General features: G+C 38.6%; 48 protein-coding genes, 1 tRNA gene and 1 pseudogene. 34 read left to right on the forward strand and 16 right to left on the reverse strand.

What is annotated here, in order from left to right; all coding sequences use genetic code 11:
- Nucleotides 1-237 precede the first annotated feature (237 nt).
- Entirely contained in the window at nt 238-534 is a 297-nt protein-coding gene (locus tag GQR53_RS22265; RefSeq protein ID WP_165742701.1) for a ComEA family DNA-binding protein, read from the forward strand.
- A gap of 24 nt (nt 535-558) precedes the next feature.
- Here the strand turns inward: GQR53_RS22265 and GQR53_RS22270 are convergent, their stop codons facing one another.
- Complete coding sequence (locus GQR53_RS22270; protein WP_024606191.1) at nt 559-861, reverse strand: DUF6170 family protein; 303 nt, start codon at nt 859-861, stop codon at nt 559-561.
- A gap of 1 nt (nt 862) precedes the next feature.
- The gene (gene dsbB, locus GQR53_RS22275; RefSeq protein ID WP_007584117.1) at nt 863-1,381 is read right to left on the reverse strand and encodes a disulfide bond formation protein DsbB; all 519 of its coding nucleotides are present in this window, start codon (nt 1,379-1,381) and stop codon (nt 863-865) included.
- 544 nt (nt 1,382-1,925) lie between these two features.
- Here dsbB and fadR point away from each other — a divergent pair.
- Both fadR and GQR53_RS22285 read left to right on the forward strand, forming a co-directional pair.
- Entirely contained in the window at nt 1,926-2,639 is a 714-nt protein-coding gene (fadR, locus tag GQR53_RS22280; protein WP_024606190.1) for a fatty acid metabolism transcriptional regulator FadR, read from the forward strand.
- Nucleotides 2,640-3,001: 362 nt separating this feature from the next.
- A complete protein-coding gene (locus GQR53_RS22285) occupies nt 3,002-3,607 on the forward strand; it encodes a peroxiredoxin C (protein ID WP_007378637.1) in 606 nt (201 codons plus the stop codon).
- A gap of 87 nt (nt 3,608-3,694) precedes the next feature.
- Here the strand turns inward: GQR53_RS22285 and GQR53_RS22290 are convergent, their stop codons facing one another.
- Both GQR53_RS22290 and smpB read right to left on the reverse strand, forming a co-directional pair.
- The gene (locus tag GQR53_RS22290; RefSeq protein ID WP_050582232.1) at nt 3,695-6,250 is read right to left on the reverse strand and encodes a TonB-dependent receptor; all 2,556 of its coding nucleotides are present in this window, start codon (nt 6,248-6,250) and stop codon (nt 3,695-3,697) included.
- Between the two features lie 462 nt (nt 6,251-6,712).
- Nucleotides 6,713-7,192, reverse strand: a complete 480-nt coding sequence (smpB, locus tag GQR53_RS22295) for an SsrA-binding protein SmpB (protein WP_004335699.1) — start codon at nt 7,190-7,192, stop codon at nt 6,713-6,715.
- Nucleotides 7,193-7,338: 146 nt separating this feature from the next.
- Between smpB and GQR53_RS22300 the strand changes: the two genes are divergently transcribed.
- Nucleotides 7,339-7,779 (forward strand): type II toxin-antitoxin system RatA family toxin, encoded by a 441-nt coding sequence (locus tag GQR53_RS22300; protein WP_007584120.1) that lies wholly within the window; start codon nt 7,339-7,341, stop codon nt 7,777-7,779.
- Nucleotides 7,776-8,099: an RnfH family protein gene (locus GQR53_RS22305; RefSeq protein ID WP_007584122.1), complete on the forward strand. Its 324-nt coding sequence runs from the start codon at nt 7,776-7,778 to the stop codon at nt 8,097-8,099. The genes GQR53_RS22300 and GQR53_RS22305 overlap by 4 nt, the downstream gene beginning before the upstream one ends.
- Before the next feature lie 133 nt (nt 8,100-8,232).
- Here GQR53_RS22305 and bamE read toward each other — a convergent pair whose 3' ends face one another.
- Entirely contained in the window at nt 8,233-8,592 is a 360-nt protein-coding gene (bamE, locus tag GQR53_RS22310) for an outer membrane protein assembly factor BamE (protein ID WP_004335706.1), read from the reverse strand.
- Between the two features lie 107 nt (nt 8,593-8,699).
- On the opposite strand from bamE, the gene GQR53_RS22315 reads away from it, so the two are divergent.
- Complete coding sequence (locus GQR53_RS22315) at nt 8,700-9,029, forward strand: GIY-YIG nuclease family protein (protein ID WP_024606189.1); 330 nt, start codon at nt 8,700-8,702, stop codon at nt 9,027-9,029.
- A gap of 88 nt (nt 9,030-9,117) precedes the next feature.
- Here GQR53_RS22315 and GQR53_RS22320 read toward each other — a convergent pair whose 3' ends face one another.
- Together GQR53_RS22320 and ilvC are read right to left on the reverse strand one after the other, a co-directional pair.
- Nucleotides 9,118-11,037 carry a methyl-accepting chemotaxis protein gene (locus GQR53_RS22320; protein ID WP_024606188.1) on the reverse strand — a complete coding sequence of 640 codons (1,920 nt, stop codon included), beginning with the start codon at nt 11,035-11,037 and terminating at the stop codon, nt 9,118-9,120.
- 194 nt (nt 11,038-11,231) lie between these two features.
- Nucleotides 11,232-12,704, reverse strand: coding sequence for a ketol-acid reductoisomerase (gene ilvC / locus GQR53_RS22325; RefSeq protein WP_024589917.1), 1,473 nt, complete (start codon nt 12,702-12,704; stop codon nt 11,232-11,234).
- 138 nt (nt 12,705-12,842) lie between these two features.
- Between ilvC and ilvY the strand changes: the two genes are divergently transcribed.
- From ilvY to GQR53_RS22355, 6 genes and pseudogenes are all read left to right on the forward strand, one after another.
- Complete coding sequence (gene ilvY / locus GQR53_RS22330; protein WP_024606187.1) at nt 12,843-13,748, forward strand: HTH-type transcriptional activator IlvY; 906 nt, start codon at nt 12,843-12,845, stop codon at nt 13,746-13,748.
- 116 nt (nt 13,749-13,864) lie between these two features.
- Nucleotides 13,865-14,911: pseudogene (locus tag GQR53_RS22335) on the forward strand (GGDEF domain-containing protein).
- A gap of 447 nt (nt 14,912-15,358) precedes the next feature.
- Entirely contained in the window at nt 15,359-16,171 is an 813-nt protein-coding gene (locus GQR53_RS22340; protein ID WP_024606186.1) for a MipA/OmpV family protein, read from the forward strand.
- Between the two features lies 1 nt (nt 16,172).
- Nucleotides 16,173-16,553, forward strand: coding sequence for a DUF3019 domain-containing protein (locus GQR53_RS22345; RefSeq protein WP_188085381.1), 381 nt, complete (start codon nt 16,173-16,175; stop codon nt 16,551-16,553).
- Nucleotides 16,554-16,567: 14 nt separating this feature from the next.
- Nucleotides 16,568-17,260 (forward strand): response regulator, encoded by a 693-nt coding sequence (locus GQR53_RS22350; RefSeq protein WP_024606185.1) that lies wholly within the window; start codon nt 16,568-16,570, stop codon nt 17,258-17,260.
- Between the two features lie 25 nt (nt 17,261-17,285).
- The gene (locus tag GQR53_RS22355) at nt 17,286-18,533 is read left to right on the forward strand and encodes an ATP-binding protein (protein WP_024606184.1); all 1,248 of its coding nucleotides are present in this window, start codon (nt 17,286-17,288) and stop codon (nt 18,531-18,533) included.
- A gap of 91 nt (nt 18,534-18,624) precedes the next feature.
- On the opposite strand, the gene GQR53_RS22360 is transcribed toward GQR53_RS22355, so the two are convergent.
- Nucleotides 18,625-18,846: a DUF3820 family protein gene (locus GQR53_RS22360; protein ID WP_024606183.1), complete on the reverse strand. Its 222-nt coding sequence runs from the start codon at nt 18,844-18,846 to the stop codon at nt 18,625-18,627.
- A gap of 349 nt (nt 18,847-19,195) precedes the next feature.
- Nucleotides 19,196-20,770, reverse strand: a complete 1,575-nt coding sequence (locus GQR53_RS22365) for a cation:proton antiporter family protein (RefSeq protein WP_165742700.1) — start codon at nt 20,768-20,770, stop codon at nt 19,196-19,198.
- A gap of 266 nt (nt 20,771-21,036) precedes the next feature.
- Between GQR53_RS22365 and GQR53_RS22370 the strand changes: the two genes are divergently transcribed.
- Both GQR53_RS22370 and GQR53_RS22375 read left to right on the forward strand, forming a co-directional pair.
- Nucleotides 21,037-21,780, forward strand: a complete 744-nt coding sequence (locus tag GQR53_RS22370) for a sporulation protein (RefSeq protein WP_024606181.1) — start codon at nt 21,037-21,039, stop codon at nt 21,778-21,780.
- Nucleotides 21,781-21,849: 69 nt separating this feature from the next.
- Nucleotides 21,850-22,299, forward strand: coding sequence for a GNAT family N-acetyltransferase (locus GQR53_RS22375; protein ID WP_024606180.1), 450 nt, complete (start codon nt 21,850-21,852; stop codon nt 22,297-22,299).
- Between the two features lie 78 nt (nt 22,300-22,377).
- On the opposite strand, the gene GQR53_RS22380 is transcribed toward GQR53_RS22375, so the two are convergent.
- From GQR53_RS22380 to GQR53_RS22405, 6 genes are all read right to left on the reverse strand, one after another.
- A complete protein-coding gene (locus GQR53_RS22380; RefSeq protein ID WP_138488731.1) occupies nt 22,378-23,733 on the reverse strand; it encodes a sodium-dependent transporter in 1,356 nt (451 codons plus the stop codon).
- 204 nt (nt 23,734-23,937) lie between these two features.
- A complete protein-coding gene (locus GQR53_RS22385) occupies nt 23,938-25,230 on the reverse strand; it encodes an ATP-binding protein (RefSeq protein WP_024606179.1) in 1,293 nt (430 codons plus the stop codon).
- Nucleotides 25,231-25,245: 15 nt separating this feature from the next.
- A complete protein-coding gene (locus GQR53_RS22390) occupies nt 25,246-25,950 on the reverse strand; it encodes a response regulator transcription factor (protein WP_165742699.1) in 705 nt (234 codons plus the stop codon).
- Nucleotides 25,951-25,974: 24 nt separating this feature from the next.
- Entirely contained in the window at nt 25,975-26,358 is a 384-nt protein-coding gene (locus GQR53_RS22395; protein ID WP_149591801.1) for a DUF3019 domain-containing protein, read from the reverse strand.
- Complete coding sequence (locus GQR53_RS22400; protein ID WP_231619887.1) at nt 26,348-27,130, reverse strand: MipA/OmpV family protein; 783 nt, start codon at nt 27,128-27,130, stop codon at nt 26,348-26,350. The genes GQR53_RS22395 and GQR53_RS22400 overlap by 11 nt, the downstream gene beginning before the upstream one ends.
- A 164-nt stretch (nt 27,131-27,294) precedes the next feature.
- Nucleotides 27,295-28,098, reverse strand: a complete 804-nt coding sequence (locus tag GQR53_RS22405) for a hypothetical protein (protein ID WP_165742698.1) — start codon at nt 28,096-28,098, stop codon at nt 27,295-27,297.
- A gap of 112 nt (nt 28,099-28,210) precedes the next feature.
- Here GQR53_RS22405 and GQR53_RS22410 point away from each other — a divergent pair, with 112 nt between their 5' ends.
- Together GQR53_RS22410 and GQR53_RS22415 are read left to right on the forward strand one after the other, a co-directional pair.
- Nucleotides 28,211-29,365, forward strand: coding sequence for a serine hydrolase domain-containing protein (locus GQR53_RS22410; protein WP_165742697.1), 1,155 nt, complete (start codon nt 28,211-28,213; stop codon nt 29,363-29,365).
- Nucleotides 29,362-29,862: a histidine phosphatase family protein gene (locus GQR53_RS22415; protein ID WP_002963152.1), complete on the forward strand. Its 501-nt coding sequence runs from the start codon at nt 29,362-29,364 to the stop codon at nt 29,860-29,862. Before GQR53_RS22410 ends, GQR53_RS22415 begins: the two co-directional genes overlap by 4 nt.
- Nucleotides 29,863-29,944: 82 nt before the next feature.
- On the opposite strand, the gene yhbY is transcribed toward GQR53_RS22415, so the two are convergent.
- Nucleotides 29,945-30,241: a ribosome assembly RNA-binding protein YhbY gene (gene yhbY, locus GQR53_RS22420; protein ID WP_002963153.1), complete on the reverse strand. Its 297-nt coding sequence runs from the start codon at nt 30,239-30,241 to the stop codon at nt 29,945-29,947.
- Nucleotides 30,242-30,329: 88 nt separating this feature from the next.
- Between yhbY and rlmE the strand changes: the two genes are divergently transcribed.
- The 18 genes from rlmE to purF all read left to right on the forward strand — a co-directional run bounded on the left by rlmE (nt 30,330) and on the right by purF (nt 52,774).
- Entirely contained in the window at nt 30,330-30,959 is a 630-nt protein-coding gene (gene rlmE, locus GQR53_RS22425) for a 23S rRNA (uridine(2552)-2'-O)-methyltransferase RlmE (protein ID WP_007586629.1), read from the forward strand.
- Nucleotides 30,960-31,025: 66 nt separating this feature from the next.
- The gene (gene ftsH, locus GQR53_RS22430; RefSeq protein ID WP_165742696.1) at nt 31,026-32,960 is read left to right on the forward strand and encodes an ATP-dependent zinc metalloprotease FtsH; all 1,935 of its coding nucleotides are present in this window, start codon (nt 31,026-31,028) and stop codon (nt 32,958-32,960) included.
- A 78-nt stretch (nt 32,961-33,038) separates the two neighbouring features.
- Nucleotides 33,039-33,884 (forward strand): dihydropteroate synthase, encoded by an 846-nt coding sequence (gene folP / locus GQR53_RS22435; RefSeq protein WP_165742695.1) that lies wholly within the window; start codon nt 33,039-33,041, stop codon nt 33,882-33,884.
- Nucleotides 33,884-35,233: a phosphoglucosamine mutase gene (glmM, locus tag GQR53_RS22440; protein WP_165742694.1), complete on the forward strand. Its 1,350-nt coding sequence runs from the start codon at nt 33,884-33,886 to the stop codon at nt 35,231-35,233. Before folP ends, glmM begins: the two co-directional genes overlap by 1 nt.
- Before the next feature lie 71 nt (nt 35,234-35,304).
- Entirely contained in the window at nt 35,305-36,054 is a 750-nt protein-coding gene (tpiA, locus tag GQR53_RS22445) for a triose-phosphate isomerase (RefSeq protein WP_002962767.1), read from the forward strand.
- Between the two features lies 1 nt (nt 36,055).
- On the forward strand, nt 36,056-36,409 hold the full coding sequence (gene secG, locus GQR53_RS22450) for a preprotein translocase subunit SecG (RefSeq protein ID WP_002962769.1): 354 nt from the start codon (nt 36,056-36,058) through the stop codon (nt 36,407-36,409).
- 80 nt (nt 36,410-36,489) lie between these two features.
- Nucleotides 36,490-36,574, forward strand: a tRNA-Leu gene (locus tag GQR53_RS22455).
- A gap of 319 nt (nt 36,575-36,893) precedes the next feature.
- A complete protein-coding gene (locus GQR53_RS22460) occupies nt 36,894-37,661 on the forward strand; it encodes a hypothetical protein (RefSeq protein ID WP_165742689.1) in 768 nt (255 codons plus the stop codon).
- A 39-nt stretch (nt 37,662-37,700) separates the two neighbouring features.
- The gene (locus GQR53_RS22465; RefSeq protein ID WP_240917427.1) at nt 37,701-39,524 is read left to right on the forward strand and encodes a TonB-dependent receptor; all 1,824 of its coding nucleotides are present in this window, start codon (nt 37,701-37,703) and stop codon (nt 39,522-39,524) included.
- A 255-nt stretch (nt 39,525-39,779) separates the two neighbouring features.
- Complete coding sequence (locus tag GQR53_RS22470) at nt 39,780-40,901, forward strand: 4-phosphoerythronate dehydrogenase (RefSeq protein WP_024606169.1); 1,122 nt, start codon at nt 39,780-39,782, stop codon at nt 40,899-40,901.
- Between the two features lie 48 nt (nt 40,902-40,949).
- Nucleotides 40,950-41,966 (forward strand): aspartate-semialdehyde dehydrogenase, encoded by a 1,017-nt coding sequence (locus tag GQR53_RS22475; protein WP_165742693.1) that lies wholly within the window; start codon nt 40,950-40,952, stop codon nt 41,964-41,966.
- Between the two features lie 354 nt (nt 41,967-42,320).
- A complete protein-coding gene (locus GQR53_RS22480) occupies nt 42,321-46,496 on the forward strand; it encodes a FimV/HubP family polar landmark protein (RefSeq protein ID WP_165742692.1) in 4,176 nt (1,391 codons plus the stop codon).
- 278 nt (nt 46,497-46,774) lie between these two features.
- Nucleotides 46,775-47,569: a tRNA pseudouridine(38-40) synthase TruA gene (gene truA, locus GQR53_RS22485; protein WP_002958360.1), complete on the forward strand. Its 795-nt coding sequence runs from the start codon at nt 46,775-46,777 to the stop codon at nt 47,567-47,569.
- A gap of 155 nt (nt 47,570-47,724) precedes the next feature.
- A complete protein-coding gene (accD, locus tag GQR53_RS22490; protein WP_024606166.1) occupies nt 47,725-48,600 on the forward strand; it encodes an acetyl-CoA carboxylase, carboxyltransferase subunit beta in 876 nt (291 codons plus the stop codon).
- A 25-nt stretch (nt 48,601-48,625) separates the two neighbouring features.
- Nucleotides 48,626-49,891, forward strand: coding sequence for a bifunctional tetrahydrofolate synthase/dihydrofolate synthase (gene folC, locus GQR53_RS22495; protein ID WP_165742691.1), 1,266 nt, complete (start codon nt 48,626-48,628; stop codon nt 49,889-49,891).
- An 11-nt stretch (nt 49,892-49,902) separates the two neighbouring features.
- On the forward strand, nt 49,903-50,544 hold the full coding sequence (locus GQR53_RS22500) for an SPOR domain-containing protein (RefSeq protein ID WP_165742690.1): 642 nt from the start codon (nt 49,903-49,905) through the stop codon (nt 50,542-50,544).
- A gap of 190 nt (nt 50,545-50,734) precedes the next feature.
- Nucleotides 50,735-51,229, forward strand: a complete 495-nt coding sequence (locus GQR53_RS22505) for a CvpA family protein (RefSeq protein ID WP_002958356.1) — start codon at nt 50,735-50,737, stop codon at nt 51,227-51,229.
- A gap of 18 nt (nt 51,230-51,247) precedes the next feature.
- Nucleotides 51,248-52,774, forward strand: coding sequence for an amidophosphoribosyltransferase (purF, locus tag GQR53_RS22510; RefSeq protein WP_024596369.1), 1,527 nt, complete (start codon nt 51,248-51,250; stop codon nt 52,772-52,774).
- Nucleotides 52,775-52,868: the final 94 nt, after the last annotated feature.

Consider the following 52,868-nt stretch of genomic DNA (forward strand, 5'->3'; position numbering starts at 1 on the left):
TTGGGCGTAAATTTGCAAGCGCGAAGTATTAATTTTTAGGTGTCTTAAAAAAAAAAAAAAACGGTAACTTTACTTTAGTTAAGCAATCACTTGTTGTACCAGCTGCATTTTCAGGATTTCGGATCATAGTGATAATGCGTTTAGGTACACTTTAAATGATGAGCTTTTCAGTTCCTTACTTTTTGGTTTTCCTGAGCAATATTCAAAATTAAGAAAAGAAGAATAGGGACAAGTTTGATGAAAACGTTAAAAAATTTATTCATAATAAGCTTATTATGCTTACTACCCGCGACTACCGCGTATGCACAATTATCAGAAGTAACTAAGCAAATGCCTCAAGTTGAGACAATTAGTATAAATAATGCCGATGCAGAGAAGCTTGCTAAGTTACCTGGTATAGGTAAGAAAAAAGCGCAGGCAATAGTGGACTTCCGTGAAGAAAACGGCGAATTTAAAAGCGTCAGTGATTTATCGCAAGTTAAAGGAATTGGTAAAAAACTATTAGCCAAATTAGAGGGGAAAATTTCACTTTAATAGCAGTAGATAACAATCAGGGCGCTATGCGCCCTGATTAAATTGTTTTAATGCATCGCTTAAGTGTTTTTTAGCAAAGTTGATTTCAATAGGTGTTGTTAAAAGTGGGTAGCAAAGTCCGCCGAGTACCAAAAACGGGATTAATATCCAACCTTTAAATACTGTGAATATTAAAAATAGTGGACTTAGTAATATTAATTTAATAATACGTAGTAACACTTTATCAGTTGGCGATAACATACTTAAAGAAAGTGCTATTACATCCTGACGCTTGCGTACCTTTAGGTGCTTAAGCTCATCTAATTGGCTTGAAAAAAATGTGAACATATCAAATCGACTTTTTAATTAATAAACGGCCAATAACTATAATAAATAGTGTTAGTGAGAAAATCCCAAATATAATTTCCATCCAAGCAGGCATGCTCAAACCAACAAATTGCCAATCTATATTTCCACAATCCCCGGTCGCCTGAAAAAAGCTAGGTATCCATTCATGTAACGGCATAAACGATGGGAAGTTTGGTTCAAACTCACAGCTAAATGCAAAAGGGTCCGTGGTGGTTTGCATATCAATATGCTCGCGAGCAATTAAATATCCCCAAACACTCGATACACCCCAAATTACATACGCTAATATACGAACTGCTTTGCTCTGTGGTTTAGTCGAACCTACAATTCCTGCGCCTAATAGACCCAGTACGGCTGTACGTTGATATATGCACATTATGCAAGGCGCCAATCCCATTTGGTATTGAAAGAAAAGGGCGGTCACTTCAAGTAAAAAAACGATAGCTGTAAATAAAAGCCACGGGGTACGTTGGGTGGGTAATTGCGCAAGCCAGTTCATAAAAATTCCGCGTTTAAATAAGACGTTAGATTATGACCTAGGATAATGTATGCGACAACAAAAAGGAAAAAAAAGCTACCGAAGTCGCTTTTTATAAGATGAAATTTTTGACCACTCAATGCAGCCTCAGCAGAGGCTACATGACGCTCGACTTAGTTCCCATTGATACATAAGCTTAGTTATATCGCTTACTTATACAACATTGGTACATTGCCTAATCAATTCTTTAAAGTTGCGGTTAGAACGCTCTGTTGCATAGGTGTTCCTTTTTAATGTACTTATGTGTTTTAAGTTGATTCAGCTAGGTATGGTGTAAATAAAAAATACCAATAATTACAATGTACCTACAATGAATATTGCTCTGTATATTTATACATTGTAGCTATATTAGAAAAACCTAAATTTTATTATTTATTAATCTTTAATTTCTACTCATTTGCTTATTAATATACCTGACTTTACTTGTTAGTTATGCTTCCTCTGGTACAATCAGTCAGTTATTCGTGTAAAACGATGAGTGTTGATTAATTCGAGTGGGAACTGGATGAGAATTTTTAAAGCGAAAAGCCCAGCAGGATTTGCTGAAGAATATATAGTTGAATCTATTTGGAACGGCGATTTCCCTCCAGGTTCAATTCTACCTGCCGAGCGAGAACTTTCAGAGTTAATTGGTGTAACAAGAACGACCTTGAGAGAAGTATTACAGCGTTTAGCACGTGATGGTTGGTTAACAATTCAGCATGGTAAACCAACAAAAGTAAATAACTTTTGGGAAACGTCTGGCTTAAACATTCTTGAAACATTAGCGCGCTTAGATGAAGACAAGATGCCAGAGCTGACAGATCAGCTTTTATCTGCACGTACTAATATTAGTGCTATTTATACACGTGCTGCAATTAAGTTAAATCCTGAACGCGTGATTGAAATTTTATCACAAAGCCATGAGCTAGAAGACACCGCTCAAGCATTTGCTGACTATGATTATAAAGTGCATCACGAATTAGCCGTTGCGGGTAATAACCGTATTTATGTATTAATACTTAACGGCTTTAGAGGCTTTTATTCAAAGATTGGTTGTCATTACTTCTCTGATGCTGGAACTCGTGAACTTGCTCGTCAGTTTTATAAAGATTTAACCATTTTGGCAGAAAAGAAAGAGCATGATGGTGCTATTTCTATGATGCGTAAATATGGTCATCAAACGGGTGAGATTTGGCAAAAAATCCGTGGTGATATGCCCTCAGATATAATGGACTAAGTCTAAGCGAGAAACCTGCATTTGCAGGTTTTTTTATATCTGTAAAATTTAGCGCCACCGTATATGAAATTCTAAAAAGTTTAATGCATAAACCACTTCGATATTTTTAAAATTTCTACTTAGTTACAACGCAACTTACACTTTAAATTAGACCTATTATTTAAGCATATTAGCGCAAGTTGCAAGTGTTCGTTATTTTCGATTGCTCACATCGTTAAATGCGATTGTTCTTTTGTAGTGAATAACTTTAGAATACCAATTAATTATATGTATGCGCTATTGGTTTTTAATTTTTAGCGCCCATATAAGTACCAGCATTGCGAAAGCAATTGAAAACAAACTCAAAATATTTGGAGAATAAAATGGGTGTATTAGTAGGCCGCCAGGCACCAGACTTTACCGCTGCAGCTGTTCTTGGTAACGGTGAAATTGTAGATAGCTATAACCTTCATGAAACAATTAAAGGTAAAAAAGCAGTTATCTTCTTTTACCCACTAGATTTCACGTTTGTATGTCCTTCTGAACTTATTGCATTTGATAAGCGTTTTGAAGAGTTTCAAAAGCGTGGCGTAGAAGTAATTGGTGTTTCTATCGATTCACAATTCTCACATAACGCATGGCGTAACACTGCTGTTGCAGACGGCGGTATTGGTAAAGTTCAATACGCACTAGTTGCAGACGTTAAACACGAAATTTGTAAAGCATACGACGTTGAGCATCCAGAAGCGGGTGTTGCGTTCCGTGGTTCTTTCTTAATTGATGAAGAAGGTAACGTACGTCACCAAGTAGTGAACGATTTACCACTAGGTCGTAACATAGACGAAATGCTTCGCATGGTTGACGCGCTAGCGTTCCATACTGAGCACGGTGAAGTATGTCCTGCTGGTTGGACTGAAGGTAAAAAAGGTATGGACGCAAGCCCTGAAGGCGTTGCTAAGTTCTTATCTGAAAACGAAGGCGAGCTATAATTTAGCCCTTAGTTTTAAATAAAAAAACCGCCAATTGGCGGTTTTTTTATTTGTAGCGTTAGCTCACTTTAAAATAAGCTCGCAAAGTTAAAACGAGAAGCTAGCTTTAGTGTAGAAGTATCGGCCTCTAGGGTTGTGTACACCTGAAGCATAACCGTATAGATCAGCGTCGCCATCACCAATTGCAAATGGTGGCTCTTCATCAAATAAGTTATTTACACCTAACGATACTTTAGTTGAGTCAGTAACACGATAAGATGTTTGTAAATCTACCAATGTTTGCGAATCAACCATACGTGATGTATTGCTATCAAAGTCTAAATTACCGTCAAAATCAATATCTGGGGTATCTTCAAACTCACCTACATAACTGATGTTTACGTTTGTATTAAACTCGCCAATTTCCCAGTTTGTAGAGAAAATCCAGCGGTGCTCTGGATAGCCATACTCACCGGTGTAATCGCGGCCATCTTTTTCAAATTTATCTTGGTATGCCCATTCTAAATTAAATTTCAATAAACCTAAGTCATCAAGTGAGTGATTGTAGTTAGCTGAAACATCAACCCCAGATACTTCTTGCGAGGAAACGTTTTCAAATGTGCTGTAAATTTTTTGAATTGTTCCTAAGCTATCGCCACCTGTAGGTGTTAAGCGTACACATACAGTACTATCTTGGTTATTACACTCAGAGTTATAAATTGGACCAAACTCTTGCTCATCAATTTTGTTATCTTGAGTGATGCTCCACACATCGACACTTAAACCAAACTCTGCAGAAGGCGCCCAAATAAAGCCGACATTCCATGATTCTGATTCTTCAGCTTCAAGGTCAGGGTTACCAGCAAATTCAATGTTGTAATCAAGTGCATCACAATCAAGGCCCGTTGCTTCACATCGGTATGTATCTACAAAGAATTGGCTTTCTTGAGATGGACCTAAACCAACTTGTGCCAAATAAGGCGCTCTAAAGCCTTGTGCCCAAGAGCCACGCACTGTGATTTCATCAGTAGGCGCCCAGCGAAGAGCTACTTTAGGGTTTGTTGTTGTACCGAAGTCACTGTAGTCATCGTAACGGCCAGCAAGTTGTAGCTCTAAATTATCAGCAAGAGGGATAGAAAACTCGACATAGGCTGCGTATTGTTCACGATCTGCAGATGCAGATACAGACTCTGTGCCAAATATTAAACCACGTTGAAATTGATCATCAGGAATGTCATTAACGTCTTCTTCACGGTACTCAATACCTGCAGCCATCATTACTACATCATCGCCAAAACTAAATGCTTCACCTGTAATGTTTGCATCAAAGGAAGTCATGTGAGACTCACCACGACGCACTAAGCTTGTTGTAATACGATCAATTACAGCAGGGTCGTTGTATGTACCACCAAATGGATTGTAGTTTCCTGCATCAATTTCTTGTTGTAAGAAATCAGTACGCACCCAACCTTGTGTTCTATCACCTGTTTGCAGAGATTTACTTCGGCCTTTTTGTACAGCGGTTTCCCAACTCCAATCATTAAACTCACCTCTAAGCCCTGCAACAAAGCGAAGAGTATCTGATTCAATATCCCATTGGCGTGCGCCAGCATCAACTGTACGGTAACGACCAATTTGAATGTCTTCACCAAATGGATTGTTAGGGTGGCTAGCTGGGACAGTTAAGCCTGCATCTTCATCAAGTGGGGTAGGGGCTCCGGCCGCAACAGACGTATTGTGCTGTACTGCCATTTCTAAAAAGCCCGTAATGCCATTATCAAAGTTATATTCAAATTGAGAAATAGCACCCACGCGTTCAGACGCTGGTGCGATATAACCGTAAGGGCCGTAATCAAATAAACAACTGCCGCTTGAAGTTGCATTTTCAGCAGGACAAGCCGGATCAATTGTTTTAACACCGTCTACATAAAAATATCCAGGGAAGCCACGAGATGAGCGAAAATCTTCACCACCATAAGGTGATTGATTTGCTGTACCTAAGCTGCCCATTTCATCAGAAGAAAGAGATGTATTTTTAAAGTAATCGATAATAACTGACGCGCTACTTTTCTCGCTAGTAGTACCCCATACTAAACTTGCTGTCGTTTCTTCATAATTGGGATCATCAGTACCACCGTAGCCCAAATTAACTTCAACACCGTCAATGTCTTTTTTCAAGATAACGTTTACAACACCCGCCACTGCGTCTGAGCCGTAGATAGCTGAAGCACCATCTTTTAGTATATCGATTCGCTCAATGGCAGAAACTGGGATACTGTTAATATCTACAAATGAGTTTGTGATACCTTCGGCAAATGCACTAATAGAGACACGACGGCCATTGATTAGTACGAGCGTAGCATCAGCACCTAAGCCACGTAAACTAACAGCAGCAGACCCATTTGCAGTTGAGTCTTGGTTGTTACCACGTGTTGAGAAAGTACCGCTACCCGCGACAGGCATTCTTTCGAGGAGTTGTTGTAGGTTGTCATAACCCATGTTCTCAATATCAGCTCTTGCGATTGATTGAACCGGAGAAGGTCCTTCGATATCTGAACGTTTGATTCGTGAGCCAGTTACTTCAATGCGCTCTACTTTGTTAGCTTCTTCAGCAGCGTAAGTTGTTGTAAAACCTGCTGAAAGTGCGATTGTAGCACCTACAATTAAGCTGGGTGTAAATGCAGTTGATTACTTCATCCTTAAGTCCTTGTTGATATGTTATAAATTTAGTTGCTCTATACCAATCCTTTTTAAACTGTTAAATAAATCCCATATTTAAGCGGATTGATATAACAAGCGACGACATTAATATCATGTAACTTAAGTGTTAGCAATTAGACTGAAATGTGATTTTAGTATGGTTTTTTGTGTGTTTTTGGATGATTTTAAAACAGATGTTATGCGCTGAAGAAGGTTGAAATAGGCGCATATGCTTTATTTTGGAAATAACAAATACAGCCTAAATGCGAGTAATAATTAAATTAATTAATTCACAATAAAATTGTAATAAATTATTTACATGTATATTCTGAATGAATAGTAATCTTGTTGTATATTAATAAAACAAATAATAGTTGGTTTTTTTTAATAAAAAAAAACGCCTAACTTGTTAGTTAGGCGTTGTGCTTATACTTTGTGTTTCATTAAACGTTCTTTTTCGCGAGACCAATCTTTATTTTTCCCGTCGTCACGTTTATCGTGCAACTTTTTACCTTTTGCTAGATGAAATTCAAGTTTCACCCAACATTTTTTCCAGTACATAGCTGTAGCAATTAATGAATAGCCATCTCGCTCTGTTGCACCGAGTAGACGGTCAAGTTCGCGTCTGCTTAATAGTAACTTACGATAACGCAACGGATCGCAAATTACATGGGTTGAAGCACTATTAAGTGGCTGGATTTGCGCGCCAAGCAAAAATGCTTCGCCATTTTTAAGATGAATATAAGTTTCGGTGATGTTTACCTTACCAGCTCGGATGCTTTTAACTTCCCAGCCTTGTAGTTCAACACCTGCTTCAAACTTATCGTGTAAAAAATACTCATGTCGCGCTTTTTTGTTTAGCGCGATGGTATTACTTGTCGATTTTGATGAATTTTTCTTAGCCATAGTGCCCTATAATATACGTAATGTGAGATGTTTTACATCGATTTTTTAATAATGCTTTTAAAAATTAAGCTGTAACTTAAGCAGCATGAAAATTTGGGGAAACGCGCAAAGCTTGCTAAAATTCGCCCACACAGTTGGGAGTGAGTATGCCACAAATAGAAAAAAGTGCGCTGGTTATGTACAGCACTAAAGAGATGTTTGATCTAGTTAATGATGTAGAAGCTTATTCGCAGTTTTTACCAAATTGCTCAGACTCAAAAATTGTTTCACAGCATGATAATAACATGACCGCGAGTTTAGAAATATCTAAGGCGGGTATAAAAAAGTGGTTTACCACCGAAAACACCTTTGTTGATGAGCAAACCGTGTTACTGCGCCTTGTTGATGGTCCGTTTAAGACGTTAAAAGGGCGCTGGCATTTTCAAGAGCTTGACGCCAAAGCATGTAAGGTTCATTTGCACCTAGAGTTTGAATTTTCAAGTAAGTTAATAGAGCTTGCCTTTGGAAAGATTTTTAACGATGTAGCAAAAAATATGGTGAGTGCATTTACTCAACGTGCAAAACAGGTTTATGGAGCGCGAGTATGATTAATGTTGAAGTGGTCTTTGCATTACCGACCACGGCCACGTGTTTATCAATTGAAGTGCCACAAGGGACTACAGTCGAGCAAGCTGTTATTCAGTCAGGTATTATAGAAAAGTGCCCAGAAATAGATGCCACATCGCTAACGTTAGGTGTGTGGAATCGAACTGTAAAAGCTAACTATGAATTAAAAGACGGTGACCGTATAGAAATATACCGTCCACTAATTGCAGATCCTAAAGATGCCCGCAGAAAACGTGCAGAAAAAGCAAAAGAAGAGGGGCGTGCAAATAAAATAACGGGTGGTCGCCCACTCGAGAAGTAATACCAATCGGCATAAACTTCGAACAATTTAACAGATTAAATCACACGCTAACGTCGTTTAAAATGGTAAAAGCTTTTTAAGTAAACCAATAAAAAAGGTGAGCCATGCTCACCTTTTTTACTACCTGAGACGTTTATTGCTCTAGCGGTGTAGTAAAGTTTTCAGGTTGGTCATAATCACCTGAGATTGAAACTAACTTTTCATTTTCAAAGTTAATTACTAACTCTTTATTTTGTTCGTTTTTACGGCCTTTATTAAAGCTGTAAATATAGCGCCAAGTATTGTTATCAAAGGCGTCCTCGGCAATAGGTCTACCTAATACATAAACAACTTGCTCTCGGGTCATATTTACACGAAGTTTTTCAACATCCGATTGCTCTAAAAAGTTGCCTTGTGGGATGTTAATTCGGTATACCCAGCTAGAGCAACCTGCTGCTGAGCTAAGTGTTAAAGCGACGATAAGCCAAAGAGAAAAAGTTTTTAACGACTGCATTGTTAGTTGTGATCCTTATTTTTTATAATCTGCATGATACCGATTAGTCACTGAAGGTAAAACCCTTTTAAGCAATTGTTTTATGTTAAGGGCGTTAAGGTAATGTTTTGACCAATGATAATGAAAAAAGTTTACAGTATATTGAAACGAATATTTTAAAAACTGAGTCTACTTGGTTTTTATATATAGTTGAAACACGATTTGGTCATTGGTACACAGGGATCACGACTAATGTTGAAAAACGCTTTGCAACTCATCAGGCTGGTAAAGGAGCTAAAAACCTTAGAGGAAAAGGGCCTCTTTTACTTATCCATCAACAACAAGTAGGTAATAAAAGTGAAGCAAGTAAGCTTGAGTATCAATTAAAAAAGCTTCCTAGAGCTAAAAAGGAAGCGTACGTTTTAGCGTTTAATAGCGGCGATAGTGAAAACACTTAGTTTGTATAAATTAAGCATATTAGCTATGAGCAAAAACTATCTTCGAATATAGTTTTTGCTCATAGCTGGCGTGTAATATTAGAGTCGCTTAGCGATGCTTTTCAAAGGTAGCTACAAGTGCATCAAGGGTTTGTGCGCTGTTTGCTAAGTCTCGAATAGCTTGCTCTGTATTGATTTGTTCGCTCATTGCTTTATCGCTAATTTCGCTAATCTGCTCAATATTACGACTTACATCGGCAACCACATTACTTTGCTGCTCAGTTGCAGTCGCTATGAGCGTAGCCATATCGTTTATCTCATTTGCTGTTTCGGTTATTGTATCAAGTAATTCAACAGAGCTTTGCATAGCACCAACGCTTTGCTGAGCTTTATCTTTCGATTGACCAATATCGTTAACTACATCGTCAGATATTCTTGTAAGCTCTTCAATCATAGATTGAATTTCGGTGGTTGATTGCGATGTACGGTTTGCCAGTGCACGTACTTCATCAGCAACAACAGCAAAGCCGCGTCCGTGTTCACCTGCGCGAGCAGATTCAATTGCAGCATTTAAAGCAAGTAGATTAGTTTGATCCGATATGCCTCTAATTGAGTCAACAATACTTGCAATATCAACCGTTTTTTTAGAAAGCAAAGTAACTTGCTCTGTTATGCCATCAATATCGCTGGCAAGGGCTGATATAGTTGCTTGGCTTTGGAGTACTTGTTTGTGACTTTGAATGGTGTTTTCGCGGCTGTTATCGGTTAATTTAGCTGTATTTGCTGCGCTTTGCGCTATTTCTTGTACTGTGGCGCCCATTTCGTTGATTGCTGCTGCGACAGATATTGTTTGTTCTTTTTGGTGATCTATTGCTTGAGAATTTCGTTTGGCTTGTTCAAATACATGATCAGAGCTTTGACGTATATCGTGGCTTTCGCTTGCAACCTGAGTAATGGCTGTTTCTATTTTGTTAATAAACTGATTAAAGCCATTACTTAGGTTGTTAAGCTCTGGTTGGCTCGATTCTGGTAAGCGGTACGCTAAATTTGCATCGCCTGAGCCTAATCGTGAAAATAACTCAGCCATTTTAGAAAGTGGAGATGAAAGTGAGCGTGCAAGTAAGTAACTGATTAAACTCGCAACTAATGCTGTAATTATCGTAAAGGTAAAAATTTGCCATTGTAAGGTATTTACACTTGCGAAAACTTCACTTTTTGGTACTTGAGCTACAACATATAAATCGGTGTTTTTAATAGGCGTAGCAGCTACAAGTGTCGGTTCGCCATTTAAATTAATTTCTTCTAGTGCAAAGCCATTACTATTAAATAGTTGGCTGTGGATATTTGCAGTATACAAATCATCAATATTTGCTTTAGCTACTTTACTTGCATCTTTATGAAGCTGAATCAATCCATTTTTATCTGCAATGAATACAAAGCCTGTTTGCTCAATTTTAAATTGCTGTAATAGCTTTTGCATATCAGTGATGCTTTTTGCAAGACCTGCTAAACCAGTACCATTGGCCTGCTGATGGTTTACAAACATTTTCACATCATTGGCTGACTCTTGATAAATACTGATAGAGTAAGGTTGTTTTGATTGCTTAAAAGCAAAAAACCAGCCATCGGCTGCATCGTTTTTTAACACACGCAAAAACCCATTCTGGTTCCAGTACTGTGCAGTGTCTCTATTTGCCCAAGATGCTGTGGCTAAATCGTATTGCTGGGCAACGCGATTTAATTCTTTTAATAGTAATGTATCGTCTTGGTTGTTTGATTGAGCCCATTGTAAAATAAATTCGTTTGATGATAGTTGCTGAGCAGCACCGAGTAACTCGTTGATTTCACCGCCTATGTGATTGCTGATTGTTTGCAGTTTACTAGGGAGCTCTGACTCAATCATACGTTGCTCAATTATATCTTCTGAGCTGTATAAAGAGGTCAAGCCAATAAGCGCGGCTACACATATAGCAATAGCACTGCCTAAAGCTGTGATTTTTTGAGTAATAGAAAGGTTTTGTATCGTCATGATATTAATTAATTTTACAACTGAGTAGAGGACTATATTAGCACATTATTTATTTTGATCTAAATATTGCCTATAAAGGGATGGATAAAAGGTAGCGTTGGATGATTAAAGTTTTATGAATGAGCATAAAAAAGCCCACATGCAAAAAGCATACGGGCTTGGTTTCTAACAAGCGAAACATTTACTGTTTAGGGTTAAACAATCTTTTTCATTGCTGACATGTAGCCACGTAATTTAGCACCTACTTTCTCAACTGGGTGTTCGCGCAATGCAGCGTTAATTTGAATTAATGTTTGGTTATCAACTTGGTTACTGTGCTCGCCAAGGCCTTTACCGATAATGTCTGTATCAACGTTTTTCATAAAATCAGCAAGTAATGGTAAACATGCATGGTTATATAAATAACAGCCGTATTCTGCAGTATCAGAGATAGTACGGTTCATTTCAAAAAGCTTTTTACGGGCAATAGTATTGGCGATTAATGGCGTTTCGTGTAATGACTCGTAGTAGGCCGACTCTTCGATAATGCCGGCTGCTGTCATGGTTTCAAATGCAAGTTCAACACCTGCCTTAACCATTGCTACCATTAAAATACCGTTATCAAAAAATTCTTGTTCTGAGATTTCCACATCGCCAGCAGGGGTCTTTTCAAAGTTAGTTTCTGCCGTTTCTGCGCGCCATTTAAGTAAGTTTACGTCATCGTTATTCCAGTCTTCCATCATAGTGCGTGAGAAAGTGCCGTCGATGATGTCATCTTGATGCTTATTATAAAGCGGGCGCATAATTAGTTTTAGCTCTTCACTTAGTTCAAACGCTTTTACTTTTGCTGGGTTTGAAAGGCGGTCAAGCATGTTAGTAACGCCACCGTACTTAAGTGCTTCGGTAATTACTTCCCAGCCGTATTGAATTAGTTTTGATGCATAACCCGCATCAACGCCTTTTTCTACCATTTTATCAAAACATAAAATAGAGCCAGTTTGTAACATGCCACATAAAATGGTTTGCTCGCCCATTAGGTCAGACTTAACCTCAGCAATAAATGATGATTTAAGTACACCTGCGCGATGTCCGCCCGTACCCGCTGCATACGCTTTAGCTTGTGCTAAACCAAGACCTTGAGGGTCATTTTCTGGGTGAACTGCGATCAGAGTTGGTACACCAAAACCGCGTTTGTATTCTTCACGTACTTCAGAACCAGGACACTTAGGTGCAACCATGATTACAGTAATGTCTTCACGTACTTGCATGCCTTCTTCAACGATATTAAAACCATGAGAGTAAGCAAGTGTAGAGTCTTTTTTCATAAGTGGCATAATTGCACTTACTACAGCGGTATGTTGTTTATCTGGCGTTAAGTTAAGTACTACGTCAGCGGTAGGTATTAATTCTTCATAAGTACCAACAGTAAAGCCGTTTTCAGACGCATTTAAAAATGATTGGCGACGCTCAGAAATAGCTGAAGCACGTAATGTGTAAGAAACATCTAAACCAGAGTCACGTAAGTTTAAGCCTTGGTTTAAACCTTGTGCGCCACAGCCTACAATAACTAGTTTTTTACCTTTAAGTGCGTCAACGCCATCGGCAAATTCGCCTGCGTCCATAAATTCACATTGCGCTAATTGCGCTAATTGCTCGCGTAAAGGTAAGGTATTGAAATAATTCGCCATTGTTAGTGTCCTATAAAGTCATGTTTGTTAGATGCGCAAGATTTATTGCGCTTACAAACACCATATGTAAAATCGTTGCTTGCGTAAAATGATATATTTGAATTAAAGTGTTTCATAATATGAAATACTGGGTTTGGCATGGATCATAAACATTTAGACTACTTTTTAGCACTGGCTAAAACACTTCATTTTGGACGCGCAAGCGAGCTTTGTCATATAAGCGCACCCACTTTAAGCCGCAATATAAAACACTTGGAAGAAGAGGTCGGTGTTGCATTATTTGTACGCGATAACCGCAGTGTTAAATTAACGCGTGAGGGTGAGTCGTTTATTGATTACGCCACAGCAACTCTTGCTAATTGGCAGCGGTTTAAAACGAATGTGAAAGACCCACAACAACATATTTACGGCAAAGTAAGTATTTATTGCTCGGTTACTGCATCTTATAGTTTTTTACATCAAATATTAGAGCAACTTCGTGCGCAGCATCAGTATATAGAAATAACATTAAATACAGGCGACCCTGCACTTGCTATAAACCGTGTATTAGATGGGCATGAATTAATGGCTATTGCAGCTAAGCCAAATAAGTTACTGGCGCAAATTGCTTTTGTAGATATAGGGCATTCTCCACTTTTATTAATTGGCCCAAAAATTCAATGCCCGATCACACAAAAACTAACGCAGAATGGTGATGACATTAATTGGTCTGATTTAGAATTTATTGTGCCAGAACAAGGTTTTTCTCGCCAAAGGTTAGAACACTGGTGGCGCAAAAATAATATTCACGGGAAAATTTACGCACAGGTTGCTGGGCACGAAGCAATGGTATCCATGGTGAGCTTAGGATTAGGTGTCGCAATGGTCCCTAAAATAGTGCTAGATAACAGCCCGCTGCAAGATAAAGTACAAATACTAACACCAAAAATGCAAGCACCTGATGGGTTTGATATTGGTTTGGCAGTATTAAGGAAAGAGTTAAATGACCCTGCAATCAGTGCTTTGTGGAATATTGCGCAAACTTTAGATGCAAAAGCGATTTAATGCGCGCAGAGAATAAGCAAGTTAGTTAAATAGTATGAATAGAGGTTGCGTATAAGTTTACTGTTACTTAACATTGAGCGCTAATAACAAAAACAATGACGCTTGAGAGTTTATTTATGAACCACGCCGAATCACTTGCTCATTCTGCTCAATGCCTAAAAAAGGCGATTCCTTTGATGGTAAAATACCGAATGCCGGTTACACCCATCAACTATGCAATTTGGTACTGTTATATTCAAGGAAACAAACCTTCATTAAATGCTGAGTTAGACCATGTTATTGCTCTGCAACAAACATGTTCACAAGACAAAGCAAAAGAAATTTTTGATAAACATTTAACGCAAGACGATCTCGTTTTTTTTCAAGAAATGACTGAAAAATTTCATACAACTATGGAGTAAGTTCAGCAAGATATAAGCACAACGCTTGATCACTCTAAAAGCTTTACGACGAGTTTAGTTGACTCACAAAATGAATTAAATATGCTTGTTGATGTAAACTCTTACAATGAGATACTAGGTTGTGTTGAGCGTTTAACCGACGATTCTATTGCAATGCAAGATTATGCTCGGGAGTTTCAGACTAAATTAGCCGTTGCCTACAATGAAATAAAAGATTTAAAAGAAGCACTCAATATTTCAAAGGAAGCAGCCGATATCGACACGCTTACGGGTTTTTATAATCGAGGTAAGTTTGATTCTGATATTGTAAACTTTTGCCTCGAATACTCAGAGCAAGCGCAAGAAGACTCTCTTGCCGTACTCATTATGTTTGATATTGATCATTTTAAGCGCTTTAACGATGATTTTGGCCATCAAAAGGGTGATGAAGTGCTTAGGCTAGTTGCTAAAAAAGTGAGAGAAAATACAACTGAAGCTGCAAATGTGTATAGATACGGTGGCGAGGAGTTTTGCATAACAGCCTACTTTGACACTATTAACGATATAATAGCATTTGCAGATTGTATTCGTTTAGCAATAGCAAAATTGGCGATTCGTAAAAAGCATGATGTAACTGCAAAACGTGCTATTTCAGCAAGTTTTGGCTTAGCAATTTTACGGCCATTTACAAATAGTTCTGTTTTAGTTGAGCGTGCAGATAGAGCCTTATACATTGCCAAAACACATGGACGAAATCGTATAGAAATAGCCCCTGATATTTAATAAGTGCCAGAGGTTTTTGATTTATTTGGGTTAAAGCCGCTCAATTTAGGGCGATTTAATCCAACTTCAGTTTTGGTAAACAAGCAGGTAAAACCCAATAGAGCTGTAGCGAGTTAGCTCTTAGTAATTTTTTATTTGAATAATTGCATTTGCTACGTTGTGCCTCATTTTCAAAGTATCTTAAAGTACTATTAGTCAAAAACTACACAAGCAACTCAAAGTACAATCCTTAGACACAACTACCTTGAAAGATAAATAGTCCGAAAAGCATAAAGTTAACATTTTTGTATACAAATTGTGAATAATTGTAACCAGCTAGAGCTAGTTTAAAAAGACCTTGCTAGTATGGGGAACTTACTTAATTTAATTCTTTGATGTACGCTGATGCGGTATTCCTTCTCCTTATTAACAGCTCTATGTTTTAGCACTTTGTTTGCTTGCCTTTCGGTGCAAGCAACACAGGCAAGCAAGCATGCTGACGATTATACAGAGCAAGATATAACAACCGATCGTCTGCATTTGAGTTTAAGTGTTGGGGCTGGAGTTATAACCAACCCTTTGCATGGTGGAGATAATATTCCGCTTGTGCTTATTCCACAAATTGCATTTTATGCAGAGCAATGGTTTTTTGATAATGGCCGCCTTGGCTATTCATTTTCACAATCCCCAAAGCATCACTTTAATCTAGTTAGTGAACTCAACTCTGAATCTCGCTTTTTTATAGACTGGCACCCTAAAAATGTATTTGCATTGCAAAGTAGTGCTCTTAATAATCAGCTCGTAATGCAAAATGAAGCCTCGTCCTCTCGCTATGTTGATATTGATAATTTGCATAAACGGCAAATTGCCTTGGATGCGGGTATTGCATATCACTATGTAAATGATGACCATGTTTTTTCAGTTCAGGCTCTGCATGATATAACCGATGTTTATCGAGGTGTACGCGGTGCATTGCAGTGGCAATATCATACTGTGCTAGGAAAGCTTAAAATAAAGCCAACACTTGGAATAAACTATAAATCTGCGGAACTAAATAGCTATTTTTATGGACTTAATGAGGGTGAAACTCAATTTGGCAAAATAGACGTTGGTAGTAGTTGGCAACCTTATGCTAAAATCGACGCCCGTTGGCCACTGAGTAAGGCTGACTCTCTTCGTTTTCATGTAGCATATTACGACTATTCGGCTATGGATGGCAGTCCGCTCTTTGAACGTACTTATTCAATGACTGCATTTATAGGATTCGATCGTACTTTTTAATATGAAGTATTCAATATTAGTTGTGTTTATTACCACTTTTTTTAGTGGTTTTAGTATGGCACAAACCCCTGTTTTTAGTGTTTCTCCAAAAGTCTGCGTGGTTTCCGAACAGCAGGATTTTTGCGATCTTGATTTACAGTTTAAATGGCTATTAAACACCTATAGTGATGTCTGTTTGTATCAACAAGAACAACTACTTCAATGCTGGCAGCAGCAGCGTTCTGGGCAATTTAATTATAAAGCGCGTGTTCAGGTGGAGACCATATACTCCTTAATCAATCCTCATACGGGTGTGTTAATAGCAAAAACACAGGTTGAAGTACAAAGCGCCCATGCTAAAAAAAATAGGCGTAGGCTTCGCTCTCCGTGGAGCTTTTTTTAATTTAGGAGCAACTAATGCCAAAAATTTTACTTGTTGAAGATGATCTCGGTTTACAACAGTTAACAAAAGATTACCTTGAACATAATGGCCTTGAAGTCGAAGTGTTAGACCGCGGTGACGAAGTGTTTAATTACCTAGAAAACAATACACCCGATTTAATGATTCTAGACGTTATGCTGCCAGGTAAAGATGGCTTTAGCGTTTGCCGCCAAGTAAGAGATAAATTTACTCTACCAATTTTAATGTTGACTGCTAAAGGTGAAGACTTCGACCAAGTACTTGGTTTAGAACTTGGTGCTGATGATTATGTAATAAAACCAGCAGAGCCACGTGTATTACTAGCGCGGATCAATGCATTACTTCGACGTGGGCAACCAACAGTAAAATCTAGTGAAGAACTGCAGTTTGGTGATTTAGTCATCGATAAAACAAGCCGTATTGTAAAACTAAGTGATTCAGAGATTGTATTAACTTCGCACGAGTTTGAACTACTATGGCTATTAGCGTCAAATGCGGGTGAAGTACTAAGCAGAGAGCATGTGCACCAACATATGATTGGCCGTCAATACGACGGACTTGATAGAACTGTGGATGTACGCGTATCACGAATTCGTAAAAAATTAGGCGACAACAGTGATAAGCCGTATCGTATAAAAACTGTATGGGGACAAGGCTATTTATTTGTTTCTGATGCGTGGGATCTCTAGAACTATTTAAGGTTAATCGGCTGTAATGGGAAAACTGTTTACCAGCTTATACTTATATATCATTGTTTCATTATTTGTTGTAAGTGGTGTTATTGAGCAGCTGTGGCCTTATGAAGAGTCGCAGCAGCAGGTCTTCTTAGACGATGAGTTTGGGCAATCACTGTGGTTGCTTTCGCAAACCCCAAATGGTCTTAAAAAGCTAAAGCATAACTTTGAAAGTAAAGTGATTGAACGACGTGATTTAATACTCCCTCAAAAACAACAATCGCAGCTAAATCAAAATCACTACTTATATTTGTATGATAAGCAACAACGCATTGTTTGGTATGTAGATCTCGGTAATGATTCATTACTTCAGGTAGGGCCGGTAGGTGTATTAACGCAAGAATCATCTTCAGTTTGGCCGTATTTATTACTACTTATTATTGTAGGTATACCAGTTGGGCTATGGAGCTTTTTACTCTGGCGTGACTTTGCAAAGCTACGTAAAGCGTGTGAAGCGGTAGAGGGTTTGCAAGACTTTCAACTAAATGACTCTTCTAAGTCTTTCTTTTTACCTATAACAGATACATTAAAGGTAATGCAGCAACGTATTGAGTTTTTACTTAGTGCGCAGCAAGAGCTTACCTCATCGGTATCACATGAATTTAGAACGCCATTAGCACGTTTAAAGTTTGCAATTGTAATGTTACAAGAGCAAATGCTTGATGAAAAAGGCGAAAAATACCTAACAAACATGCAAACAGACATTAGTGAGCTTGAGTCACTAGTCTCTGAAATGCTTGAATACGCGCGATTAGACTCTCAACAACCAAGTTTACAGCCAATAAACTGCGATTTAGCTGGGCTGGTAAAAACCACTGTTGAAAAGCTAAATTTTGAAGCTAGAACAACGCTCTCTATAAACCTCCCTGAGCATTTAAATTACTACTGTGATAGCCACTTTATGGCGCGAGTATTTCAAAATTTAATTGGCAATGCGCTCAAATACACTCATCAACAAGTCAAAATTTCATTGCTACAAGAGGCAACTCACATCGTATTGATTGTTGAAGATGATGGTGAAGGGATTGACCCCGTTGAGCGAGAAAACGTATTTAAGCCTTTTACTCGATTAGATAAAAGTAGAGGCAAGGACACTGGTGGCTTTGGTTTAGGGCTTGCTATAGTTGCTAAAATTGTGTCGTGGCACCAAGGAGAGTGTAAAGCAGAAAGCTCAAGCTTAGGTGGTGCTAAATTTATTGTATATTTACCTCTCAAATTTAAGACATAAAAAAAGCGCCTAAGGCGCTTTTTTTGCGGTTAAAAACCAAAATCAACAAGTAGCAATATAATAGACCGCAAGTATTTAAAAAAGTTCTCAATTATTTTTTATTTTTTTCAAGTAATGGCATTAACATTTGCTCAAGGCCATTTAGTTTAACCTCATACATCATCGCTAGTTGGCTACCAAGTTTTGAGTCAGGAAATCCCTGCTGTTTGAACCACACCAAATAAGGTTCTGGTAGTAGTAATAAAGGGCGCCCAGCATATTTCCCAAAAGGCATCGTTGTATTTACAGCTATTTTTAATTGTTTTGGATCCATAAGAGTTACTTAGGTTTTAAAGTCTGCGTAAGTGTAAGGGATTTTAGAAATATAAAATAGGCTGTGACGGGCAAGAAACAGCCTATTTTGCGAGGGAGTAGGCCCTCTGATTTAATAATTTTTGTTGATTAATATAAACCTAGTTGAACTTTAATTAGCTGGGATCTAATTAAGTTATTATTAGAACATGGGTTTTTATTTAACCAACACGGATAGTCTACCTGTTTTTCATTGTTGTGGTGAAATGGCTTGTAAAGGAATGTAAATAGAATTGCTTTTTATTTAGAAACTAATAACAAAGCCTTAATAATTCTAAGACTTTGTTATTTATAGACGTTATAAAAAGTGATTATTCGTTAAATAGCTCTTGTTTAACGTGTTCTGCAAAACCACTACCTGCTTCTAAGTAAAAGTTATAAGTAGAATGAACACCCATTTCTTCTAGCTCTTTTTGTTGATCAGGATAGTTTGCAATAGCTGTTACTTGGCCTTTATAACCAGAGGCTTGTAGCTGCTCTAACGCAAAAATATTTTGCATATGCTTTGGCATCGCAAGCATGACCATTTCTACTTGCGAATGATTTACTCGTTGCCAAAAGTCAGGATCTGTTGCATCAGCAATTAAGACGTTGCGGCCTCTGTTAACGTGCTTATCTACCACCTCAGGTTTTATATCTATGCCTGCAACAACATTTGGGTGAGTCGCGTTAATAGTCTCATACGCACCAGTACCAATACGTCCCATACCAAAAATGACTATTTTAGTATCGTTTAGGTTAACGGGTAGCTCTTCAGCTAAACGAGTTTTGCTTTCAAACTTTAATAGCCAGTGCTCTATTTTTACGTATAACTCGTTTGAGCGCTTATTTAACGGCGAGGCAATTACAAAGGTAATGGAAACAGCAATTGCCATTACAGCGAGCCACTCCGAAGTGATCATGCCTGTGCTAGCTGCTACTGCACATACAATTAACCCAAATTCACTGTAGTTAGATAAACTAAAGGCGGTAAGTAATGATGTACGCGCGCGTAGTTTGAATATATTCGTGAACACATAATAAAGCGCTATTTTAATCGGTAAAACTAAAACAAGTATAATGGCAACGATTAATGAGCTAGTGGTTAGCTCTGCGCTCAAGCCAATACTTAAGAAAAAACCGACTAATAATATGTCTTTTAAATTAAGCAGGGATTTTGATAGCTCGCCTGCCTTTTTGTGAGGGGCAAACATCATTCCTATTATTAGTGCACCTAAATCGCCTTTTAGGCCTGCAAATTCAAATGCATGATAACCAGCAACTAAAGCAAAGAAAAAACCAAATAATGGTAATAGTTCACCATGTTTAGAGCGATTTAATACGCCATACATGACAGGTCGTAATAAAGGCAGAGCAATTATTAATGCAATTGCCCACACATTTGGAATTTTACCTGTACTAATCGCTAAAAAGATAACTGCAAAGATATCTTGCATGACTAGTATACCAATGGCTATTTTACCGTGAAGGCTTGCCATTTCTCCGCGTTCTTCAAGCACTTTTACTGCAAATACAGTACTTGAAAAACTAAGCGCAAACCCAACCAGTAAAGCACTTTGCCAACTTAAATCAATAAACAGTGGAATGGCGAAAATACCAAGCAATAACATAAAGCCACTAAAAAGCGCACTGCTAAAAATAATATGCAATGTTGCAGGCGCCCACACTTGGGGTTTAATTAAACTGTTTACCTTTAGCTTTAAACCAATACTAAAAAGAAGAAGGGTTACGCCAAGTGCTGCTATTGTATCGAGCAACTCTGTACTTTTATAACCCGATAAATTTAAAGCAAAACCTGCTAATAAAAATCCAATAAGAGGAGGCAGCTTTAACTGATAAACAGCAAAACCACACACAAACGCGGCAGCAAAATAGATTAGTTCCATAATTCTTAATATCACTTCATTTGGGGTTGCAGTGTAACGAAAAATTTATACCATTGAAAATAAAAATAGACCTAAAAATGAACGTGTCTAATCAGATATATGGCTAACTGTGTATAAAAAATGCGCATCAAACATACATTTAATCGTAAATAGTATGTAAATAACATTTTTTCACTGACATTGGCTTTTAAATATGGTTAAGATGCGATAACGAAGAAGTTTAAGCGAGAGCAAATAATAGAGCCGCTCAGCTTAAGGAGAAATATATGTTTAAAAAGATTTTAGCGTCGGTAGGTATTGGTGCTGCAAAAGTAGATACTGTTTTAGAGACTGAACACCTACAACCTGGTCAGCTTTTTAACGCACAAATAGTCATTACCGCAGGTGATGTTAGCCAAGATATTGCAGGCTTAGATTTATTACTTATGACCCGTGTTAAAGTGGCAGGTGATGATGGCGATTATTTTACCAATCATGTGATTGACCAATGGCGAATTACAGATATAGGTACAATTGAGCCGGGCGAAGTTAAAAGTATCCCTTTTGAAGCACGCCTTCATTCTGAAACTCCTATTACAGAAATTAATGCAGGTTACAATCAATCTCATGTGTGGCTTGAAACAGGCTTGGATATTGATTTAGCACTTGATCCGAGCGATAAAGACCATTTACATATTTACCCTAATGAAGCTGTTAAAACGTGCATGCAGGCGATGGAAAAATTAGGCTTTAGCTTAATGAAAGCTGATGTAGAAAAAGGTCATTTGCGCGCTTCTACATTTCAATCGTTATCGGGCTGTTATCAGGAGCTTGAATATAAACCAAATAGCCGTAGTTTATTTGGCATTCAAGAGATTGAGTTGTCATTTGTTCCAGAGGCACATAAAACACATGTGCTCATAGAACTAGACAGAGCTTTTAGAGGCGATGGTTATGTAGATTTAACCATAGAGCATGACCATGTGAATGTATCGCAGTTGTGCGACCAACTAGAGCGTTTATTTGCTTAATATAAATTAACAAGTGAATAATATTATTAAACCCGGCCTAGGCTGGGTTTATTGTTTATAGGATTTAAAATGCAATTTAAATGTGAGCAGTTTAATGCTTTAGATGCGCATACTCTTTTTACTATTATGCGAGGACGTGTGGACGTATTTGTTGTAGAGCAGGCGTGTCCTTATCCTGAACTTGATGATGTAGATATAGCTTTAAATACACAGCATCTATATACATTAGACAGTGGGCAGCTACACACTTATGCGCGATGTTATGAAAAAAATGAGCAATATAGCGCAATAGGGCGCGTGCTGGTAAGTAAAAGCGCGCGTGGCAAAGGCGACGCCACTTTACTTGTAAGTAGAGCTATAGAGTGCTGTAAAGAGCGGTGGCCGGAACGAGATATTTATATTGGTGCACAAACCTACTTACTTGATTTTTACCGCTCCTTTGGCTTTGAAGATTACAAAAGTGAATATCTAGAAGACGGCATACCTCATCAAGATATGATTTTAAAACTCACTCAATAAATCCAATTTAAGCAGCTATAAAAAAGCCCACTAATGTGGGCTATTTTATTTAAAACTATTTTAAGGCTAAGGTATCATTTAGCTCAATAGTGAATGTAAAAACACCATGCCAATAGCAAGTGGACATACAAACTTAGTATACCAAGGCCATATTTTCCAAAACAATGTATTGTGAACTTCAGGGTTACCCTCTTGAATTGCTTTTAGTAATGAGCCTCTATACCAAATCCAGCCTACAAATATACAACACATAAGACCAAGTAAAGGCTGAGCTACTTTTGTAGTGAGAGTGATTACTAAGCCAAATAAGCTGCTAAGGTTACACACAATTGTAATACTGACGATAGCGATTAGCGCCCCAATTAACCACGTTGCTTGAACGCGTTTCATCCCAAAGCGCTCTACGGTGTATGATACTGGCGCCTCTAACATTGAAATAGATGATGTTAAAGCGGCAATACTCATTAACGCAAAAAATGAAAAACCCACAAATAAGCCAACTTCGCCCATTCCATCAAATAAAGCGGGGAGTACCTGAAATACTAATGTATCTTCAGAGAGTAGCTTACCCGTTGTGGCCGAGAATATTTCAACGCCTTGAGCTTGTGCTACATACATAGCTGGAATAATCAGTAAACCTGCAACAAAGGCTATAAATACATCAATAAGGGTTACATAGGCACCTAAAGAAACGAGGTTTTCTTTTTTACTAATGTACGAGCCGTAAATAATCATTACGCTAGTGCCAAGCGATAATGAGAAGAAAGCTTGCCCTAATGCACTTACTAATAGTTTTGCGTCAAAAATAGATGAAAAGTCAGGGACTAAGTAGGCTTTTAAGCCTTCCATAGCACCATCTTGCGTCATTACATAAGCAATAAGTGCAAATAAAATGCCTAAAAGTGCAGGCATTAAACGCTTAGACCACTTCTCAATACCGTTTTCAACGCCTCTACTTATAATAGCGACTGTTAGTACGATAAAGATCATGGTGAATATAATATTTCGAGTAAGTGATTGCTCGCTTAACCATGTAGATGCTGTGTTGGCACCAACTAAAGTGGCTATTGGTTCAGCTGTGGCGCTGAGCATCCAACCGGCAACAATGGCGTAAAAGCTTAGTATAAAGCCAGCGCATAAAATACCGCCAAAACCAACAGCAAAGGCAAAGTGTTTTTGCCATGGCTTATTAGATATTTTTTGAAGAGATGACACTGCGTTTGCTTGGCCATGACGTCCAATCATAAGTTCAGCCATTAAAGCGGGGTAGGCTAAAAAGAACGCAAGCACTAAATATGCGACTAAAAATGCAGCACCGCCATTACTGGCTGTTTGTGTAGGGAATCCCCAAATATTGCCCAAACCAACGGCAGAACCCGCTGCGGCCATAATAAAACCAAAGCGAGAGCTAAACTCGCCTCTAACTGCGCTCATATTATTGTACTTCTCTATTGTGTGACGGCGGTGACAATCTACTGGAAATGTAAAAAAATAAAAAGTGCTTATTTGCTGATCTAGCACAAATTAATAAGTAAAGTGTATGTTATAACCATCGATTTTAATTGTTGTTATTAAGTCGTTTAAAATAACGAGTTGATTTTGTTTAATAATTGTTAATTACAGTCTGTAACTATTGCTTTACGGATTATGGTGCTGTGCAATAGTTAGAGTAAAGCACGCACCACCTAGCTGGGTGCTTTTAGTTACTTTAACGCTGCCATGATGCCAATCAGCTACTTTGGTAACAATGGCTAAGCCAAGGCCATAACTTTTATCGGCTCTGTTACGGTGATCTTCCTCTCTAAAAAATGGGCTAAATACGTTACTAAAGTTTTCTTGTGCGATACCTGGGCCGTCATCTTCTACCGTTATTATAAGCTGTTGCTCGTGTAACCTTGCACTGAGGTAAATATGTTGGTTTGCAAAATCACATGCGTTTGTTAATAAGTTAGTAATTGCACGAGCCAACCAGTGAAGATCTGCATTTATTATTTTATCAGTACTATTGAGTTGTACGTTGAGCATTTGCATTTCAAGTTTTGGTGCAAGTTGAACTAAAATATCTTCAAGGTAGGATTTAATATTGGTTGATGAATAGGTCAGTTTATTAGCGTTTTGCTCTAAAGTAGCAAATGCTAAATAGCTACTAAGCATCGATTCCATATGATCTAAATCGTTTTCCATACGGGTTAAATACTGTTTTATTTTTTGCTCATCATGGCTATCTAATGCCGCATCTAAACCAAATCGCAGGCACGCGATAGGGGTGCGTATATCATGAGACAAGCTTGAGGCCATTAGCTTGTTTTCGGCGACAAGCTTCTCTATTTGGCTGGCCATGCGATTAAAAGTAAGCTCTACGTCTTTTATGTAAGTAAAATGCGATACTTTTATTCGGGCTTGAACATTACCTGAGGCAAACTTTTTAGCGGCTTTATTTAACACGGTTAATCGTTTAGCTAAGGGCGCAATAATAAACCCCATAAATACACATAAGCCTGCGTAAAAGAGTAAGGTTAATATAATATCGTTATGTTGCTCGCTATCAAAAATTTTATCTAAACGCATTGATAAGTGAAAAGGATTTAAAACAGCGCTGCTATAAAGCATATAAAAGCCTTGCTGATCTTCTAAAATCAGCCCACCCGGCGTATGCATTTGTAATAATAAAGAAGGCGGTAAAGCAAGTGATTCATTAGGCTTGTAATCAATTAAAACATCAAACTCTAGCGCCAGTTGTTTTACATAATCGCTGCGCTCAGATGTGGGTATGTTAGCTAACTGCTTATTGAAACCCATGATCATTTTACTTTGCTGACTAAATTCATCTTGTGGGGTATGCGCTTGTTGACTAAAAGCATCAATAAGCCAGCCCAATACCACAATAGATAAAAGTGCACTGCCTAGAAGCGATATATAAAACTTTTTCATTTATTCATCGCTCTGTTACCACGCGGTAGAAACAAGTAAATAGCCACGGCCCCAAATGGTTTTAATTTTTTCAGGGTTTTGTGGGTCATCATTAAATTTTTTACGAAGTGCAGAAATAAGTACATCAACACTTCTATCAAGCCCGTCGTACTCTCTACCTTTCGTCGCTTTAAATACGGCATCGCGTGAGACAACTTGACCTGCATTACTTGCAAGGTAGTGCAATAATAGATATTCGGCGCTTGATATGTTTACATCTTGCTCGTTAAGGGTCACATTTCTTGATTCGGTATTAATACTAAGCGTACCAACTTGAATAACGCTTTGGCTAACCTGTGGCTTATTTGGCTCATTGTTTTGACGCAGTGCTGCTTTTATTCGCGCTAGCAATGCACGTGGACGCACCGGTTTCATTATGTAGTCGCTTGCGCCAACTTCTAAACCAATAACTTCATCCATCTCTTCATCGCGTGCGGTGAGCATTATAATAGGCGAATTATAAAAGCTACGAAGCTCTCTACATACGCTGATACCATCTTGCCCCGGGAGCATAATATCAAGGAGTACAATATTTGGATTTAACGTTTTGACCTGGCTAACAACTTCGTCACCACGATGACAAACATGCGTTGTATAGCCTTGCTCTGTTAAATATTCAGCAACCCATTGCGCTAGTGATGCATCGTCTTCAACAAGTAAAATAGTCCCGTAGTTATCCATAAAATATCCCTAATGCGATTGGTATTAAAATAGTCGCCAGCGGCGTTTTTTTTGTCTGTTTTGATAAACCCATTGTAGTTTTACTTCTGCTGTACTGATGACTTTGGATGTATTGCTATCAAATAGTTCAAATGAAATACTTTGCTGTGAGTCAAAAGCATAATTAAAAGTACCACTTTGTTGCTTTAGCCAACATTGCATAATGTACTTTGAAGTTGCATCGCGTAGGCAGTAATTACCAATGATAGGTTGCTCCCACGTAAGTGTGACATCGGCATAGCAATTACGCCCTTCGCGCAGTGCAACACAAGTGTCGGGTAGTGCTATGAGTGCTTCAGGGGGCTCCTGCGCTTTAACAGTAAAGGTACTGGGAAAGATCAGTAATACCCAAATCCATCTAAAATACATAACGTAGGCCTACCTTGGCTTTATGCTGATATCCTTGGGAAATAATGGGGCTGTCGTCAATTTCTTTTGAAAACCATGTAGTGAGCCAACCGGATAAAAACACCCAATCTTGGCTTATTGGATATTCAGCATGGAACTCAAAGATAATACTCGTACTGGCATTGCTGCTATAAATCGGGCGAAGGCTGGTGGCTTCATCGTTATCAATGCCAAAGTAATAATTGGTAAAATCGGCAGAGTAGGCGCTTAAACCAACACCAGATCTAAACTCCCAGTTTCGCCATGGCAAAATGTGGCTAAAAAAGCTATTTATAACCCAGCCATTATGAGCACCAGATACGTCATGAAGGTATTCAAAGGAGAATTGTGAGTTTTCAAATCGGCGGGTGAGCCTAAGACCAACATCAAAATCGTAATTACGTTTCTTAATACCTTGAAGCTCTTTTATAACACCGTGGTTATAAAACCCGAGGCCTTTTTCGTCAAACCCGGCTTGAGTATTTGTGCCAAGTATATCTAAGCCCCAATCAAATTTATCTATAAGACTGTAACCAATTACAAGACCACCGCTGAGTTGATTGTGATCAAAATCAAGATAAAATTTATCGTAAGAAACAGCAAGACTTAAATCAAGCTCAACGCCTTTATCGTAAGATTCGATACCGATTAGGTAGGAATCTTCAATATAAAAGCCCGCACCAGCACTCCAATCCCACGCAAAGCCTTGGGTTGGCTCTAACGTGTTATCGGCATAATAGCGGTTACTTGCCATACTTGTGGTGCTAAAAATAAAGCAAAAAAGCAATGTTATGCTCACTAAAGTATGGTTAAGCAAAGTGTTTCTCATCCCTAAGGGCCTAATTATTATTTGTTATTAAGCGTAGTATATTGTTAATTCGTCCCTTTAATCTGTAAAAAAATGTAGTAAGTATAAATTTACTGAACTTTAATTTTATCGATTAATATACTGCTCAAGTAAAACTGCATCATAGGTGTTAATGCACTTACTTCTGTTCTGTTACATGGACCGCTAAGTTTGGTAAGACTAGATAGTTTTGACAACGTTTTGTACTGAGGGATTTGAATGTCTTTCCCAAGTCTTTCAATGCGAGCTTCATCAGTGTTTTGTTGATGAACAAAAGCGACAACCTCAAGCTCATTAGTTATTTTTTGCTCTTCGGTAAAATTGTAAATTAGCGGCTCGCGATGAAAACTAGCACTGTCGATAGATGATTTAGCAAACCAAACAACATCACCCGATGACTTGTGCGTAAGACGCATACTAACTTGTGCGAACATAGCTGCGCACTGATGGGTTGGATATTGTTGTGCAACATTTGAATATAAAGTAAAAGGATTCTCTGGTTGCTTTATTGCGTACTTGGTATCGTCTGTAAAAGTTAAATCGAGTTGCTGAATTGTCAGTGTATAGTCGCTGTTATTTTTAGTTGTCACTTTTAGTTGTTTATCATTCAGTGCTTGGCTAATTTGCGATAGAAGTTTATCGGTCACGCTCGCTTTATCGGTAATGATTTTTACTGTCTGGTTTCTAACTACTTTATGTGCAGGAAGTTGAACCGATTTAACTTTTGGAGATGAGTGCTCTGTAGTGTACTCAAGCTGATAGGTCTGACTTTTTAATGTTGGCTTTAACGGCATAGCCAATGGCTCGGCTGGCTGCTTTGTAATAGCACAACCAGTTGATAATAATATAAAAAGTGACACAACTAAAAAACGCATAAGTACTAAACACCCGCTAAAAACCAAATAATCGTCGTATTGTACGTTAGTCCAAACAAAACTTCATGATATTATCTGCGCAGATGTGGTTAAAAAGATAAAATTTATAAAAATGAAGTATCTCAACTCTTTATTGTATAGCCTACCTGCTTTGTGTTTGTTGTTTAGCTCTGTGGGTTTTGCGGCAAAAGCGGATCCTGATTGGGATGCATTTGTAAAAAAATACGGCCGTTACGCACAAAAAAAATTAAAAAGTAAAGGTATACCTGGTGCAGCGCTTTCGATTGTAAGTATAAACAACTCAGACTACATCCACACTATGGGCGTAACTAAAACACGAAATGGACAAAAAGTTAATAAGCATACCCGCTTTAGACTTGCGTCTGTTTCTAAGACATTTGCAGGCTCGTTATCAGCTAAATTGGCTGCTAACGGCCTACTGGAGTTAGATAAGCCTGTTAGTGATTACATACCTGATTTTAAAGGAACTGTATATGAAAATGATTTAAAGGTGTTTCATCTTTTAAGTCATTCAAGCGGGTTAGTTCCTAATGCATACGATAATTTAATTGAATCTCGTATGGATTACTCCAGTATTGTTGAAAAATTACTTAGTGTTAAACCTATTTGCAAACCAGGCGAATGTTACGGTTATCAAAATGTTATGTTTAGCCTTATAGGTAATGTGATATTACAAAGCAGTGGTAAAAGTTACGCGCAATGGTTACGGGAAACTATTTTTGCGCCTTTAAAAATGAGTGATGCCAGCTTAGGTTTTGAATCTATGGTTCAGGATGAAAATTACGCATTACCACACGTGCGCGGTACAAAACGTTGGTATAGCGCTAAGCTTAAAAAAAATTATTATAAAGTGGGACCTGCAGCGGGTGTAAACGCAAGCGCAAATGACATGGCTATTTGGTTAAAAGCCCAGCTAGGGCAATACCCAGATGTTTTGTCATTGGATACTCTAGCAAAGCAAACGCGTCCTTATACACATACAAAAAAAGAAATGCATCGCAGGGTGTGGAAAAAACACCTTAATGAGGCTTATTACGGACTAGGTTGGCGGGTTTATAATTATGCTGATGAAACGCTTTACTATCATAGTGGCTGGGTGCAAGGATATAGAAGCGATGTGGTTGTGTTTCCCCACTTAAATGTTGGTTTTAGTTTAATCGTTAATGCTGAAACCGGCGTAATTAATGAATTAACAACTGAATTTATCGACAGGCTATTAGAATACAAACGAGGTAAAAAAATATGAATAAAATAATATTAGCAATCACTTTTTTAGCCTTGTCATTTAATTGTAGTTTGGCATTTGCCGCACCTGACGAGGTATATTTGTTTCGTCATAGCGAAAAGTTAACGGGGAAAAACCCAGCGCTCTCAGAAGAGGGGAAGGCACGTGCAAATAATTTAGTTACTTTGTTTAAAGAACATCAAAATATACATCTTTTTAGCAGCAACTATAAACGCACGTTGCAGACAGCCGCACCTTTGCAGGCACATTTTAATACCAAATTAAATGTGTATAACGCAGGTGAGCTAGGTGATTTAAAAAATGAGTTACTCAAACTAAAGGGTGTAGTTGTTGTTATTGGGCACAGTAATACGACGCCGCAACTGGCTGAACTACTCTCCAATGAAAAAGTGCCAGCTATGAGTGAGACACAATTTACTCAGTATTTTATATTGCATAATAAGCCCAGAAGTAATGGCACTGATTATGATGTAACGCACCATACAATGAGCTTTTAAATTAAAAAGTGTTATATAACAAAAAACCAGCATTAAGCTGGTTTTTTAATTTAAACGTACTAAATCCTTTAAATAGGATTAATTAGTTACGTGGTAAATGTATTTTTTTCTCAACACTTTGACGATAAAGCACAATAGTGTGACCTATCGTTTGTAGCTTAGTCGCACCAGTTTCACGTACGATTGCTTCAAAAATAAGTGCTTTTGTTTCACGATCATCAGTTGGAACTTTAACTTTGATTAATTCGTGAATTTCTAATGCACTTTGAATTTCGACTACTACGCCTTCGGTTAAACCGTTAGAACCTAGTAAAACTACAGGCTTAAGGCTATGTGCCTGACCTTTTAAAAATTGCTTTTGTTTGTTTGATAATGTCATGTTTATACAAATTTTGCTGAATATGGCTTGAATTAAGGGTATTCTAACGCCATCTAAAGAATATTACTAATTAGTTGCGTGTTAATTTATGACAAATAAAAAACAGTCAGCCAGTTCACAGCGATGGCTGAAAGAACATTTTGATGATAAATATGTTCAAGAAGCGCAAAAAAAAGGCTGGCGTTCCCGAGCGGTTTTTAAATTAGATGAAGTACAAAATAGAGATAAGATACTTCGCCCTGGCATGACCGTTGTTGATTTAGGGGCAGCGCCAGGAAGTTGGTCTCAATACTTGGCTGAAAAAGTAGGCGACAAAGGTCAAGTAATTGCGTGTGATATATTACCAATGGATTCACTTGCGGGCGTTGACTTCTTACAAGGTGACTTTCGTGAGGAGGCTGTACTAAATGCGTTGTTAAAACGTATTGATGGTAAAAATGTTGATGTGGTACTCTCTGACATGGCACCAAATATGAGTGGCAATAACTCAGTAGATCAAGCAGGTAGCATGTATTTGGTAGAACTTGCGCTAGATATGTGTAGCCAAGTACTAAAGAAAAATGGCGCATTTATTGTTAAAGTTTTCCAAGGCGAAGGCTTTGATCAATACTTGCAAGATGTACGTAATAGTTTCAAAGCAGTGAAAATACGCAAACCTGATGCCTCACGTGCCCGTTCTCGGGAAGTATATATAGTAGCGACTGGATACAAACTGTAGTACAGTTGCTTGGCGTTTAGTTGAACTTAAATTAATTGGATACAAGAGGTTAACCCCTTGAGCGATATGGCGAAAAATTTAATACTATGGCTGGTGATTGCAGTTGTGCTGATGTCAGTCTTTCAGAGCTTTAATGGCGGCGAGCAAGTTGATCGTCAAACTAGTTACACTCAATTTGTTAAAGATGTCCGTAGTGGCTCTTTACAAGAAGTTATTATTGACCGTGGTACAGGTAATATTACTGGTACTAAGAGCAGTGGTGAGCGTTTTCAAACAACGATGCCAATGTACGATGAAGATTTAATTAATGACTTACTTAAAAATGATGTAAATGTGAAGGGTGTACAACCTGAAGAACAATCATTTTTAGCAAGTATATTTATTTCTTGGTTCCCAATGATACTCCTTATAGGTGTGTGGATATTCTTCATGCGTCAAATGCAAGGCGGCGGCGGTAAAGGCGCTATGTCATTTGGTAAGAGTAAAGCTCGGTTAATGAGCGAAGACCAAATTAAAACAACGTTTGCCGATGTGGCAGGTTGTGATGAAGCGAAAGAAGACGTTACTGAATTGGTCGACTTTTTACGTGACCCATCAAAATTTCAAAAGCTTGGCGGTAGTATTCCAAAAGGCGTACTTATGGTTGGTCCTCCAGGTACTGGTAAAACGCTACTTGCAAAGGCAGTTGCTGGTGAAGCAAAAGTACCGTTTTTTACAATTTCGGGTTCAGATTTTGTTGAAATGTTTGTGGGTGTTGGTGCATCACGTGTACGTGATATGTTTGAACAAGCTAAAAAAGCGGCGCCTTGTATTATCTTTATAGATGAGATTGATGCTGTTGGTCGTAAACGTGGTGCTGGTATGGGCGGCGGTAACGACGAGCGTGAGCAAACACTTAACCAAATGCTAGTAGAGATGGATGGCTTTGGTGGTAACGAAGGTATAATCGTTATTGCAGCAACTAACCGACCAGATGTATTAGACCCTGCATTACTTCGTCCAGGTCGTTTTGACCGTCAAGTTGAAGTAGGTTTACCTGATATTCGTGGTCGTGAGCAAATACTTAAAGTACACATGCGTAAAGTGCCATTAGGCGATAACGTAGAAGCGGCTCTTATAGCACGTGGTACTCCTGGTTTCTCAGGTGCTGATTTAGCAAACTTAGTAAACGAAGCTGCGCTTTATGCTGCACGTGGTAATAAACGTGTTGTAAGTATGGCTGAATTTGACGCTGCTAAAGACAAGATCATGATGGGCGCAGAGCGCAAGACCATGGTGATGAGCGAGCAAGAAAAAGCAATGACTGCGTACCACGAAGCAGGCCATGCAATTGTTGGTCGTATGGTGCCAGAGCATGATCCAGTTTATAAAGTATCTATTATTCCACGTGGCCGTGCGCTGGGTGTAACAATGTACTTACCAGAACAAGATCGTGTTAGCCATTCAAAAGAGCTTTTAGAATCAATGATTTCTAGCCTTTATGGTGGCCGTATTGCTGAAGCGCTTATTTACGGTGCAGATAAAGTAACAACGGGTGCAAGTAATGACATTGAACGAGCTACAGATATAGCGCGTAAAATGGTTACGCATTGGGGTTTAAGTGAAAAACTAGGTCCGTTACTTTACGCTGAAGATCAGAACGAAATGTATATGGGTGGCGGTGGTAGCCGTTCATCTAGCATGTCAGACGATACAGCTAAAATAATTGATGCAGAAGTACGTTTATTTTCAGATCGTAACTATCAAAGAGCAGAAGAAATATTAAAAGAAAACATTGATATTCTTCACTCAATGAAAGATGCATTAATGAAATACGAAACTATTGATGCTAAGCAAATTGATGATTTAATGGCACGCCAACCAGTGCGTGAGCCGCGCGATGCTCATGACCGCCATGAAGCTAAGCCGGTAAAAGAGCAAGAGCCAGTGCTTGATGAAAGTCAAAAAGCGGATGATTCATCGAAAAAAGATGAAACAAACCTTGATGATAAAGCTGAATAATCGTTAAAATAGTAATGAAAGCCCCGAATTTCGGGGCTTTTTTGTATCAGCTATTTAGAAAAAGAATAAAGGTTGGCAATGACTAATATATTAAAGCTTCCCAGAGGACGTACGCTCAATATTGAAAAGCCTGTTATTATGGGAATATTGAATGTAACGCCAGACTCATTTTCTGACGGCGGGCAGTTTTTAGACCCTAAAATAGCGCTAAAGCGCGCAATGCAATTATTAGATGACGGTGCGCAAATTTTAGATATAGGGGGAGAATCTACCCGCCCCGGCGCGCCAGATGTGAGTTTAAAAGATGAACTTGCCCGAGTAATTCCTGCTATTAAAGCGATACGTGAGTACAGTGATTGCGTTATTTCAATTGATACTAGTAAAGCGCAAGTTATGGAGCAAGCAATACTCGCTGGGGCAGATATAGTCAATGATGTAAGAGCTCTACAAGAAATAAACGCCTTAGAAACGGTTGCGCAGTATGAAGATGTAGCAATTTGTTTAATGCATATGCAAGGGCAACCCCGCAGCATGCAGTGCGCACCTCATTACGACAATCTGTTTGCAGATATAAATATGTTTTTTAGTGAACGTATTAAAGCATGTGAAACAGCAGGGATTAAGTTTGAGCGACTTATTCTAGACCCTGGTTTTGGATTTGGAAAAACACTTAGCCATAACTATCAAATATTGGCTAAGTTTGATGATTTTAATAAATTAGGTTTGCCATTATTGGCCGGATTATCTCGTAAGTCGATGATAGGTAATCTATTAAATAGAGAAACAAATGAGCGATTAGCGGGCAGCTTAGCGGGTGCGTTAATCGCGGCGCAAAATGGCGCAAGAATTATTCGTGTACATGACGTTAAAGAAACCGCAGACGTACTTGGTGTATATCAAGCCTGCGAGAAAGGAATTGCATAATGAAAGAAAGAAAATATTTTGGTACTGATGGCGTACGTGGTCTAGTAGGAACGCCACCTATTAACCCTGAGTTTGCAATGAAGTTGGGTTGGGCTGCAGGGCGCGTATTATCTCAAAGTGGTACTAAAAAAGTCATTATAGGTAAAGATACGCGTATTTCGGGCTATATGCTTGAAACCGCACTTGAGGCTGGTTTAATTGCCGCTGGTATTGATGTTGTATTACTGGGTCCAATGCCGACACCTGCAGTTGCGTATTTAGCGCAAACATTTCGTGCTGAGGCAGGTATTGTAATTAGTGCCTCACATAATCCGTATTACGATAACGGTATTAAGTTTTTCAATGGTCAAGGCTTAAAGCTTGATGATGCAGTAGAGCTTCAAATTGAAGCGATGCTTGATGAGCAAATGACATGTGTTGCTTCAGATAAATTAGGCAAAGCTTCGCGTTTAGTTAGTGCAGACGGCCGTTATATAGAGTTTTGTAAGAGCCAGTTCCCCCAAGGGTTATCTTTAGAAGGGCTTAAAATTGTTGTCGATTGCGCAAATGGCGCTACATACCATATAGCTCCTTCTGTCATGCGCGAACTTGGCGCTGAAGTTATAACACATGCATGCGAGCCTAATGGCGTTAATATAAATCATGAATGTGGCGCTACTCATGTAGATACCCTTAAACGCAAAGTGCTTGAATTTAAAGCTGACGTAGGTATTGCATACGATGGGGATGGCGATCGTGTAATGATGGTTGATCATAATGGTCGTGTATTTGATGGTGACGATTTAGTTTATATTATTGCTTGCCAAGCTGCCGAAGATGATATATTGGGTGGAGGTGTAGTTGGCACTGTAATGTCTAACATGGGTCTTGAAAATGCTTTAAAAGCGAAAGGTATCGAGTTTGCTCGCAGTAAAGTGGGTGACCGCTATGTAATGGAATTACTACAGCAAAAAGGCTGGAAAATTGGCGGTGAAAGCTCAGGCCATGTATTAAATTTAGATTTAATTAGCACGGGTGATGGCATTATATCAAGTTTGCAAGTACTTGCAGCTATGGTTGCACAAAACCGTACACTACAAGATTTGGGTGCTGGTTTTACTAAATATCCAATGAAAATGATTAACGTGCGCTATACCGCTGGAACAGATCCGACAAAAGCGCCAGAGGTACTTTCAGCTGTAGCAGAAGTTGAGCTTGCTTTAGGCGACAAAGGCCGAGTTTTACTGCGCAAATCAGGTACTGAACCTGTGGTTCGTGTTATGGTTGAAGCCGAGCAAGAAAAAATTGTAATAGACAGCGCTCAAAAAATTGCAGCTGTTGTAGAATCTATGAGCAAACAGACTGATTAATAACAATAACCTCTTGTAACTTTGGGCGAGAAAAGTTAATATCTCGCCCGCTTTCTAATGTGGAGTGGAAAATGGCAATACGCAAGGCGATGGTCGCAGGCAACTGGAAAATGAATGGTTCGTTAGAGCTAGTTAAACAAATGTCTGATGCTATTAACGATGTAAAATCACAAGAGATGGACATTGTTTTATTTCCTCCATTCCCACTTGTACCAGCGATGATAGCTAGTGGTGTTTCTACAGGCGCTCAAACTGTTTCTGAAAATACACCTGGTGCGTTTACCGGTGAAGTAGACGGACAGCTTCTAAAAGATTTAGGTGCAACTTACGTACTCGTTGGTCACTCTGAACGCCGCAGTATTTATAACGAAAGTAATGAAACTGTCGCTGAAAAGTTTGCTAGAGCACAAGAAGTTGGGTTAACACCAATTTTATGTGTTGGCGAAAGTGAAAGTGAGCAAGAAAACGGTCAAACCGAACAAGTAGTTGCTGCACAAATTGATGCAGTAATTGAAAAATTAGGTGTAGCAGCACTGAAAGATTCTGTGATAGCATACGAGCCCGTTTGGGCCATAGGCACAGGTAAGACTGCATCGCCAGAGCAGGCACAAACTGTTCATAAATTTATCCGTGATAAAATTGCTGCACTTGACAGCACTTTAGCACAAGGGCTTTCCATCTTATATGGTGGTAGCGTTAATGAAAAAAATAGCGAATTATTATTTGCACAAACAGATATAGATGGCGGCTTAATTGGCGGCGCAAGTCTAAAAGCAGAATCTTTTTCTGCAATCTGTAACAGTGCAAAAGGGACTGTATAAGATGTACGAAATTTTATTAGTAGTTTATTTAGTTGTGGCTTTAGCTCTAGTTGGAATGGTTTTAATTCAACAAGGTAAAGGTGCAGATATGGGTTCTTCATTTGGTGCTGGTGCATCAGGCACGGTTTTTGGTTCGTCAGGTGCTGGTAACTTTATGACAAAAACAACCACAAGCTTAGCAACAGTATTTTTTGTTTTAAGCATTGTGCTAGGTAACCTAACTGCAGGTCAAATTAAAAAGACTGACGAGTGGGAAAACCTAGAAGCAGCTCCTGCAGTGGAAACTGTAGTTCCTGTTGAAGAAGATGTTCCGGTAACATCTACTAAAGAGCAAAGCTCTGACGTACCGAACTAATTTAGCGTAATGTTATCGTTAAACGATTTATACTCCTCAAATAAATCATATGTTTAACAAATAAGCGAGAGCTTAAAAATGCGGATGTGGTGGAATTGGTAGACACGCCACCTTGAGGGGGTGGTGCTTTCGGGCGTGGGGGTTCAAGTCCCCCCATCCGCACCAAATTTAGAAACCAGTAACAGAAATGTTACTGGTTTTTTTGTGCCTGCAATTTAAATTGAATGTTATTTGTACTTTCTTTTTTAAAGGGCAATTAGTTATGTAGAATTTTGAATTATTTGTAAAAAAAACTAGAAATATTACAAATTTAGTTAACACTTATGAGTAATAAGCCGATAATAGATTTAGACAATAAAATAAGCTATTCACAATGGCTTCAGGCTTCTCTTTTCAAAATCTCAGCATAAGTAAAAAAATACATGCGATTACGAGTATTGCTGTCGTTGCATTTTTAGTGATTGTTCTGATCAACTATTTTGCTATGAATGATAATAGAATTGCACTTGATGAAATGGAAAAATCATCCTACAAAGTTGTTAAGTTAACATCAGCTAATGTTGGTATTTTAGAGAAGCTGGACGAACTTTACACCCAAGCCGTAACATTTGGTGAGCAAGATTTAGTCGAGAAAGCATCTGACACATACAAGCAACTTGAATTGAATATTATTGCGATAGAAAAAATAAATGCCTCTTACATTCACAGTGACACTAAAGAGCAGCTCGCAAATTACGAAAAAATATCAGCGACTATCGCAAATGGCATGGTAAATGGAACAGCAGATTTTAGTAAAATTCAACAACAAGCACAGAGGAAAACAGCGCTTTATAACGATGTCCTAGAAAAGTTTAAGGCAGCACAAGTCAAAGCTGACGATCGTTTTTTTGAACTTGTTGCAAGCACAAAGGACCGCTCTGATTACGCCCTTACGTTAATGTTAGTTGTTTCTATTGTATCGCTTATTTTATTGCTCTTTATGGCTATTTGGATAGCTAAGCGAATTGCTTCTTCGGCAAGTGATGCGGCAAATAATTTAAGCTTATTAGCAAGCGGTAAAGGCTCGCTAAGCACTAAATTGACAGTTAACTCTGAAGATGAAATAGGTCAAGTATCTATAAACTTCAACTCTTTTATTGGCATATTGAAAAAAACGGTGTTAGAAATTATCGCGGTTTGCGAACCGTTAATGGAAAACTCTACTCGCTTAGTGCAGGGGATGGAACAAGCGGAGCGTGCAACGACTAAATAAACCACTGATGCTGAGATTGTAAAGCAATCAATGGAAGAGATGAAACAGAGTGTAGGAGATATCTCTCAATCAGCTGCAAGTGCTTCTCATGCAGCGCAAACGGCTGAGAAAGAAGTTGAGCAAAGTAGAACTCAAGTACAAACATCAGTAACCGCTTCTCGTACGTTAAGTGATGAGATTAATCACGCTGCTACAACTATAAATAAATTAGCAGACGATACAAAAAATGTGTCGCAAATATTAAATGTTATTACATCAATAGCGGAGCAAACAAATTTACTTGCACTTAATGCTGCCATTGAGGCTGCCCGTGCTGGTGAGCATGGCCGAGGCTTTGCTGTTGTTGCTGATGAAGTTAGAGAGCTTGCATCGCGAACTGCTCACTCTACAAATGAGATTAGAGAGCTGTTGACTACTTTAACTGAAGCGGCTAACGAATCAGTTACTGCAATGACGACTGCAAGAGATATGGCTACAGATAATGCAACTGCAGCAGAAAAAACGGGCATTTCTATAGAGAAAATTGCAGAGCAAATGCTAGAAATAAATGGGATGAACTCACAAATTGCTGCTGCCACAGAAGAGCAAACATCAGTTGCTGCTATGGTTGTAGAAAACGTGACAAATATGCACGTATCATTTGAAGATACAATGGACTCGCTAACGGCTGTGAGGGATGTAGCTAAAAACCTTCATTACCTTTCAGATAAACTATTAGATGCCACAACTAAGTTTATCTCAAGCTACCGTACATCTGAGTATGAAGGTGGCCTAGATGACGATGCATCACCTTTAAACTTATCTGAGTTTCCAGAAGAGGGCGGAGCTGATCAGTACTCGTTTGAAATTCAACTAAATGCAACATTTGATAATATGGACTTTGTGTCAGGCCTTTACTTTTTTAATGAAGATGGCTTTACACGTTCAGGCCCATTTGTATTCAGCCCATTTAATACACCCAATGGCTTATTGAATGACGGAGTAACAGAATCATTTGGTGGTTACGGCGATTTTGAAATTAACCAAGAAACTAATTCTTACGCAGCCTACTTTAAAAGCTATGATTTAACTGACGATTTAACCGTTGGTGGTGGTCTTCGTTATTCAAAAGATGAAAAAGATGCAAATGCTATATTCCCATCATTTCCTACTCGTAAGTATGTAAGTGCAGATTTTGATGCAGTTACCTGGGATGTAAATGCATCTTATCAGCTTAGTAATAATATGAATGTGTATGGCCAAATTCAAAAAGGCCAAGTACACGAAAATGTATCTATGATGCTTGCGGTATTTGTGACTGATTACACTGATTTAGCATTACCGTTTTCAGACCCAACAGCAGGTGGCGGTTTCGTAACAATTGTAGAAAATGCGGGTCAGTCTAAAGCACAAGGTATTGAGCTTGAAACAACCGTCGCTATTACTGATGATTTTACTATTCGCAGTGCAGTTGGTTATTTAGATTCTGAAATAACAGAAGTGGCTGAGGGTGTACAAGGTATAGGTAAAGGCGATTCACCAGCACTTACACCACGCTGGACTGTCATGGTTGCACCTTCTTACTTTATGGATTTAGAGAGCGGCGCAACACTTGCGTTTAATGCTAATTATTCGTACCGAAGCGAAATGCAAGGGCAATCAGTTTATAACCAAAGTGAGACTATTGACTCTCGTGAACTAGTTGGTTTTAATATTTCCTACACTAATCCATATGGCGATATGGAAGTTACACTGTATGGTGAAAACGTTCTAAACGAAGTTTACGATGTTGGTCGTCTACAACAATCAGGTTTTGTTGGCGTAATGCGCAGTAATGATCGAAGTGAATTTGGTTTGAAATTCAAAAAAGATTTTGAGCTATAAACTAAAATCAAGTAAATGTAATTGAAGTTTATTTTGCATAATAAAGGCCGAATCATGCTGTGATTCGGCCTTTGTGTATTCAATAGTAAGGTTATTATTTGCATCGTTTAAATTCCTAATTTTAATTGCTGATTTAAAACAATCCACATCCCCATTTTTGAGTGTTTGTATTAACTAAAATGCGCCTTTTTAGTTTGTGTAAAGGCTAGGTTGTTCGCTACAATGGCGCCTCTTAATTGCCAAACGGACTCTGTAATGAAAATTCTTGCCGATCAAAATATGCCTTTAGTTGAGCAGTACTTTGCAGACTTTGGTGAGGTTGAGCGTTTTGATGGTCGTAAATTAACGCCTGAACAATTAATAGATGTAGATGTTCTTCTTACTCGTTCGGTGACAAATGTTAATCATGAACTTTTGGTACAAGCTGACAAGTTGAGCTTTGTAGGTACTGCCACAATCGGCATTGACCATATTGATACGCAATTACTGCATGATAGAAATATTGCTTTTACAAGTGCACCTGGTTGTAATGCGGTTGCTGTAGCTGAATATGTAATTAGTAGCTTATTTGCATTAAGCCAAGAAAATGCGCGTCCATTGTGTGGTCAAACAATTGGTATTGTAGGGATGGGCAACATTGGTACATGTTTGGCGCAAAAATTAAAAGCATTAAACGTAGTTGTACTGCTGTGCGATCCGATTAAGCACGAACAAGGCTTATTACAAGAGCATGTAGCGCTTGATGAGTTATTAGCGCAGTCAGATGTTGTTACTTTTCACGTTCCCCTTGTTAAAAGTGGCGAGCATAAAACACTGCACATGATGGGTAAAGAGCGTTTAAAGGCACTTAAGCCAGGAACCACGCTAATTAATGCAAGCCGTGGCGATGTAATTGATAACCAAGCATTACTTGAGGTAATGGAAGCTGGGGCTGATTTAGATTTAGTACTTGATGTATGGGAGAAAGAACCCAATATTTTAACTGAATTACTAGAGCATGTTCGTTACGCTAGTGTGCACATTGCAGGGCATACACTTGAGGGGAAAGCTCGTGGTACACAAATGTTGTATCAAAAACTGTGTCAGCTCAAAGGTGTTGAGGCGATTAAATCGTTGGATGATTTTTTACCAACACCAGCCATTACAAATGCAACTGTTACGCAAAGCCTTAATGAGCAAGATATTGCCCGTTTAGTGCATTTAATTTATGACGTTCGCCGCGATGACGGAATATTACTTCGTCGTCTAGAGAGCGACGGCTTTGATAGTTTACGTAAAAACTATCCTATAAGGCGAGAATTTAGCACTTTATTTCTACAAGGTGATAGCCCACAACTAGCAGCACTTAGCCAGCTTGGCTTTAGCATAGCTGAATAATTATTTAACTAACGATGTTGTTTTAATGTCGTTTATAGAGGAAGAAATATGTCGCAAAAATATAACGTTGCCGTACTTGGCGCTACTGGTTTAGTAGGCCGTCAAATCATTGAAACGCTAGCAGATCGTAAGTTTCCTGTTGATCAGCTTTTTTTACTTGCTAGCAGCCGCAGCGCAGGTGAAGATATAAAGTTTCGTGGTGAGACCATTGAAGTACTTGACGTTGAAGGCTTTGACTTTAGCCAAGCGCATATAGGTTTGTTTTCTGCTGGTAGCAGTGTATCTGAAAAATATGCTCCTATTGCTGCTGAAGCCGGCTGTATTGTAATCGATAATACATCGCACTTTAGAAATGATTTTGAAATACCACTCGTGGTGCCAGAAGTTAATGCTTCAAGCCTAGCTGATTTTAGAAATCGTAATATTATTGCTAACCCTAACTGTTCAACTATTCAGATGATGTTAGCACTTAAACCAATTTATGATGCTTACGGAATAGACCGTATTAATGTATCTACTTACCAAGCTGTATCGGGTGCAGGTAAAGACGCGGTTGATGAACTTGCAAAGCAAACAGCTAATTTGATGAATGCACGCCCTATGGATAATAAAGTATTTCCAAAGCAAATTGCATTTAACGTTATTCCTCAAATTGATAGCTTTGAAGATAATGGCTATACGCGCGAAGAAATGAAAATGGTAAACGAAACTCATAAAATTTTGGGTGATACCACTATTGCAGTGAACCCAACGTGTGTACGTGTTCCCGTATTTTTTGGGCACTCAGAATCAATTAATATTGAAACGCGCATGCCTTATGACTTTGAACACGTTAAACAACTTTTAAAAGACGCGCCTGGTGTCGAGCTAATTGATGATGAAGGTGACTACCCAACAGCAGTGTCTGACGCTAGTGGTAACGATACTGTGTATATAGGTCGATTACGTGCTGATATTTCTCATCCTCATGGATTAAACATGTGGGTTGTAAGTGACAACACTCGTAAAGGTGCTGCAACTAATAGCATTCAAATTGCAGAAGAGCTCATTGCCAATTACATGTAATAGTTAATTGCGCTAAACATGCCTTTGAAGCGGTAAACAGTAGTTGTTTGCCGCTTTTTGTTTATATGGCTTGTCAAATTTTTGCCGTTTAATTTTAAAAATACAAAAACTGATTGATAACACTCAATAAATTAATATTTATAAAGATGTTTTAAGGCATTTATTTTCAAGGTGTTGCGATGGATATTACGCTCTAACTGGTTTATAGTTTGTAATTGGAATAGAGCTTGCAATAAAAATAGATTGTAATAATAAATGCGAGTCAGTCATTTGGCTGATAATAGCAATAATAAACAATATTTATGCACTTAAGTTTTAGGTGTTTTATTAATATTTAAATATTAAAGGATCAGCATGCGCGGTTTAGCTACACTTATTATATTAGCGTCTGCATTGATAGTAACGCCAGTTTACTCTCAGGACAGTACCCAATTAAAGGGGCCTAAAGGCGTTGACTATGGTGCGCAAGGGCGATCAATTGGGCCAATTAAACCAACTGATACGCTTTGGCGTATAGCAGCTAAAGTGCGCCCAGACAATTCTGTCAGTATTTATCAAGTTATGCAGGCTTTGTATAACAAAAATCCCGATTCATTTTTAGAACAAAATCTTAACCACATTCAAAATGGTGCCTATTTAAAAATCCCTACCTTAGCCGAAATAAAAGCTGTAAATACGCAGCTCGCAAAGCAACGCTCTGAGCAAGATGATGCATTATGGGAAAAGAAAAAAAATGGCACGCTTACACAAAGCGAAATTAACTCAGCGCAAACAAAAGTAACTCAAGCGCGTAAAATTGATGTAGACGATGCTAAAAAAGAGATACAGAAAGAATTAAATGAAATAAAAACAGAGCAAGGTACTAAGCTAGTTGAGTTACAACAACAGTTTAAAAGCTCAGTTAGTAATGTAGAAGAGATTTTAGTTGAAAATAATAATCTTAAAAAACAGTTATCAGGAATATCAAAAGAGCTCGAAAACTTACGTTTGCAACTAGGACAAGACAGCGAAATTCAAAATCAGTTAAAAGAACTCATCGTTAAACAAAACGAGATTATTGCCCAACAAAAAAAACAAGAAGTAATACCAAAAGAGTCATTTTATTTTGGCTCATTATTTTCAAACCCCATAGTACTGGGCATGTTAATGTTTATTCCTGGGTTACTGATTATTTTTGCAATCGTTATGTTTTTACGCAAACGAGCAAGCAATCAAGAAGAGCCGCAAAACGATGATGACTTTTTACCACAAACCCCAACTTATACTGGCGATGATGATTTAGGCCCAAGCTTAAATGACGATCCAATTGTACCTGACCCTTTAGATGACTTGAGTGTTCAATTAGATGATAGTCTCGAAAGTGATATGTTGCCTAATGATGATTTAGACGACGGCTTAGATGATTTTTCTGGCGACGAAAATTTACTTGATCAGGATGAGCTCGAAAGCTTACTAAGCGATGACATTGTTTTTGATGATGAAAATACCGATGACGATGATGAGCTCGATATTTTTATGCAGCAAGGGTTTGATCAACCTTCAGATGAAAACGCTGAAGATATAGATTTAGACTTATCTGATGACTCAATTAACAATGATGAAATCCTAACTAATGACGATTTAGATAGCTTGTTTGATGAAGACGATAGTCTACCTGAGTTTGATGCACCGCAAACAAGCGAAGCTTTAGAAGATGACAGCTTAGAATCTCATGATGAAATGGCGGCTTTAAGTGAAGAGCTTGCAGATGAAGATAATTTTGATATAGATGAATTATTAGATCAAACATCAACAGAATTAGATACCTCAAATAGCACTTCAGCTGAACTTGATACAAGCGACGACTTTGATTTAGACGATATAGATAGCTTAATTGATGAGGCGAATGACCCAAAAAGTGATGTGGTAGATGACTCACTTGATGCAGAGTTACTCGACGAAGATGAACTTCTAGAAGAAAGCGACGACTTTGATTTAGACGACATAGATAGCTTAATTGATGAGGCTGCAGTTGATACTGCAAATGATTCATTAGTTGAGGAAAGTGACGACTTTGATTTAGGCGATATAGATAGTTTAATTGATGAGGCTGCAGTTGATACTGAGAATGACTCTTTAGTTGAGGAAAGTGACGACTTTGATTTAGACGATATAGATAGCTTAATTGATGAGACTGCGGTTGATACTGCAAATGACTCTTTAGTTGAGGAAAGTGACGACTTTGATTTAGACGACATAGATAGCTTAATTGATGAGGCAGCGGATGATACTGCAAATGATTCATTAGTTAAGGAAAGTGACGACTTTGATTTAGACGACATTGATAACCTAATTGATGAGGCAGCAGTTGATGCTGCAAATGATTCATTAGTTGAACAAAGTGATGGCTTTGATTTAGACGATATAGATAACCTAATTGATGATGAAGTAAAAAATTCAGATGTAAGAGATTCAGAAATTGATAATGCATTGGCAGACTCAGTTGAGGATTTAGCAGATGCTCAAGAAGAATTAAATGTTGATGATATTGAGTCGCTTGCTTCATCATTAAATGAAGAACCCGAGCTTGACGATGAGCCTGAGCTTGAAGAAGAGCCTGAACTTGAAGAAGAGCCTGAGCTTGAAGAAGAACCAGAGCTTTTAGCTGAACCCGAGCTTGTAAAAGAGCCTGCGCTTTACGATGAGCCTGAACTCGCAGAAGAGCCTGAGCTTGAAGAAGAGCCCGAGTTTATAGCAGAACCCGAGCTTGTAGAAGAACCTGAGCTTGTAGAAGAGCCTGAGCTTGAAGGAGATCCTGCGCTTTACGATGAGCCTGAACTGGCAGAAGAGCCTGAGCTTGAAGAAGAGCCCGAGCTTGACGATGAGCCTGAGCTTATAGAAGAACCTGAGCTTAAAGAAGAGCCTGAGCTTGAAGAAGAGCCTGCGCTTGAAGAAGAGCCTGCGCTTGACGATGAGCCTGAGCTTGACGATGAGCCTGAACTTGCAGAAGAACCTGAGCTTAAAGAAGAATCTGAACTTATAGATGTAACGGTTGATGATTTTTCAGATACATCAGAGTCGCTTCTTGATCCTGAAGATGCGCTTGAAGAATATACAGATGATACTTTAAAGAGCGTTGATGAGCTTTTAAATGAGCTACAACAAGCGACGGATGATGACTATATAGAAACACCAGATTGGTCTTTAGATCAGCTTGACGACGATCTTGAAGCAATAGAAGTAGATCTTGGTGACGATCCGTTAGCGGGCGACGATGACTCAGATCTTACAAAAATTGAAGAGCAGCTTGATAGCGATCTTATAACGCCAAGTGAAGAGTTAGATGAATATCCTGAACTTGAATTAGATGATGATCATTCATTATTGGAGAATGAACCTTCGTTTGAGCCGCAAGAACCTAAAGAAAATGCACCGAGTGAAGAAAATGCAGTAGCACTTAGTCAAACAGAGAAAGATCTCGCAAATGCGCTTTCTGAAAATGCTAACTTAGATAGCTTAGAAGATGATTTTGATGATGAACTATTAATTGATAATGACTTCTCTGAATCAGAAGCTAAGGTTAAAGACGAGTCGTTTGATGATGATTTACTGCAAGAAATTAATGACGGAATTGATTCTGTTGAACCAATTAGTATAGAAGAGGATACCAAACCTCTTAACCTTGATGAAGTTCAAGAAACACTAGAAAGTGAGTTGCCATTTACTCCCGAAGAATTACAAGGTGATGATTTAGACGGTGAGGCGCAGGGAGTCGCTTCCAGCCAAGCTGAGCAGGACTTATCAATTGCGCTTTCTGAAAATACTGATTTAGATAGTTTAGAAGACGATTTTGATGATGAAATTTTAATTGAAGACGATTTTTCTGACTTAGATGTTGAGTTTGACGAAGATACTTTAGAGCAAGCGCTAACTGATGAGTTATCAGACGATCAGCAAGAGCAAACAAATGCAGAGCGCGAAGCACAGTTAACAAACTCAGATGAAGCAGGTAGCACTGATATTAGCTCTGACGATGAACTTGATGAAGAGTTTATGTCAAATTTGACGCAAACTGATTTTGATTCATTACTTAGTGAGTTAGCGGAGCCTGAAGAATTAAGCGCTGAGGATAGCAGTGAATTTGATGTCGACTTTGACAGCTTGCTAAAAGAAGACTTAGAGGAAGATGACTCATTAACTACAAAAGAGCCACTTGTTGAAAGTAGTGATATTGAGCAACTTGATAATGATGAATTTGTAGATATAGATTCATTATTAGAAGAAAGTGAAGAGGCTGAACTTGAACACGAACCTTACACCGACGTTAATATGGATGTCGGTTTGAGTGAGTTTGATGCATTACTTGCTGGTGATAACCCAACCGATGTTGATGCTGAAAGTGGTGGCTATTCAGCTAAACTAGATTTAGCGCGTGCTTATATTGAAATTGATGATTTTGATTCTGCGCTCAAGGTCATTGAGGATGTCATCAACAAAGGCCCTGAAGAAGTTCAAGAAGAGGCACTTAGTTTAAAAGCGAAACTAAAATAACAAATTGTTTTAAAAAACCCTTAATTGGTCATACTAATTAAGGGTTTTTTATGGAAGTTAGTTTAATTATAACAAGGAAAAGCAACGCATTAATGAAGCGAATTTTATAGTATGTAATTGTTATAAAAGAATAATTTACATCGTAATTATTAAGTTATTTGATTCATTAAAATGATCATGTTTTTAATAAAAAGGGTATTACCGCACACCTCCTTTTATTGCGTCGAGAGATAGCATAAAATGCCGTGTTCATTAGCACAGTAGGTAAAGCAGTAATTATGCGAGTAGCACTTGGAGTTGAATACAACGGCGTACGCTATAGTGGGTGGCAACGTCAATCACATGTAAATAGCGTACAACAAGAAGTAGAAAAGGCATTGTCGCGTATTTGTAATCACCCAGTTGAAGTAGTATGTGCGGGGCGAACTGATGCGGGTGTGCACGGTACAGGTCAAATAATACATTTTGAAACTGAAGCTTCGCGTGACATGGTCGCATTTACAATGGGTATGAATACCTTATTGCCTAAAGATATTGCTATTCGCTTTGCACAACCAGTTGCTGTCGATTTTCATGCTCGTTTTAGTGCAACCGCTCGCCGATACCGCTATATTATTTATAACTCTCCTTTTCGAGGAGCAGTGTTAAGCGAAGGGGTTACGCATTTTCATCACCCATTAGATGAAGTTAAAATGCAGGAAGCCTGTCAGTATTTGATCGGGACACACGATTTTACATCTTTTCGAGCGATCCATTGTCAAGCGAATACACCGACTCGTACTATTCATCATTTATCGGTACAGCGCCAAGGGTGTTACGTTATTATTGATATTAAGGCGAATGCGTTCTTACATCACATGGTACGTAATATAACGGGGAGCTTGATGGATATTGGCATACATAAGCAACAGCCTATTTGGTTGAAAGAATTACTTGATTGTAAAGAGCGTGCTAAAGCAAGTGCTACAGCTAAAGCTGCAGGTTTATACTTGGTTGATGTCGATTATCCTGAAGAGTTTAATATTCCTAAAATGCCTTTAGGTCCATTGTTTTTACCTGACGCTGAAATTTAGTTATGGTTGTCGTTAGTGCTTTTTATGAACACTTTTAACTACTAAGACCAGTTTTTTATACCGCGTTAGTGTAATTCATGTTTTAATTGAAAAAATTTGTCTGCTAATTGCTATTGGCAGGCTCGCGACACAGAACAGCATTAAGAGAGTTGCAAATGAGTTGGCTAGAAAAAATCTTACCTAAAACGACAAAATCATCAGGTCGTAAAGAAATCCCAGAAGGTATTTGGGCTAAGTGCACATCGTGTGATTCAATTTTATATAAAGCTGAATTAGAAAAGTCATTAAACGTATGTCCTAAGTGTAACCATCATATGCGTGTTAGTGGCCGTAAGCGCCTGGAGCACTTTTTAGATGAAGGTGACCGTCAAGAGCTTGGCACACAACATGAGCCTAAAGACATTCTTAAGTTTAAAGATTCTAAAAAATACTCTGATCGTATCAGTGCAGCCCAAAAAGCAAGTGGTGAAAAAGATGCACTTGTAGCTATGAAAGGCCGATTAAAAGGTATTCCAGTTGCAGCAGTAGCATTTGAGTTCTCGTTTATGGGTGGTTCAATGGCTTCTGTTGTTGGCGCTCGCTTTGTTGATGCTGTTGATCAATGTTTAGAGCATAACATGCCGCTTATTTGTTTTTCTGCATCAGGCGGTGCACGCATGCAAGAAGCGCTTATGTCGCTTATGCAAATGGCTAAAACAAGTGCTGCACTTGCAAAAATGACTGAAAAAGGTCTTCCGTTTATTTCAGTCATGACTGACCCAACTATGGGTGGTGTATCTGCATCACTTGCTATGCTGGGCGATATTAACGTTGCGGAACCTAAAGCATTAATTGGTTTTGCGGGTCCTCGTGTTATTGAGCAAACTGTTCGCGAAACATTACCTGAAGGCTTTCAGCGTAGTGAATTTTTGCTTGAACACGGTGCAATTGACATGATTATTGACCGCCGTGAAATGCGCGATACCCTTGCACGCATTTTAGCTAAATTTATGAACTTGCCTTCTACGGAACAAGAGCATAGAGTAGCGTAAATTTCAGCTTTACTGATTACACGCTATGACAAAAAAAACTCCTAGCCAATCATCAAGCCTTGATGATTGGCTTTTTTATTTAGAAAGTGTTCACCCAGCTAACATTGCTATGGGCTTAGAACGAGTTGCTAATGTTGCTAACAATATTGGCCTGTTAAACACTCCAAGTAAAATTATTCTTATTGCCGGTACAAACGGTAAGGGCACCACAGCACGCTGCTTAGAGTCGCTATTGCTAGCGCAAGGTTTCAATGTGGGTACTTACGCATCTCCACATTTAATTCGTTATAACGAGCGTGTACGAGTTAATGGGGAAGAATTGGCAGACCAATTTCATATAGATGCTTTTCACCAGCTTGAGCAAGGCCGTAAAGACACTCCTCTGACTTATTTTGAATATGGTACTTTGGGTGCGTTGGCAATTTTTAAACGCTGTAACGTCGATTATGTATTACTCGAGGTTGGTTTAGGTGGGCGCTTTGACGCCACAAATATAGTCACTCCCTTTGCAAGCGTGATCACGACTATAGACTTAGACCATAAAGAGTACTTAGGTGATACCCGTGAGTTAGTGGCTTATGATAAAGCCGGTATTTTTCGTGAAAATACGCCCGCTATTATAGGGGATTTAAATATTCCTCACACAATGACTGATTACGGCAAAGAAATTAATGCCAATATGACGTTGTCGGGCAGTGACTTTATTTTTAAAGAAAATGCTGAGAGCTTTAATTGGCAATATAAAGAACATAATCTTGAAATAGATAAGCCAGCAATACCGTGTCAAAATGCAGCAACCGCATTAACCACGCTCAGTGTTTTAAACTTATTACCAAGTGAGCAAGTTATACGAAGTTGTTTAGCTAATTTAGTTGTCGAAGGGCGATTTCAACAGTTAAGTATTGAGCCTTTAGTCTTTACCGATGTAGCACACAACCCTGAGTCGGCGCGTTATTTAGCCAATAAGTTATCAAGCTATAAAGATAAAGGCTTTAAAATTCATGCATTAGCCGCTATGCTTGCTGATAAAGATAAAACGGGTGTACTTAAAGAAGTAAGTCACTTGGTCGATGAGTGGTCATTAGCGAGCTTAAGTGGCCCGCGAGGCGACACTGCAAGTAATTTACAAAATGCACTGCAGGAATTGTCTCATCATAATACTATTAATAGCTATGACAGTGTGGGACAGGCACTGAATGTAATTTTACCAGAACAACAAAGTGATACTATGTTGATTATATTTGGTTCATTTTTTACAGTTGCTGGCGCTATTAATTACTTTAAAAAATAGAGAGGATGTCGGTGAACTCAAGTTTTATTAATCGCTTAGTCGGAACAAGTATAGTGGTGATTGCAGCAATTGTGTTTATCCCTAATATACTCGATGGCGAAAAAGTGCATTATAAAGAAGGCTTTAAAGCGATCCCAGACCGCCCTGAGTTCAAAACAATCGATCTTCAAGAGTCAATTGATGAAAATATGGCTAATGCTGAGCCACTAAAGCAAGATGAAATTGAAGACATTCAAGCTGACGATGAAGCTTTTGAGCAGCAAAGCGCGAAGGATGAGAGTGATTACGCTGTGGAAGATAAAGTTGTTGAAGCAACTATAGAACCCAAAGCTACACCAATTACAAAAGCACCTGTTCAAGCTAAGCCAGAGCCAATTGCACCACGTAAAAGTGATGAAAACCTAACGAGTATGGCCTATGTTATTCAATTAGGTAGTTTTTCACATGTTGCAAACGTTAAAGCATTACAGGCTAAATTAAAGGCTGAAGGGTTTAAAACGTTTACTAAACCGATTAAAACCCCAAATGGGGCATTAACCAAAGTATTTGTTGGTCCTTCGCTTGATAAAAGTGAATTACAAAAGCAGCTCCCCCAGCTCAAAGAGCTTACTAAATTAAATGGTAAAGTTACGCAGTACGAAGTAACAAAATAAATAAAGGCTTGTATAACAAGCCTTTATTTATTTATTTATATTTTTTTTATCATTATCTTTATCTCACAATACCTAGACTAGAATGTTAATTTTTTGTATTAACTACAACCCAGTAATCTCCCGTTTAAACTTGCATACTAACGATGTTTGGGTATAGAATGCGCCCCAAATTAGCGACTAATTGGTTCTTATGATCTGGGTTGATTACGCCATTATTGGCATCATTGTATTGTCTACCATCATCGGTTTAATACGCGGCTTTGTAAAAGAAGCAATGTCATTAGCGGTATGGGCTGGCGCCTTTATCATCTCTAGCTTATTTTACCAATATTTAGCTTCCTTCCTAACAACCATTTCTGAACCCCTTTTAAGAAATGCGGCGGCCATAGCCATATTATTCTTTGCGACGCTACTGTTAGGCGGTTTACTAAACTACATTTTAGGTGAACTTGTACATCGTACTGGTTTATCGGGTACCGACCGTGTCTTTGGTATAGTGTTTGGTGCTCTACGAGGCGTGTTGGTCGTGAGCGCGTTACTCTTCTTTCTTGATGCTTTTACTGGTGCACCCAATACGCACTGGTGGGGCAATTCTATTTTGATTCCAGAATTTGGCTTTGTTGTTGAATGGTTCTTTTCGTACCTAGAAAACAACTCGAGCTTTTTAAATTCAGTAAACCGTTAATCGGCGAGGATAAATTACATGTGTGGTATCGTTGGAATAGTCGGAACATCCCCTGTCAATCAGGCGATTTATGATGGCTTAACTGTTTTGCAGCACCGTGGTCAAGATGCCGCGGGTATCATTACCATTGAGAATAATACGTTCAGCTTACGCAAAGCAAATGGCTTAGTGAAAGATGCCTTTCACACTCGTCATATGAAACGACTACAAGGTACGATAGGTCTTGGCCATGTGCGCTATCCTACAGCAGGGTCTTCAAGCTCATCTGAAGCACAGCCTTTTTATGTTAACTCACCGTTTGGTATAGCGCTTGCCCATAATGGTAACCTTACTAATGCAGAAGCTTTAAAAGAGCAGTTATTCTCAGAAGCACGTCGTCATGTAAATACAACATCTGATTCAGAAATCTTACTCAACATCATGGCACATGAACTAAGTAAATCTGATAAGTTGCATTTAGACCCTGAAGATATATTTACTGCGGTAACCGAGGTAAATAATAAAGTAAGCGGTGGTTATGCAACAATTGCTATGATTATTGGTCACGGTATTGTTGCTTTTCGCGACCCGAATGGTATCCGTCCACTTGTATTTGGTAAACGTGAGACTGCAAAAGGGACTGAGTACATGTTCGCCTCTGAAAGCGTTGCGTTAAAACCGGACGGCTTTGAGTTTGTACGTGATGTTGCCCCTGGTGAAGCTATATATGTTACAGAAGAAGGTGAATTTCATTCACTTAGTTGTGCAGATAAAGCATCTTACTCGCCGTGTATTTTTGAATTTGTTTATTTTGCTCGACCTGATTCAACAATAGACCGTATGTCTGTTTATGCAACACGCGTAAACATGGGCACAAAACTAGGCGAAAAAATTGCACGCGAATGGGCTGATAAAGACATTGATGTAGTTATCCCAATCCCAGAAACTTCATGCGATGTAGCACTGGAAATTGCACGTGTGCTTGATTTACCGTATCGCCAAGGTTTTGTTAAAAACCGTTATATTGGTCGTACATTTATTATGCCTGGTCAAGAGATGCGTAAAAAATCAGTGCGTCAAAAGCTAAATGCAATTGATCGCGAGTTTAAAGGCAAAAACGTATTATTGGTTGATGACTCAATTGTTCGTGGTACAACATCAGCACAAATTGTTGAAATGGCTCGTGAGTCTGGTGCTAAAAATGTTTACTTTGCATCCGCAGCGCCTGAAATACGCTTCCCTAATGTGTACGGTATTGATATGCCTTCAGCAGCTGAGCTTATTGCTCACGGCCGTGAAGTTGAAGATATTAATGCAAGTATTGGTTCTGACGGTTTAATCTTTCAATCGTTAAAAGATTTAATAGCTGCGGTTAGCCAAGAAAATCCTGAAATTACTAAGTTCGAAACCTCAGTATTTGATGGGCAATATATTACAGGCGACATTGATCAAAACTATTTAAACCGTATTGATGAGCTACGTAACGATTCAGCAAAAAGCACCCGCGAAAGTGCGATGTCTTCAAGTTTAGAGATTCACAACCAAGACGAAAACGAAGCTGATTAATAATTAGTTAATAAAAAGTCGTTACATAAAAAAAGGAGCTAATTAGCTTAATGCCGATCAGTTAAGAAAATGACCGGTTGACCGATCCAAACGA

Origin of the sequence: Pseudoalteromonas sp. Z9A6 (assembly GCF_011378805.1) — a bacterium.
Taxonomy (GTDB): domain Bacteria; phylum Pseudomonadota; class Gammaproteobacteria; order Enterobacterales; family Alteromonadaceae; genus Pseudoalteromonas; species Pseudoalteromonas distincta.

Coding starts and splice junctions, on each gene's coding strand:
- GQR53_RS22465 (WP_240917427.1), top strand. CDS start 37,701: ATGAAACAGAGTGTAGGAGATATCTCTCAATCAGCTGCAAGTGCTTCT.
- yhbY (WP_002963153.1), bottom strand. CDS start 30,241: ATGACATTATCAAACAAACAAAAGCAATTTTTAAAAGGTCAGGCACAT.
- GQR53_RS22390 (WP_165742699.1), bottom strand. CDS start 25,950: ATGGATAACTACGGGACTATTTTACTTGTTGAAGACGATGCATCACTA.
- GQR53_RS22480 (WP_165742692.1), top strand. CDS start 42,321: ATGCGCGGTTTAGCTACACTTATTATATTAGCGTCTGCATTGATAGTA.
- GQR53_RS22365 (WP_165742700.1), bottom strand. CDS start 20,770: ATGGAACTAATCTATTTTGCTGCCGCGTTTGTGTGTGGTTTTGCTGTT.
- GQR53_RS22320 (WP_024606188.1), bottom strand. CDS start 11,037: ATGACGATACAAAACCTTTCTATTACTCAAAAAATCACAGCTTTAGGC.
- GQR53_RS22405 (WP_165742698.1), bottom strand. CDS start 28,098: ATGCGTTTTTTAGTTGTGTCACTTTTTATATTATTATCAACTGGTTGT.
- GQR53_RS22350 (WP_024606185.1), top strand. CDS start 16,568: ATGCCAAAAATTTTACTTGTTGAAGATGATCTCGGTTTACAACAGTTA.
- fadR (WP_024606190.1), top strand. CDS start 1,926: ATGAGAATTTTTAAAGCGAAAAGCCCAGCAGGATTTGCTGAAGAATAT.
- GQR53_RS22460 (WP_165742689.1), top strand. CDS start 36,894: ATGAATGATAATAGAATTGCACTTGATGAAATGGAAAAATCATCCTAC.
- folC (WP_165742691.1), top strand. CDS start 48,626: ATGACAAAAAAAACTCCTAGCCAATCATCAAGCCTTGATGATTGGCTT.
- smpB (WP_004335699.1), bottom strand. CDS start 7,192: ATGGCTAAGAAAAATTCATCAAAATCGACAAGTAATACCATCGCGCTA.
- GQR53_RS22475 (WP_165742693.1), top strand. CDS start 40,950: ATGTCGCAAAAATATAACGTTGCCGTACTTGGCGCTACTGGTTTAGTA.
- GQR53_RS22265 (WP_165742701.1), top strand. CDS start 238: ATGAAAACGTTAAAAAATTTATTCATAATAAGCTTATTATGCTTACTA.
- GQR53_RS22375 (WP_024606180.1), top strand. CDS start 21,850: ATGCAATTTAAATGTGAGCAGTTTAATGCTTTAGATGCGCATACTCTT.
- truA (WP_002958360.1), top strand. CDS start 46,775: ATGCGAGTAGCACTTGGAGTTGAATACAACGGCGTACGCTATAGTGGG.
- GQR53_RS22305 (WP_007584122.1), top strand. CDS start 7,776: ATGATTAATGTTGAAGTGGTCTTTGCATTACCGACCACGGCCACGTGT.
- bamE (WP_004335706.1), bottom strand. CDS start 8,592: ATGCAGTCGTTAAAAACTTTTTCTCTTTGGCTTATCGTCGCTTTAACA.
- dsbB (WP_007584117.1), bottom strand. CDS start 1,381: ATGAACTGGCTTGCGCAATTACCCACCCAACGTACCCCGTGGCTTTTA.
- GQR53_RS22270 (WP_024606191.1), bottom strand. CDS start 861: ATGTTCACATTTTTTTCAAGCCAATTAGATGAGCTTAAGCACCTAAAG.
- GQR53_RS22345 (WP_188085381.1), top strand. CDS start 16,173: ATGAAGTATTCAATATTAGTTGTGTTTATTACCACTTTTTTTAGTGGT.
- GQR53_RS22285 (WP_007378637.1), top strand. CDS start 3,002: ATGGGTGTATTAGTAGGCCGCCAGGCACCAGACTTTACCGCTGCAGCT.
- secG (WP_002962769.1), top strand. CDS start 36,056: ATGTACGAAATTTTATTAGTAGTTTATTTAGTTGTGGCTTTAGCTCTA.
- folP (WP_165742695.1), top strand. CDS start 33,039: ATGACTAATATATTAAAGCTTCCCAGAGGACGTACGCTCAATATTGAA.
- tpiA (WP_002962767.1), top strand. CDS start 35,305: ATGGCAATACGCAAGGCGATGGTCGCAGGCAACTGGAAAATGAATGGT.
- GQR53_RS22400 (WP_231619887.1), bottom strand. CDS start 27,130: ATGGCAAGTAACCGCTATTATGCCGATAACACGTTAGAGCCAACCCAA.
- glmM (WP_165742694.1), top strand. CDS start 33,884: ATGAAAGAAAGAAAATATTTTGGTACTGATGGCGTACGTGGTCTAGTA.
- GQR53_RS22395 (WP_149591801.1), bottom strand. CDS start 26,358: ATGTATTTTAGATGGATTTGGGTATTACTGATCTTTCCCAGTACCTTT.
- rlmE (WP_007586629.1), top strand. CDS start 30,330: ATGACAAATAAAAAACAGTCAGCCAGTTCACAGCGATGGCTGAAAGAA.
- GQR53_RS22380 (WP_138488731.1), bottom strand. CDS start 23,733: ATGAGCGCAGTTAGAGGCGAGTTTAGCTCTCGCTTTGGTTTTATTATG.
- ilvC (WP_024589917.1), bottom strand. CDS start 12,704: ATGGCGAATTATTTCAATACCTTACCTTTACGCGAGCAATTAGCGCAA.
- ilvY (WP_024606187.1), top strand. CDS start 12,843: ATGGATCATAAACATTTAGACTACTTTTTAGCACTGGCTAAAACACTT.
- GQR53_RS22300 (WP_007584120.1), top strand. CDS start 7,339: ATGCCACAAATAGAAAAAAGTGCGCTGGTTATGTACAGCACTAAAGAG.
- accD (WP_024606166.1), top strand. CDS start 47,725: ATGAGTTGGCTAGAAAAAATCTTACCTAAAACGACAAAATCATCAGGT.
- ftsH (WP_165742696.1), top strand. CDS start 31,026: ATGGCGAAAAATTTAATACTATGGCTGGTGATTGCAGTTGTGCTGATG.
- GQR53_RS22370 (WP_024606181.1), top strand. CDS start 21,037: ATGTTTAAAAAGATTTTAGCGTCGGTAGGTATTGGTGCTGCAAAAGTA.
- GQR53_RS22385 (WP_024606179.1), bottom strand. CDS start 25,230: ATGAAAAAGTTTTATATATCGCTTCTAGGCAGTGCACTTTTATCTATT.
- GQR53_RS22505 (WP_002958356.1), top strand. CDS start 50,735: ATGATCTGGGTTGATTACGCCATTATTGGCATCATTGTATTGTCTACC.
- GQR53_RS22355 (WP_024606184.1), top strand. CDS start 17,286: ATGGGAAAACTGTTTACCAGCTTATACTTATATATCATTGTTTCATTA.
- GQR53_RS22360 (WP_024606183.1), bottom strand. CDS start 18,846: ATGGATCCAAAACAATTAAAAATAGCTGTAAATACAACGATGCCTTTT.
- GQR53_RS22410 (WP_165742697.1), top strand. CDS start 28,211: ATGAAGTATCTCAACTCTTTATTGTATAGCCTACCTGCTTTGTGTTTG.
- purF (WP_024596369.1), top strand. CDS start 51,248: ATGTGTGGTATCGTTGGAATAGTCGGAACATCCCCTGTCAATCAGGCG.
- GQR53_RS22470 (WP_024606169.1), top strand. CDS start 39,780: ATGAAAATTCTTGCCGATCAAAATATGCCTTTAGTTGAGCAGTACTTT.
- GQR53_RS22415 (WP_002963152.1), top strand. CDS start 29,362: ATGAATAAAATAATATTAGCAATCACTTTTTTAGCCTTGTCATTTAAT.